We start from the raw sequence: 47,581 nt of genomic DNA, 5'->3' as shown, positions 1-47,581 counted from the left end.
TATTTCAGCCGAATACCGCCCATTAAGGTGAATGCCAATTCAAAAAAATCGGCTTTTGACCAGTCAGCCGGAGTTTCTGCTGTTTGTGCAAAGGTCTCACAATGAAATAGGGAATTTTGTTTTTCTAGTTATTTCATAAAGTAGATAAGGATTTGAAAGGATATCGATATCTTTTACTTCTTGATTAAATTGCTCCCTTTCTTCTTGAACATACAGAATTTTAGCTTGGTCAATACTAATATCAAATCGGCTAAGCAAGTGAAGTAAATCAATTCTGGTATAGTCAGTTTTGCATTTTAAATTAAGATAATTTTCTTTAATGCTTGGAGTAATTAATGCAGCCGTTTCAGTAGAAATAACTATTTCGCCATTTAGTATTTGCTCAAATAGTTCCCATGCATTTTGGTCATCCTTAACAACAGATGATATTTCAGCAGCAACGAAATGCCCCTTTTCAACACCAAAAGCACATAAAGCTGCCCCCATTCCAGGGTAGTCGCCTCTTAGCTTTTCAAGTCGAGCAACTTCATTATGTATCCAAATAAGAATCTTATCGTGATATTGACCAATACCTAATCCTTTCGCAATTTCAATGGATTTTACACACTGATATAAAATCCTAATGGCAGTATCAGTTGCAACATGTTCGGAAGCATATGAAAATTCTAATGCCTTATCTTCTGGCGTTTTTACAGCTAAAATCGATGGATCAAAATTGGGGAACTCTTGCTGATAAGCTAAGTCAGCATGATAAGGTATCAAAAAACCATCAACGCATTCTGAGCGTATAGAATGCAATATCATATGCTCCCAATATGAAGCAGAAAATTGGTTGTTTGATCCTTTGTATGGTTCAGATGGCAATATATCTTTTATACGTCCAACACCGACCAAAACTTTGCCTGATTCTTCAACAAAAGGTACTTGCTTAGCATAAAAAAATACTAGAGAAGAATTATTTTCAAAATGCTCATAAAATCCATTGAGCAAAGCTTTCTGATTATCACTTTGCTGAACCCATTTGCTTACATCTTTTTTTTCATTGTATTTATTTATTAATTCGGGCTCTCTACTTTCATCATATTTTAAGTCTAGGTTTTTAATAAATATTTCATTACTTTTTTTGGACATCCACCTGTATGGAACACTATTGGCAGAAAATGGTGGAAAACGCAGCGGCGTTTCTTTTAAATTCCCATGACTAATAGGATAAATATCAACATATGGGTGATATAGGGTTTTTGAAAATGAAAATGGAGCCATGAATGTGGCTCTTTCCCCAAAACAAACAGGAAAAGCATCTTGTGTTAAATCTTCAATTGATTTATTGGCATTGCTATCTTCGGCTTCATCACTTCGGTTTAATGCACAATTTTTTAAAGCCAAACACGCGTTATTTGAGGAAGGATGTTTACAGATTGTGCCATTCCAACCATTGTCATGCCAAGGCACACGAACACTTAAATGTTTAAGTTGATATTTAGGATTCTTCTTCATATTTAATTATTAATCTCGTTCAAAATATGGTTTTATTTCAGCCTATTCCCTGTATCGTATAAACCATTGGCATTGCTGGAAGTAGCGAACAACTTACAAAATAATATTACCTAGTCGTTTAAATTGATTGATGGTTTAGAAAATGTGCTGTAAGTGGTTTTCAGAAAATAAATTTTAATTCTGTGATTTATCATTAAGAATTGTTTTCAAATCGAACGAGTGTGTTCCAACAAAACGAAGAATTTGCTGCTTTTTTGCAAGGGTCGTTGGAATTTCTACCGACGATGCGTCATCAGGTGCATCATGTTCAACAAGAAGACGGCGGATTTCTGTTTCGTCAGTTTCACGAGCGTATTGGTACATAGCAGCGCAAGTGGGGCAAAGTGCCAAGCGATTTTCGATGTGGTGATTTTCAATTTTTTTAATGAACTGTACCGCTTCGAAATAATAATATTCTCCGATTTTAAAAGGCATTTCATGATGACAACACTGACAAACCATTTCGCCGTTTGTGTTGGTGTATTTTGCCCGGAGGTATGCTTTGGCTTCGGCAACAACATTAGCAATTCCGGGTTGGATAGACCGTTCGCGTGAAATGCTTTCTTTGGATGGCGTGTTTTCGCTGCGTTCTAAAACACCTTTGCGTCGGCGTTCAGGATTGGGAACGGATTCTTCCGGCAGTTCGGGGTGCTTTTGTTGTGCCAGCAATTCATCAGGTGAAATGCCAAGTTTATCTAATTCAGCCCATTTTGCTGCTCGTTCGGCTGATTCAAAACCGAATTCCTGTGCTTTATTGTTTATTGCTTGGTATTCTTCGCTACGTCTCCTGGCATTTTCGCCAAATCCAATAGCAGTCAATAAACCGTTGCCGTTGTTAAAAGGAAAATCATCTCGTAGTTCTTCTCTTGACATGTCTTGCGGCTTACAGAAATCCCCCTGTTTGTTGGGAATCCAGGCATAGTTTTTCAAATTGTAAACCAGTTGGGATTCAACCTCGCGTGTTGTGTGTTCTTGATTTGGTCGATATCTGGCTTTTGCATAGTTGAAATGGGCTTTAATTAGTGCATTCCAAATGAGGCGAGAGCATTGAATTGAATTTATATTTAAGTAACGGTCAAGATTATGGACAGTATAATCATCTCGAATGGCTGTATGAGTTTCTCTTGCGTTATACCTCCCTTCTAATAGCTTTTCATAATATAGGTGATTTTGATTGAGCGTTGCCTTCACAATCGTAAGCTCTTTCATTGCCGCTGAGGCTTTTAAAAACTCAACAAAATCATTGAATTCTTGCTTACTGATTTTTTTTTGATAGCCAGGCCAAACTGGTCGTTTTTGATGGATTGTAGCAATAGCTAATTCTGCTAGACCAGTTTCAATATAGGGGCTATCAATGCATAACTCGTCAAGTTTTGACCAATATAGTTTGTCTCCGCCTGAAATGCCAAGCAAGAAGGTTCGGTTTCTGAATATACTTTGTTCTAAAGGATTTTTCTTAAAATAAGAAATGAATAGCTTCAGGTCTTCATAATGGTTATCTTCAATTTGCTTAGGAGGATTTTCATAGTGTGCCAATCTCAACTGGACAGATGCCTTTAAGTCATAAGGGCGGACCCCGGCTGATTCGAGAAATGACTTCGCAAACTTTTTCTGAGATTCGGAACGTCCTACTGCGTACACAGCCAACTTTACAAAGTAAATATCTGGTTGCGATGGTTGTTTTGTGTCATCTTCGAGAGGAAAGTAAGCTTCCTTGGGTGATACATGTTTGTCGCCGCCGTCCGTATTTACCCTAACAATACGCAAATTACTTACATCAGCACAATCGTCGTGAGTATCACAGGCCTCGCCCAATAAAGCATAAAACCGCAGAAGCCAAGCATCATCTTTACCACTTATCCAGGTATTTATTCGATCTGCTTCTTCGTCATCCAGCCAGTTTAAGTTTTCAGTTAGCTCACTCCAACCCCAGTCTTCAATATTGAGGCTTTCAAGAAACCTGTCTTCCCGCTGATTTCGTTGCGGAGGGTTCGCAACCCACATAGGTATTTCATAATTGTCATTAAGCAAAAAGACAAGGTCGTCGTCATTGATGACATCCGATATGGTGACAGGTCCTTTAAAAATGTTTTCAGCCGCAGCATAATGACCTATCTGTTTCATAGGAGTGAGCGCTTCCACCTTGAACGCTTGAATAATAGCCTTGCGAATAGGCTCGTAGAACGGCGCATTGCCTGACAAATTGTCCGCAGGGTTAGGCAACACTGCCAGAAAACTTACCGTCAACATGCCTTGATCGCGGATGGCTGTAAGCGATTCTACGACCAGTTCAGCGATGCGGTCACGTAATTCATGATTAGCCTTGCTGTTTTCTTTACGTACACTGTTGCGCGCTACCGTGGAAGCAAACGGCGCATGAAGATGAAAGCGCAAGTTGGAGGTTTCTGATTCAGCCGGAAAATAAATAGACACTTGTCCATGAGGCAGCGGAACAATTTTCCATGTTGTACCTTCTGTTTTTTTATTCGACTCTTCGACCAAACTGTAAGCAATAGCAACATTGCAAGTTTTAGATTTTCCATCATCGTCGGTAACATCAATAGTTTTCTGGAAATGCAACCAGTGAGAAATCGTTTCATCGCCCCCCGGATGCTTGGTATGAATTTCAATACGTCCACCGTGATGGTCGATACGTTGCAATGAACCCGTCGAACCATCAGGTAACCTATATTCAATTTTTCGGATATGGCTTAAAAACAGGAGGGTGTTGTCACCGAGGTTACGTAATCCGGTTTCAATTTCATTAATCGCGGTATCAGGTGGCTTCTTTGGGTTGTCAAAAGGAAAAATAAAGTTGGTTTTTCGATCAACACTATTGGTATTGTTGACCCCATTGGTTTCAGGTACGACCAAATCATGAATACGAAAATGAAAATCGCCTGAGTGAATTTCCGGTGTATTGGAATAAGCAAACACCGCCTTAAAACCAACGCCAAATTTGCCGATGCTGGTGGGGTCATCACGTTTTGTGCTGTTACCGATGCTGGTTATTGATTCAACATCTTTGATGGTGAATAGGCGTTTGCCGTTGTGTTCAAATTTAACTGACGTATTTGATAAATTGAAAGTGACTTCCGTGGCTTGTGGGTCTTCGGCATTTTGTAATAGTTCGTAAATAAAATGGGCATTGTCGGGGTAAAGTTCGGTAAGTAGTCTTTTAATGCCATCTTCAAAACCTTTATTAGCTCGAATTCCTTCGATGTATTTTTGGCGTTGTTGTTTCAGTTCTTCCAAGTTTTTATTCAATGCGCTTTCTCCACAACCAGAACACCAAACGCCACAGCCTCCGCCAAAATGTCTGCTCGCTTAGTGGCTTGTTCTAACCGTTCAACTTGTTGGTGATAATCCCGGTTTGCCGAGGTCATTTGGGATGTCCTCATGCGTTTAATATTTTCGCTGGGGTTAAGGTCGCGCTGCTCTTCCAGGACGGCTATTCTGGCGGTGTGGGTGGTTTTTAATGAGTCAAGACGAGAACGTGTGTGTTGTTGGACTTGTTCAATATGGGCTGCGCGAGTATCTAACCAAATAGTATAATGAAACCTTTCCAGTGCTTGTTCGTTATCTTGGTTAAAACTTTTGCCCTGTTCTTCTAAGGGTTCGGCGGCTTCTAACAATGTCAACATTTGGCTAACCAGTTCAGGGCAAGCGCATATCGGCTGAAAGGTAAAATCTTCTTTTAAGCCCAATTTTTGCCAGCGGTAAATGGCGTAAGGATGTTGCCCAATGGGTAATGTTGTGCTGTATATTATGAAGTTACATTCCAGCGGTGTTGCTGGTTCAACTGAATGCGCCGCTTGTTGGGCGAGTGGGTGGGCCGGGGTAATGAAGGGCAAATCACGGCGTTCTTCTGCACTTTCCTGGTTAAAGGTTAGCTCAAGATAAGGGCTATCACCCTTCAACCAGCGTGACCAAGATTGTGCTGTTTCTCCTGTGAAATTATGTTTTTTAAAGTCTTCAAACACTTTATTGCGTATTTCTTGCCCCAACTGTAACGTAGTTGTATCTTTAGTACCGAATGATGCAGGAATATTCGTAACGCCTAAGGCTGTTAGGTAGCGTTTGATCAGGTTGGCAAGCATAGCGGAAGTTAGCCAAAAACTTTCAGCTTGTTTAACCATGTCTTCATCCCGTTTGGGTTGGCTAAGACCGAATAACTTTGCTTGGTCTTCTTCCAATTTGGCTTGCTCTTGGATAACCCTAATTTCGTTGTCGGCTATTTGCTGAAGTCGTTGTTCTCGTTCTTCAACGCTAAGCTCGAAGTTTTCAGCGATTTCTCTGATTTCGCTAGTTAATTTACCCAGTATTTCTTCACTGCCGCCCAAGGATTGTTGAAATACACCTATCCGTAACAAGCAGCGTTCGTAAATATCGGCCTCTATTGTGCCGGGCGTTATGAAGTTGTAGATCACAACGGTTTCACTTTTTTGTCCATAGCGGTCGATACGGCCTATGCGTTGCTCAACGCGCATCGGATTCCAAGGCAGATCGTAGTTCATCATGCCGTCGCAGAATTGGTAATCCAAACCTTCGCAGCCGACTTCCGATGATAACAATACGTCGATTGCTTTGGCGTCTTGTTTAGGTAAACTGAAGCGATTTCGTAAATCACGGCGTTCGTCGTCTGGTATGTCGCCGTGAACCAAGCCGAAGCGTGTTGGTTCGTCTTTAAGGTTTTTAATGAGATATGCAAGGGTATGACGAAAACTGCTGAACACGAGCAGCTTGTTGTTAGCGAGCTTCTGCTTATCCCGAATGATTTTGAGAAAAGCATCCAGTTTTGGGTCAGGGCCACTAATGGCTTGAGCCTGACGGATTAAGGAATCAACATCAGATCGGAATTCGGTAATTGTTGCACTGATTTCATCTGGGTTAATGTCTTCATCAAGCTCACTTGATTCCAATTGTGTTAAATGCCTATGCAGCATTGATTCCAAAAATGGAGCCAGGCCAAATACACAACTGGCAACTTGCCGTCTTAGCATAGAAAGCATAAACTTGAGGTTTTGATGACCATGCCTGTGCGCAAGCATTCGTGCAATTAATTCAATTAAGTTCGTATGTAAAGCCGCTTGTTCTGGGGTAAATTCAACCGTTACAGTTTCCGGTTTACGGATCGTAAAATTGCCGATGTCACGACGTCGGGTGCGGTTAATGAACGACGAGAAAGTATACAGTTCTTCCAGTTGACGGATAAGCTTAAGACGGGTTTCAGGGCTTTCATCGTCGCTGTTCAACACGTCATAAACACTCCAAAATTTGGGATCATTTGCCAATACGCCTAAACCCCAAGAACTTAAGCAAGCATCATCCAACGCATTTTTTGCAAGCTGTTTCCATTCGGGCTTTGCCCCACGAGCGGCTTCAATAGCTTTATTTATGTCTGGGTTGGGTTCTGCCATTTGATTAAAATCTTGGCGGCTCGTAATGACATCTGGGCGTAGTAAATGCAATAAGGTGTACAAGTCCTTACTGCCCAGTTGAATCGGTGTGGCCGATAGTAGCAATACGGCTTCGGCATTTTGGCAAAAATAGCTGACAACTCGGTGCGCCCAGGTATCTGTATTACGAACGGCATGGGCTTCATCGACAATGACGAGATCGAAAGCAGGTGGTGGATCAAGATCGAGTAGACCCAGTTGTTTCTTACGGCCTTGTTGCTTGCCCATTAACATTTCTTCGCCAAAAAGCGAATAAGGGATGATTGATCGGCCATATTTTTGTGGCCAAACACCGTCCAGCCGGGTTTCTTCAATACAATACTGTAAAGACTTGCTGTCTAACTGTTCAAACCGTTCATCAAAACGTTTCATCTCATTGAGCCATTTGCGTTCAGCGACTAAAGCCTTTGGGCAAATGATTAATACAGATTTAATCTCGCTCCTGGCTTGGAGTTCTTTTAATATCAGCCCGGCTTCAATGGTTTTACCTACCCCAACTTCATCGGCAATCAGCAATCTAGGGCGGTCAGACCGGATCAGCTTAAGTACCGGACGAAATTGGTAGGGCACAAAGTTAATCCGTGATGCCCGTAAGGAATATAAATGGGAGGTGCTGGGATGGCGAAGTTGCAGGGCAGTCATTGCAGCATGTAAATCGTCAGGCGATATCTGTTTTCTTTGCTCTGGGGCTTCTGCCAATTCCAACTGGGATTCGTAATAGGTTGCCGTGGAACCATCATGGAAAACGGTATAACGGTTTTCCGGTTTGTTAGGCGAAAACGAGATCACCGCACCTGTTTTGGCGGGTTGGGCTTTTAACCGGACAATGTCACCGGTTTTGAATAGGGTTCCTGAATCTACAATTTTTGGTTGAGCTTGAGGTATCGTGCTTTTGCCTTCATTCAGTTCATTGATAAGCGTTTTCTTGGCATCCCTCAAAGCATTCAAAGAGACTTGATTTGCACCGAACGCTTGCAACAATCGTTCAATGGTGTCCAAATCGCGGTATTGCGTTTCTTTATCCAGTCCACCTGCTGGGGCATGTGCCCAGCGGTTGCGAATAGTTTGGGCTTCTTTCAGCCAATTCCGGGCGGATTTATCAAGATTGAGGTGCTGGGAAAGTTCATACCAGTTTTGGTCTACCACGCGGAGTAATGCGGCAAGGTCGAGTTGATCGAGCGCAGTGAGATTTTTTTGCTTTGCGAGCGTCCGTTGCTGGAAGGTCAACTTATCAACGACCAATGTTTCCCACCCGTCAGTGGAAATATTTGGCAGCGAATCCTTTAAGGCATTGATAAGTTGGTTGGTCAGGGTGTTAAAAATTGCCGTATCCATAGCTTGCTCGATTGTAGAACAGGTTCAAATTAAGCACAGGCAACATACCTTGCATGAAAAATCATTCTGGAATAGTAGCTTAGTAGATAAATATATTCAATATGTTAGGTAGAGCGACGCGAAACGACTCCAAAAGTATTGGTGGCATGAGATCTCAGTTGCTTAAAGGTTTGTTAGAGAATGAATAATAGGCCGTTGACATTAGAATCGCCGTTATATAATCCATTAAAAATGGGGTTCTTTCCCTTTTTTGAAAACCAAATCCCAAAGCTATCAATATTAAATCTTAGTGCTGCCGATTTTTATGTAGCAAAGACTAAATATTTTTGGCATTGGATGATGGAATCTCAAATTCATCTGAAGGTCTGTTTATGACAATTTGAGGTTGAGCAATCGAATGATTCGAAGGACTGGAATTGGCCGAAAAGACTAATTCAATAAATATCCTAAATTTTGAAATCCAATGTCCGTTATGTGGAGGAGGCGCTCTAAACTACTTGGTTTGACTTTATGCCTTATTTTTGACTTTAAAACTAAGCAACTCCGAAGGGGAAACTGCCAACGCTTCGGCTAGGCGGCAGATATTGACCAAGGCAATGTTGCGTTGCCCACGCTCAACACCTCCCAAATAACTCCTCGCTACTCCGCTTTCCAGGGATAACCGTTCCTGCGACCAACCTTTGGCTTTGCGCAGTTCAATCAGTCGCTCACCAAAAAGGATACGTGGATCAGTAGTGGTTGAATGGGTGTCAGGCATCGTTCCATGCTACTGTCCTGATACCTATCAGACCACGCTCTATGAGTGACAAATGGCGAATATCAGCTTATAGTTATGGCTTGTATATAATGATTTGGCACATTTTTTCGTGATGAGTTCACGCTCCCGACTTTGATTGCCGATTAAACCCTATCTTCTCTGGACAGATACCCATGCCAAGGAGCAAAACTCTCTATTTCATCCGTCACGGCGAAAGCGTCTCGAATGCGGGTGGGAGGACGATGGTCCACAAAGCCATCCCGTTAACAGAACGGGGACATCGGCAAGCGAAATTCATTGCGGAACACCTGGATGTTAAACCGAATCTAGTGCTGGTCTCCGAGCACATCCGTACCCAAGAGACCGCCAAGCCTTTTTGCGACAGGAATCGGCATGATCCTGTGGTAGTACCCAAACTTAACGAATTCTCAGCCTTGTCACATGAATTGATTTTGGGGATGAATGGGAAGGAGCGGCGGCCAATGGCGAACGCCTATTGGAATGACGCCGACATTCACCGCCGAATGGGGGATTTTGCCGATACCTTTACGGAATTCAATCTACGTGTCATTGAATTCAAGGCCATCATGGATCAATTGACCGACCGCACCGTCATTTTCGGCCACGGCATCTGGTTCGGCCTACTGGTCTGGCAACTGTTGGGCTTTGAGGTATTCGACAGCCTGTCCATGAAGGCTTTCCGGCGCTTTCAAACCGGCCTACCATTAGCGAATGGCATCGTTTACCGCTTGACTAGCAAAGGTTCGAATAACTGGCGTGTGCAAGTCGATAAGAAATTGTTACAGGCTTATTTGCTCTCCGAGGAATGATGATCTTAGCTAATATAATTTTCTTTGTTACACCTTGTTTTAATTGTTGCAGCTACAAGCCATGAGACCAATCTATTTAGTGCTGTGTAGCTGCTTGCAATTGTTTCACTAAATTTGAGATATCCAGGTTTGGACTCTCGAAGCCCATTTAGTTATGGAATCAGGATCGAGCAATCCCTTATTTGCAGAGGATGTTCTTGGGTGCGGGATACCCTGATGCTTTTTGTCCAAAGAGATTTTGTTTAAATATCTGGATGGCCAGCGCAAAGACCGTTTAACAAGTTGCATTTCCAATTCTTCCAGTTGTAGTGGCCACATCCTTGGCTCTTTGACTACTATCAGTAAAGTCGATAATGATTTTGCGGCATCCGAAGTGTCCACTTCAAGCAAATGAACACTCTGGCTTTTATATTGAATATTAGCTGTCGCTATACACCGGGGGCTATCTTCAGTCTTCAATAGGTGCATGTTGCACCGAGGCAGTTTGGGTAATTTCCTGATTTGTGTGGAAACTATTATGCAGTCATGTTTGGTTTTCAAAAGCTCCAACATTTGCTGAAAGCAATCGAACTTGCTAGCATACAGGTGAATATCATCGGAGGAGTCGGCAGCCGTATCCCAGTCCGCTTGGGGTAACTCCCCAGTAATCGAGCTTTCTTCCGAGCTTACGTCTTTACTTGGTTGGTTGCCGGTTTCTTCATCCTTTCGGCCTCCGGGACTGTTTTGTTTTTTGTTGTAAACCCTGCTTGTTTTAAAGGGGTGTACAAATTCAAATTCGACATCAGGGGCGGCCAACACGATATGTTGGCTATCTAGGTTAGCCTCTTCACCATCGTGTAAGTCGTATTCGTCTGGTAGGTCGTCCGTTGCCACATAGCCGCCACCGCCCTGGCCACGAACGTATTCCTTGAACTTCGGGTGAAATATTTTCACTTCTTTCGGGAGGTTATGAGATAGGTTTTTGACAGCAACCACCTCAAAAACCAGAAGGCAGGCCGAAACTTTATCAAACTTGCCCCTGACGATGAAGTTGGCATTCTTCAGTTTTGGCGGATCAAATTGAAAGCTCCAATTGCGATAATCATTAAGTTCGATCGCATATTGTTTTTCATATTTGACGATAGATTCAAAAGAAGCACGGGCATCTGGATCAACCAAAATCCAACTCAATATATTTCTTGCTGCTATATTCTCGAACGATTTCAGGCGATAGCTAGAGCTAATTGAAACATTTACAGAAACAGCGTCATTAGCTTGATCGTGGACAATATCGAATTCGGTTTTAAGCACCTCCGAATCCATGGCCGTTCTTGCCATGTAGGCATCATGGAAAAATAAAGCCCTTGCCAACTCAAATTGCGGAAGGTAAATGCTATAACCATTGTCCGTTTTGAAATTAAAACAAAGTTCATTCGCTTCCGCCATCCTCCTTTGGTTTTCGCTTAATATAGGACAATCCGACAGCTTACAAACAACCCAATCCTGGGTGTTTTTGATACTGAAATTGACTTGATAACCTGCCGGTAAGACAGGAATAGTCTGATTCAGCACCCGCCTCCTAGCGAGGGTTGGTGCTTGGGAAATGGAAAGCGAATGTTTTCCTTGGGCAGGGTGGAATCTTAGGTTAAACACCCCATTGCGAACCATTTATTCGGCGAAATAAGTGACCAATCGCGATGATGGTGACGTTCTCGTCAAGACCTGCGATATTTGTGTCATGCAATACTCACCCCCATCTTGTTAATTAGGTAATCCCTGGCTTTTTCGGTGATCCGCTCTTCGCTTAAGCCAGCCTCACGAAAGACATGCCAGTGTTTGATATGCTGACCGCTTATTTGGGCATCGGCCATCACCCTGTTGATGCGACGAATTTGGTAATCGGCCAATTGTTCGCAATACCTTTCAAAAAATAGCTTAACTTGCGGCAAGCGGAACAAGTTTTTTTCTACACTGGAATGGTTGTTGAATTTCGACAAATACCAGTTGCGGGTCATTTGTGGATGGTGAAGTTGGTTTACATGATTCTTTCTAATCAGTATTAACTGACCAACTATATGCTTATCCCTCGCTTCCCAATTGACACGTAGTTTTTGAGGTTTTGGATTGAGTCCATGCTCATCATTAAAAGCCAGTAACCACGTGGTATCGTGCCGATATAACCAAGCGTAAATTGCTCCACCAGGCTTTCCTGACCTAGCTGATTTTATTCCGTGCTCGCCAACTAAACGCTCCCAATTATTCCGGTAATTTTCAAGCGGTTCTAGCGGAATTTTTGATTGCTCCGGCAGCCTGGTTTTAGTATTGGGCTTGATTTGCATATTATTCACTTCACCTAGCACTTCCGCTATCGTCCAACCATCCGGCATTAATGAATGTAACACAACGATATGTTGAAGGTAATTGTATGATTTCCTGTGTTTTCTAAACAACCCAACCCACCAATCATTTCCTTGGCCTGTGATATTAAGCCGCTGCTCCCTTAGCCAGCGGATTGGCCATTTAGCTATTGTTCTTTCCCTAATCGCCTCATAATCAACCCGCTTACCTTTCCTACAATCATTCAATACTGCAAGATGCCGGTAAAATGCACTCCATTGGGCAAAGGTGGCAGATTTATGTTGGGGACGGTTTAACAAACCTTCTACCTGTTTGACGATGATGGCTGTTTCATTTAATGGCTTATAGATTCGGTCTTGTGAAGTTTGAATTATTTCTGAATTAAAGCCATGCGCATCAATACATTCAATTGACTTGGCTTAAAACTTTAAAAGGCCGGAGCAATAGATTGGGGTTGTATCGGACAATAACTCGGCATAGCGGGAAAAAATTGATGCCTGTGCTGCGTTTTGTTCGGGACTTGCGCGGTTAACAACAAACCATGCAACGGGCAATGATCAATGCCTGCCACCTGCCAGATTCTTTTCCAATACGGTTCGCCATATATTGAAATCTGCTCCTGAATGCATATCGGACAATAACGCAAATGGTTTCTGACTTTGATCCTGGATGCTGCGATACCAAGCATTAGATGTATAGCCCCTTTCGAGCTTGCTTTCATCCAAGCCCGGCATTTTATTCGCCTGTCTTCCGGCACAAAAGGCGCAAATAACGGAAACAAGGTGTGCTCATATATCAGCGTATCAATATCAAACTTACTGCCGTTGTCACGTTTTGAATCTTGCAAATGGGCTGATATTAATGAAAACCGATTGGGCAAGTCGATAGTGGCTACCACTTTACGGTCGCCATATATGTCATCCAACAATTGCTTTGGGCTAGTGATACCGAAATGCACCCCATAACGGGCAATGGTGCTGTAGATTATTTCATCAGGATAAGGCACCGGAAAATTGATCATATTGTCTAACCTGCATGTTTCATCCAGTTATCTATATCAAATACGACATTGGTTTTTTTCAGCAGTTGGTAAACGCTAGTTTCCTGATCAGATTGTGAATATTGAAAACGGATGTCTTCGGTTTCTAATGTACACCAATCTTTTTGTTTGACCGATATAAGCTTGGGGCGACTAGATTTTACCGGCTTATCCGAAACCGAACTTCGCTCCAATACAAAAGACATCATTTCTAAGATGGTCTTCTCTGGATACTCGCTGATTACCTGCTCAACCAAAGGCCGGATTAAATCAGGGCTACACTCCAAGCCAACTAACATAATATGTAATTTCCGGGCTTGTTCATTTCCCCCATAGTAGTCATCTTGCTTTGGCTCGTTTAACAAAACCTGTTCTATGTCCCGTCTTAAAGCGAGGAGTTTTTGATCCATATCAGGGATGTATAGGTCAGAATATTCCATAATCCGCTCCACATCCCCCGACCTCAAAGCGGCCAGCATCGGATGGACTGGCTTCAGTTCATCATCGTAAACTTGTTTAAGCAGTTTTACCGTGATTCGTTCAGTCCGCGTGACTATGGCCCGTAATTGCGCCAGAACAAATAACTTTACGACAATATCAACCACGCCTTGTGACAGGTCGTACCAAGATTCACGAATTTCATCGTCCAAGTTTTCGTCACGTTTTTGCAGCCATTGGTATTTCCAAAGTTTGTCGGTGAACGCGACCCATTCAGACGGTATTAATTTGCCGGAATTTTTGTCAATTTTGGAAGCCTCATTCTTCATCGGCTCCCAGAGCAATGCCCCGAATCCCGCGCTGCGCCTCGCCGAGCGGAGGTCAATTTCAAATATCCTACGGGCTTTGGGCGTACCGACCAAAACAACGGGAATTCCGATCACGTTCACCAAGGTCACAAAAAAATTCAGCATCGACTCCACCCCGCCGGAGAACTGCTGGCTGAGATGTTGAATCTCATCAATGACTAATACCCCGATGGCATGGGCATTGGCTAACTGGCTCATTATGGCAAGCAGTATAGGTACGCTATGCCGCTTCATCCCATACTTTCTTTCGTAGTCGGTTTTAAGCAATTGGTCAATTGCCCGAAAAAAATACATGCATAGGCTTTTCAAGGAGCCATCGTTGGGGCAATCGACTTTCAGGTAAACGATCTGGGTTAGGTTTAATTTATCGTGATAAATCGCCTGGGGGTAGGTCGCCAATATCCGGGTAAGCGTAGTGCTTTTTCCGCACCCCGAACAGCCAATTAGCGATAGGCTAAGGGCGGTAGATTTTGCATGTTCATACCTAAAAACATCCAGGTCACCCGCCTGTACCCGCTCATATCCATTTTGCATGTGAAGGTTTAATGACCCATCGCTTGGATTCCGACCTACATAACCTTGGCGTATCATGATCGACAGCTTGGACTCCAATTGATAGTGGCTGGCAAAGGGTTGAAAAAAATCATAAAGTACCTGACAGATCAGGTGTGCCCGTATATTGCCATCCTCAAACAAATCCTTGGGGTTGAATTCAATTACACCTTCAAGGCCTTTCTTTAATTCTTTGAGCCCAATAATGGGTGGTAACGCTTCTATGAATGGATTGCCTTGGTATTTTTGAAGCCCTGGATCACGATATACTGCCTTTAAAAAGTTAGCTGGCAAAGTCATTTATGCTCCTTACTCATCAAACAATTCGTCGATAAAGCTGGGAAAAGCCAAATCATCTTCATTATCGGTTGCCCTTAACGGGACGACATTAGTTAAATTAAAGGAGTCCTTCATTATCTCTCCATCTTTATTCGATTTTTGCCGGCTAATACGTTCATCCTTCTTTGCTAGCTTGCGGTTCTGGCGAATGCCTTTTATCCGCTGAGTTTTAGGTATTTCCCGAATGTCGCCCGGCATTTCTCTCTTTGCGTTTTTAATGGTCTCCTGAATGTAACGGTCAAGCTCTCGATGCTTTGCATCAGACACCAGCTTATTTTCTGCAACAGCCCTTTTCTGTTCATCCGTAATTTGCCAAACATCCCAGAACGAACAGCCAATGAACTCCCGGCAGTGTGGAGTCAGCGCGCATAGCCAATATTCGGTGCTGTTTGCATTTGGGAATAGGTAAATACAATCAGCCGACCAGGGATCATAGGCGGCCTGTAAGTTTTGGGGACGTTTAATTTCCTTGGAACGATGCAGCCAGCCTTTTTTCACGATTTCCTGGCAGGTGAAATAGATGCCAAATATACATACGCCTAATTCCGAAAGTGAGGCTTTCGTCCTTGGCAATATTGCCACTTTTACCGCATCGTACGGTGCCGTCCGCAACTTGCCTGTCCGATTTTGGATACCCCAGTTCCACAGCGAAATCGGGGTCATTGGCAGGTCAGTCGGCATATCAGGTTCCCTGTCATATTTTTCCAGGGTATGGAATCGGTTACGGTAAAGGATTGCTGCGAGGATGATTCCGGTAAACTCCTTGATCGTCAGTTGGGCATCGAGCCGGTAATCTTTTCCACCGCGTTTTTTTGCCAGCGACCCAACCACTACACCGGGTGCAAAGGACTTAAACTTTGCCTGCACGGTACCAAAACCGCGTTCGACAACGCCTTTACAATCACCCCGGTGCGGCGGCGCAGTTTCAATACGGACCGAAAATGCGCGTTCGAGCGCTTCAATCTGGTGTCCGAACAACTCGCCACGGTCTGCCATAATGGCATCCGGTATGCCGACTATCGGCCAGTCCTCATAGTCGATCTCGAAACCATACTCTTTGCAATACGCAACCTTGTCGGTCAATGCATTTAACAACGCCAACATGGCCGTGGCATACGACGGATTTTCAAGGCCGACATACAATCCCGCGACCATCCGGCTGAACACGTCTACGACCACATAGACAACAGGCCGCCCGATGATATTACGTCGGTCATTGTCGGAAACCAGGTAAATATCGGCCAGGGTAGCGTCAATTTCAAAGCATGAGCCAGGCCCCAGAAGGTTGGCGTTTACGGTACTTGTCAAAGGCCGGACATCTTTTCGGTATTCGATGCGGGTCGTCTGCCTTTCCAAAATTTCTGGTTTGCCGTACTCACGCCGGTAAAAGTGGCCAAATTGCCAAATGGTCGGCATTTCTGCTTCTGCCACCTGCGGGTAGAAAGTTTCGTACATCCCCTTGAAATGGTTATGTGCGGATTTTAGGCCGTTTTCCTTGTCGGTTAGCAGGTGCTTTTCAATGGCAATACGAAACAACCGTCTTGTTGCTTCATCTACGATTGCGCCTTTGCCTGGCGTATGGACTCTTGGCCTGCCCAGCTTTTTGTCTCTTGCCTGCCGAGTTTTACCTCGCCCGCCAGAGTTTTTGTAGTCGGGCAGCAAGGCGTTGGCGGTTTGCCCCCGTTGCCAATAGCGCATTATCAAACGGTAAAGCGTCTGTTTGGTGGTTGAATGTTCCGCCATGACCTGGGCGATCCTGGCCGAACGGACTTTTGGCAAGAAACAATCGGCATCGCAGATGATAGGTTGGATCAACTGGAGATTTTTTTCGAGTTTTTGCTGCTGTACTGACCCTTTAAGCGGCATTTCATAAATCAGGTTGGCAAAGGGATCAGGCTTTCTGGCCAGCATCCCGTTTTCGACCGCGTTGACCAGAGTTTCAACGGGAATTAGCGATGGGAAGATGCCTGCTTTTGTGACCGGTATCCAGACCACTTCCTCCAGCAAGAGAGCCAGTATCCGATACAGTTCGTTCTCAAATTCAACGACTTCATTGATTTGAAACATGTCTCTTCTCGTTTAATAGCCTGGTATCGACAACTTCGATATCGCTCAGTTTGAGTTTCCTAAACGGAATTGTGATGTCGAATATCAGTATGCGTTGCGCCAGAAGCTGCCTTAATTCCGACAAGCACTGGCCTGGCTCTAGAGCATAAGCGGTATCGATTTTCTGAGAAAACTCCCGTAATGTTAAGTTGCCCTTTGTCAACAGGTGCGGGCTATAAATCGCCAACCGGTCAGCTACTTCGACTTCCGAAAGGACATCACGCCCAGCAGGATAGAGATGTTTGATATTGTCGAAAACATTTTTTGAGATTTCTTGTTCGGTCACGATGTACCAAGGTATGGACTTTTCCCGCCAATAGCGCCGTTCCAGTTCAAGCTTTTCGACGACACGGGGTTCTTGCAAGTCTTTTGCGTATTTGGCTTGGATGGCAAATTTAGGCTGTGATGCGGAATGGGTGTCAACCAGGAAGTCTGTGGTCATGATGTAATCATGGCCTTGTAAGGCGGGATGCTTGATCCCGGCTTCTTTTGCCAAAACTAAGGTATCTTCAAGTTTGAGGGGAAATTGTTCCCTGATGTCGGTGGTTACTTGGTTCCACTCCAAGACCAGGAAAATCGCCAACTCCAGGTCAGAGAGAAGATGGTGTGTCCGGCCTGATGTATGGCCGAATATTCGGTGAGACCTGCCTGTTGATGCGACATCACGGACAGTGAGCCACGGTCGGTAGTCATTTCCATGACCGGCACCCCGGCCTTCCTTGAGCCATTTGGTTTGCTTGAGGTCTAAGTTACCGTGTTTTTTTACCGACATAAAAAAACCACTCAGCTAGTCGCGTTAAAGCAGCTTAGCTCAAGTGGTATCAGTATGCAACTTTATTACTTGGTATGATACTTTATTACTCAGTATGAATCTTTATTACTTAGTATGATACTTTATTACTCTCCGACAACATGTACACTAACAAAAAAGCATCATACTTTTTAAAGTCTAAATAATTGTTTTTATTGTCTATAAAATTATATGTTTTTGCTTAAAGTATCATACTTTTATGACTAGTCTACTTTAATAAGCTAAAATATATTTACAACAAAGTTTCATACTTTATAACCTTCATAATTTATTACATAATAAATACAAATAGATATAAGGAGGAATTTTTAAAAACTAGCATTCTGACTCAACTCATTGTGCAGTGGGCATTCTGATCCAAAACCACCAAGCATTTGCATTTCAAATCGGTTACCTTATCTGAAAACCGTCACTAAAATGTCGGTTAATCTTGAAACGCATGGAGTTTCAACTGGAAATGTTTTCCATTCAGATAGATAAAGCTACTGATTTATCAAGAAGATGGCTGCTCTAATATTTTGATTTTGTTTTTTAACTCGGCCTTTATATATTCACTGATCTCTATAAAACCATCGAGTTTTTTGATCATCTCTTTGAACTGATTGATCTTGTCTGAATTGAGTTTCTTGATATTATCGTCCGTATTTGACGCTGACGCTTCCTCTGCTAACTGAAAAATTACTTTTAATTCCTGATCTTGCATTAATTCTTTAGCGTTGCTGAGCCACAAGCGAGTTTTTTCATCTAATGCGTGGCGGGTAGCTTGCTCTAATGCGAATTTGATCCAAATGCGTGCAGCGTTATCGAGTCCTACAGCAAGATCAGTCCAGTGTTTAACATCATCCGAAAGTTCCGAATCATCCAATTCTCTTTGATTCCAGAATCGATAAAACGAATTTCGGTTTTCCGGATCAAGTGCTTCTAAAGCCCTGAAAATAGGCTCAAAATTTTCAAAAGGACGGTGACCTTTTCTAAATGAAGATCGATTTTGCCATAACGTTAATATGGTTTCAAAACATCGCTGCTGTAATTGCCCTTTCCGCTCTTGCTCGGCATTTTCCAACTTGATTATCAACTCTGCAATGTAATGAGCTAACCATCTGGACAGAGTGTCATTGCCTAGTTCAATTTCTAATTCTTTAACCAGTGCCTTGCCCAATTCGATAACACGTTGTTGTGTCTCTAAGCTCTCCATTTGGTGTGAAGAGATAAACTTTGCAATATGGGGGTGGATATTTGATTTCGTCATCGGGTTCTGATTTGTATGATCCATATTGGTAGTGCCGTTCTATTTGGACTTTTATGATTAAATCTCGTTTTAGGCTGGCGCATAGGTTTTTTAAAAATGCAAAAGAACCTATAAGCCGAGTACCGTGTGGCATTTCTTTGTCTCTACCTTCAGGCGGTTTGTCTCCCCAAATCTCGCTGATCATAACTACTTGATCCGATTCAAGCAAACGCCATTCTCTCTGGTCAACATCAGATCCAAGCTTGAAATGCTCGATTATGGTTTCTCCAGGAATATGGGGTGGATAAGCAATATCCCCGGCAAAAGGATCATATTCATCTAAATATTTTCTGGGCTCACCTTTAAAAATCCAACCTTCCAATATGAATGGAAAATTTTTGATGTCCTCTTCATCAACTTTATATAGAGGAAGATAAAAATCACGCGGATTCGCGCAAGTTGATAAGGCATTTAATAGCGACAATGAGATATCAGGGTTAACTAAAGCACTGGAAACGGAAAAACTTTCCCTGCGACTATCATCAGTATCAGTCCAGTCGCCATAAACATTCAGCAACGGTTCGTTATTCCGTTCTGACAATAATCCATCTAAGAAATCGTCTTGATTGATTTCCCCACGCCAATTTTCAGATTTTGGTTCTCGTAACCAAGCACGTCTTTGTAATGGTGGAGGATCACGTCTATCCGCAAGCCAGCGTTTGTCTTTACGAGTCAAGTCGTGACGTTGTAACCATTCTATCCATTCGTTTTCATACCAATCATGCCGGTCAACTATGGGCATTGCTTTCAGTAATTTAGCCGCAACAGCTAACATAACATGATAGGATAAATAAAAACTATAGTCGTCGGTTTTTGGATAACTGTAATGACTGTACCAAGTTTCACGCTCAAACCGATAGTTCCATAGATTCTGCCTCGGATCACGAATATATTCATCACTAACATTGATTTTCCATTCTTTAAGGATAATTTCTTTCGCTAACTCCTCAACTTGTTGAGTAGAAATTCCAAATACCCTTGCTAGAGATTCAAACCAATAACGATCAAAGTCATAAGAAAAGTGCAGTTTCAACCCTTTGTCAATTTCGCCTCGTTCATGCCAAGGTGATAAAAAGTGTTTATTGTATTCTTCAACGTTTTCGATAGGGAAAGGACTTACACCTACTTGCCTTAACTGCAATATTATTTTTGAACTGTAGGTTGCTGGGAAAGCCCCCTCAATTAACAGCGCTATATCAGCGGCAATTTTTTGAATTAAAGCATGAGGCATACTTTTGAGCGCATAATCGGAAAAAACGTCATGGTGTTTAAGAAATATTTGAGGTGTATCCATTGCAGCACGAGCAATTGCAATCAACAAATACTGTCGGGCATGAAGGTTATAAAAAGGATATTTTTTACTTCCAAATGCTTTAACCTGATCACGCACCATCCAGTCAATCAACGCATCGATCTCATTTTCACAGCCAACTTCTGCCAATCTGCGCGCACAATGTGCAGCCCTCCAACGGATAACAGAACGTGGGGAACCCAAAGCTGACCAAATAAATCCAGTAAATGCTTCGGGGATGGAATCCGGAGGTATCAGCCAATCTGCCCAAACTCCATCTGCAAAATCGCTATCAATGTGATTTTCAAAACGCAGAAGGCCAAAATTTAAAACATCATGTGCTTCTTCCGGTGAAATATAATCAGCTGCAACATTACTAAACCCAAAAAGCGTGGTGGCGCTGGCTAAATCGCCAATACCACCCAAACCTTCCAATACACCTTGGCTTAGCCATTCCTTTGTATTATCTAATGAAGCAACAAACCTACAGAAATGATCAAATCTGTAAGGATTTGAGTACCAAAAGGGAAAACGTTGACCAATGGAATGAATAATTTTCGGCCAAACTTTTTGGACGCTTATTTTGTTATTCCAAGTTTCTGGAAAGTTTTTCAAGCCATATTCAACATCATAGGCATCGGCACTTTCTGTATGAACAATTGCCTCTAAAAATAATTTAGCGTCATTTTCATTAACTGTTGCAACAGCCTTTTCCCAAAAATTATCTATCCATCGGGGAGGAGGTAGTAATTTAAATTTTTCTAACGCCGTACTTAAATCTGTTGTTTTAGTAAGATCGAGACCGGAAAACAACGCATTCCAATCTATAAGAGGTTCGTTATGAGTGTCGTGTAGATGATTAGGCTTATGGTTATCTTCTGTCGTATCGTTGAATCCTGAGTGTTCTAAGCAATCAGCTATCTTTTGTATTTTGGAATTGTTCAGTGAAAACTTGTTTGCCAAGTTCAAAAGGTTTTTCCATTTACCTTCATCAGAGCCTTTTAATCGTAATTCTCTAACCGCTGTATCCAAGATATACTGCCGACGATTTGGTTCAGTTTCACATTCAATGCAAAGCTCAACAAACTCTTGATAACTATATTCCCAAGCAAATGCCGTTAAAGACCATCCGGCAGCGACAGAAACGAGCTTTGACTCGACTGCTTGCCTAGCTAATGTCGGTAGCTGTCGATTAAGCCATCCTACGTCGCGATCACGCCAACGGCTGAGTGCAGCAAAAGCCGACGGGGGATGAAGTTTAAAGCAGGTTTCTATTGCTACTTCCCTATCCCAGTATTTTTCACGATCTACGTTTTCACCGACCAATTCAGCGCAGCGGATAAAACGATAGGCTATTTCCGGTGTTCTGCAACCACCATCGCTACTACGCTTTGCCATAACGACAATGGCATTCCATCGCTCAATTATTTCATCGCCAAATTTAGAAACGACATCAATTGCTTGATCGAAATAAACTTTGGCATCTTCAGGACTTTCAGATAAAACAGCTCTTGCTAGACTGATGTACCAATCAGATAACGTTTCAGGGCCTTCATCAGAACTAGCCAAAATCATATCTCGACATGATTTTTCTAATTTAAACCTAATAGATTTTAGATGAAAATGTCGAAATGCCGCCCTAACAGCATTCAAACGATCATAAGCCAAAAATTTAAGATTTTGGCTAGATAGTTCATCCCCAAAATTAGTTAATGCTAGCTCACACACCTTCGGATTAAATAACAGCAGTTCAAAACGGGCATGAGTTAATTCAAAGGGTAAACGATCATGGCTTTGGTATCTTTGTGCAAGAGCATTTTTTGATTGTAGGTCGGCACTTTGGATCAGCTCCCCTACGTCTTCCTCGTAACCAGCCAGCAATCGAGCACGTACAATGTACCAAGGCAATAACCCACCTACGACTTGCTCAAACCGCTTAATATCTTGTTCTGTGTCATAATTTTTTGGACTCTCCGACCATTTATCCGGCATCAATGAATTAAGATTAACTTCCCAGCCTCCGGAAAGTGCTGCTTTAAGTGCAACAATCCGTATAAACCCGATACGTTCACGAGAATCAGCATGATCGCTATGAATTGAGTAGGTCGAACTGGTTGGAAAATAGTGATTTATAACTCGCTGGATTTTAGACTGACAAAGCTTTGAGGCTGCACAAGCTTCGGCAAACGAAATCATGGCAAAATCCAAGTCTCCGCTACGCCAGTGATTTTTTTCTCGTTTAATGCGTGTACGGCGATGCCCAAGCAATACTAAACTTGGAAATAAGACGGATGATGATGGAAATTTACCAATTTGGATTAGTTCATCAGCAATCGCCAACATTACATAAATATTGCGGCAAGCCAATTGGCTAAGCTCATCAACTGTCGAAAACCTACCTGAATCGATCAGACGAGTCACCAATAATTTTGTGATACGAAATGCCAATTCTGGAGGCCGCCAGCTATTAATAAATTTGACTAAGGCCTCAGTACCAAATAAGTTCAGGTTGGCAAAAGCCATTTCGGCAATTTCGTCATCGTGTAGACGTTCCTCATGAGAGTTTTCTTTATTGTTTTTCCGTTCCCCAAAATACAGTTTTAACCAGTTATCCGCCGACCTTAAGTACCCACGAGCCTCGCCTTTGAAATCTTCAACAGTGGATAGCAGCATGGCCGAATAAATATTTTCCGAACCATCCCATCCGCCACTCAATTGTTGTCGAAACGCCAATTCTTGGACTCGTTGAGATGACTGTAACGGCGCGATCAAGTCCGTATTCTTGCTAAGCAACTCTAGTTGGCGCTTGTCACCAGCCACCTCTTCGCCTGCTCTCAACGACAGCTTGGCTGCATCGGCGTATTTCTTTTGCTTTAATGCGGCTTTGAAAGAAAACTGTAAACGGTAGATACGAACATTACGTTTATCAATCGGGCTTTCTGGTAACAATTCATCGGATAGAGCCAACTTAATTAGTTCGACATACTTTTTGGCCCCTAATAAAAGAGGGGGAAGCACTTCGGCAACATAATTGTATTTAGTTGCCAAAGGTTTAAGTCTATCGATGTACGTTTCGATTTGTTCAGACGAAGCTGAAAATTGTTCTCGAAACCAAGTCTCTGTTGGTTCATCTCTAAATTGGACTGAATTTTCAGAAATCCAAAGTGGCCGCCCTAAATCAGCAACAAAACTCTTGATAGTTGTTTGTTCGACCTGAGCGGCTGAGGCAAGAATTTCCAGTGGGATTAACGGATGTAGGTTTGCAAGACCTAAGCATATTGCATCAATGTGAGTTTGAAATATTTTTGTGTGTTGTTCTTTGAGTTTTTCGATGGCTGTATGCAGTTGTTGAGCAATCTGCTCATCCACTGTTTGTCCTGGGCCTAGGCTTGTTAAAACTGCTGTTAAAGAATGTTTATTTAAATTAATTGCATTCGCCTGTACACGTGGGTTTCCGCCGGTTAGCCTATGAAACTCTAAAACATCATGTTCACTGGCATTAGGATAATAAGAGCGTAGATAATTTTGGGTTTCTGTTTTACTAAACGACAATAATGGAATCTGTATTACCGAATGTTTGGGATCAAGCAAATACAGACGCTCAGATCGGCATGATGCGATTATCCTGCAATTGGCAGGAAGTTCTTCTCGTAATAGATGTTTAACAAAGCAAGAATCACCAAATTCTTCTGCCGCCATTTCTGCGTTATCGGCAGCATCGATAAAAACGGCTATAAATCCATCGTTGCCATTTTGTTCTAACGCTTTGCCCGCCGCGTTCAACCTAAGTAAGAACGACCTGATCAGGGCATCGTCTAACTCTCCCGATCTTGGAATTAGCGCTTCACATAGCCCTAAAACGGCAAGTTCATTGACGATTTGTATTAGACCGTCTCGAAAGCGATGACGAGGTTGGCTCCTGTTGCGATATTTGCCTGCACCAAAACAATCATAAACGATACCTACCGAGCCACTTGGCAATGTGCTAACCAATTGACGACAAACTACTGATTTACCGACACCACCGCTGGCATGAATAATGATTGGTACTGTAGTATTGATGATATGGTCTAATAATTTTTGATATTGCTCCCTTTGTATAGGATTTTCCAATGGTTCAAATTCAGCAGGGGCAGGAAACAAGTCGCGTTGAGAGGTAACTCCAAAACGCAGAAGTATGTCCTCTGGAGTTATTTTCCCTGATGTACCAGGTAGAACTTGTTCTTGAATCAGAGCAATGATGTTATTGATTTCTTTACTATCAACTAAACCGGAAAAAAAAGCTGACATCTCAAAAGTCAGTTTATCTTTTTGTTCAGCAAAATTTCCCTCCTTATCGTCAAGCTGAAACGATGAGCAGAACCTTTTCAAAAATCCACCGGATAGCTGGGTGTATTTTTCTAAAGTGTTTAAAAATTTCTTTTCAGATTGTTTACCTAGGGCAATCGCGAGAATTCCTTTTTTGAATGCATCATCTATTTTTCGATTAGTGATAACTGAAAATGTGATTATCCCGATCTGCTCAGATTTTTTCTCTTCATGCTCAATGAAGCGTTTGGCAAATCCTTCTATCGTATTTTTTAAGTCGCTTAATTGAAAAGGTTGATCGACTCTTTTGGTTGAATGTTTCAACTGAAAATAAGCTATATCCTCTCTATTTCCATCCGCAGATTCTGAATATTCGGTGACATCCATGACATATTCACCAGCGAGCGAAGGGTCGCCTGAGCCTTCAATCACGAGATACTTGATCTTGGAATTTGGATTAATCATTTTCAAGCAACGTCGTGTCGCCCAACGATAATGAAACACATCTCCGGCTCTTGATGTCCGGACTAAATCAACTTCCATCAGTTGAATTCGCCCTTTTCAGAATGGAACAATTGTGAATACTCCACCGGCTAAAGCCGGTGGCTTCGGGTTACGGCTTAAAGCCGGATTTTATCGACCCAATGGGTCGATTACAGCACCGTCACGGTTGATTGACCCAGCATAGATCGTCATTTCTTGGCTGCGCGCTATCTCCCGCAACAGTTTACGGCAACACAGGCCAATGTCCCCAACCAACACGGCATAACGGTATTTCGCCACCCATACCAAGTGGTGTTTGCAGTCCCAAATCGTATGGCTCCTGCGCTTGTAATCTTTCATGCCTCCATTTTAGACCTACCACCTTATCCCTGTCGCCTAAAGGCGAGGGATTTGCTGATCCCCTATCGGGGACTTTAAATTAGCCACAAATTTTATTCGGCTTTGAATATCCGATTTCAGTTTAATTTTTAAAGTTATGGGAAAGGCTTTGAACTATTACACGTTGGTGGCGAAGTGGTAAACAAAAAATTGCTCATCTTTTTGCCAACCTTGTGATTCGTACAAGGCCTGAGCGGGCTCATTAGCAATTGCCGTTGATAGCGTTAGGCGAATAGCTCCACGTTGTTTGGCATATTCAACCGCTTTTTGAAGCAATGTGCTGGCTAATCCCAGCCGTCTTGCCGATGGCGTTACGAATAAATCATTCAATATGAACGTCCTTGCCATAGAAACTGACGAAAAACTGGGGTACAGCTGAGCAAATCCTGCTGGCTTTTGCTCCATCAGCGCAACAAACACAGTAGATTCGCCATTATTGAACCGATCCAGCAAAAATTGACGTGCAGTTGGTACATCACTGGTACGACCATAGAACTGCCTGTAGCCGTCAAAAAGACAGGTTAGGGCATCAAGATCAGAAACAGTGGCTTGGCGAATAGCTATCGTGTTCATGCTAAATCACAAATATTTTTGATGAAAGCCTCCCACGTTTCATTGGGATTCCAAATTTCACGCATTGGCAAGGATGCCTCTTCCTCGCTCTCGGAAAGAATGAGCTTGCGATACAGATAGATAAAAGCAGACACCCGCATGTTTTTGGCACAGTGCACCCAAATGTTATGCCCCTCGAAAGCCTTAAGCGTTCCGACGAATTGGGTAAATTGTTCAGGCTTAGGGTTTTCCCATTCTACCGGAATTTGTATATAGACCAGACCTTGCTGAGTGACCAACTCAGCTTCTCCCGGTAAGGAAGGGGATGAGGTAGGCAAGGCAAGATTGATTACCACGTCAATACCCAACGCCGGTAAGCCGAGAATGTCTCGCTCCGATAATTGCCCAGAAGTCCAAAGCCAATCAAATACTTGATAAGTGTTTTCAGCATCTATAGATTCTAAATTTTTCAATTGAAATTCCCTATTTGTGAGTAATCGACACTCAAATTGAACTTGAAGGTTTTACCCCTGCTTTAACCAATTCAGCCATTGTTAACCCGTCACTTTGTCCACTTTCACTCAGCCCTTGTATCACGCTAGCCTGGTTTTTATCCGGTTGGTTTTGGCTGACCTTCCACTTGCCATCGAGTCGCGTAATCACAATTTCAACACCGACTATCGCTTCGATCAGCTTTTCGGTAAAGTCATGCGGCGCATCTGAAACTGCCCACGGCTCAGGAAAAGCCGCTTCGTTATGGTTGGTGAGCGCTTCAAGTTGGTGACGAACCCAAGCGGCATCATCAATGATGCGAAGGGAGCCGTAAGCATGGACAACCGTGTAATTCCAGGTCGGCACAACCTTTCCCGCCTCCTGCTTGGTCGCATACCAAGACGGGCTGATGTAAGCATCTGGGCCGTGGAATATCGCCAACACCTCGCTTTCAGAGTTCAAGTCGTTCAAGATTGGGTTGGCGCGGGCGACATGGCCTTGTAACGTACCGAACGGCGCGGGTTGCGCTGAAAGATGCAATGGAATATGGTTTGAGTTAATGCCCGTTGACGACAGCGTAACCAAAGTAGCCAACGGACGACTACGAATCAGTTCGTGCAGGGCTTCTATATTCGGCTGTTCAAAATGGGTCGGAGTATACATAGATGCATTTCATTGTTAAGAGATCGTTAACCAACAATCCCTGGATAAGGTTGAAGTCTTGTCATGGAGAGCACGGTTACGTTTTATCCTTCACTTCAAGACCAGGAACAACATAATCCCACGGTTGACGGCTTGCATACCAAAAAACTTTCTGGGGCTTAAACAAACTGGGGTTTTCCAATGTTGCGGCATGAAAAAACAACAACCCTGGATAACCGGATGACTTTTTCAAAATGGGATTTCCGCAAGTAGGGCAAAAACCGCTGCTGACGGTATTACCATTATCTGAAACCATTTCGTAAAACTTAAGCTCACCAGATATGTTGGCCTTTTGACTCGGCATAACAAACTCAGCCGAATGGCCTGTGCCGGTAATTCTTTGGCATTGCCTGCATTGGCATATAAATGATAGCTGCGGATCGCTTGTTAATTCGTAGTTAATTGCACCACAGTGGCAATTGCCTTTAATCGGATTCATCACTATTTCCCCATTTAGACGGAAATTTCCGCCTCCATAAACGTAACCGCACAGCCTGAAAGCAGCACACGGTTGTCTTTAATTTCACAAGTAATACTGCCGCCCCGTTTGGAAAGTTGTTTGGCGGTCAGGATGTCCTTACCCAATTTTTTCGCCCAATAAGGCGCAAGCATGCAATGGGCAGAGCCAGTAACAGGGTCTTCAGGGATGCCGTACTTAGGGGCAAAGAAACGGCTGACAAAATCAACCTCCAATCCGGGTGCAGTGATGATAACACCCCGCAAATCCAATTGACTTAGCAGTGTTTGGTTAGGCGTGATAGCACGAATTATTTCTTCATTGCCGAATACTGCCATGTAATCGTCTGCGGCAAACACTTCAATAGGTTGGTGGCCAAGGGCTTGAATCAGGTTTTCCGGTATCTGGCAAGGTGAAGGCGGACAGGCCGGAAAATCCATTTCCAATAATCGCCCCTTTTTTTCTACCATTAAATCGCCGCTACGTGATTCAAAAGTAATGACGTGTTTCGGGTAACCCAGAATCTCGAAGATCACATGAGCCGTAGCTAGGGTTGCGTGACCACAAAGGTCAACTTCTTTTATTGGCGTAAACCAGCGTAGCTTGAAACCTGTTTCCGAGGGCACAAAAAAAGCAGTCTCAGATAAATTATTTTCCTCTGCGATGGCTTGCAGCAAATCATCATCCAGCCAGTTTTTCAGGGGACATACCGCCGCCGGGTTTCCCTCGAACACGCGGTTTGCAAAGGCATCTATTTGGTACTGTCTGATTTTCATATTGATTCCGTTAGTACGCGAACGAAACCGACCAAATCATTTTTACTATTCATCAAGCCAATACAAATCTGAGAAACCGCTACGCATTGCTTGGTTTCTGACGAAGTACGGTCTTTCGTCCACCACTCTTGCTGATAGAACGGATGATGTTGCTTTTTGTGCTTTTCAATTAAGTGATATATGACATCCATGCAGCGTCCGACACTGGAAGTGCGAAGTAGTTTGTTAAGTTTGATCTTGATGGGTCCGATTTTTTTCAATTTCCCGCCATTCAGCCTTTAATTGTTCTATCGGCTTAGGAACTATTTCTGCCAATATTTCAAATGATTCAATTCTATCGGTTCGAAAATGCCTAAAGGCATTTCGGCGTTCGCACCAAGCCGCCACTACGCGAACCGTTTCAAAATAACCAATAATAAAAGGCCAAATCACCCGTTCGCTACGATTTCCACCAACACTATAGACAATGGCGATCTTTTTCTGATCCCGCATTGCAGTGCGAAAATCTGACATGTTGATGGTATCCGCCACGGCTTCTGTTGTCGTGGGAATCACCACCGGAGATTTTAGCAAAACATACCGCATATGTTCGGGTATGACTGCATTGATCTTATCAATTAATGTGCTTGCACTTTTGGCAAGCGATTTATCCCCGCTACGGGCGACCCATTGCGTACCCAATAAAGCCGCTTCCAATTCTTCAGGCGTTAACATAAGTGGCGGCATTTCAAAACCGTCCTTTAGCAGGTAACCTATTCCGACTTCGCCCAAAATAGGCACATTCTGCATTTGTAGTTCTGCAATGTCCCTATAGATGGTTCTGACCGACACTTCTAGTTTTTCTGACAGCTCTTTAGCTTTTACAGGTTTTTTTGCAGCGCGTAAAACCTGAATAATACTAAACAGCCTATTCATTGAAAGCGCCTGTTATTTTTACGATTGCGGAAGTGATTTTTGGAACCCTTTTAACGCCGCTATATTTTCATACCATCGCACGATATTCGGTGTTGTGGGCATTTCGTTTGCCAAGCCTAATTGGAACATATTGGATGCGAGGGCTAAATCGGCAATGGTTGGTTTGTCACCTGCCAAGAATTGTAGGCCCTCAAGATGATTTTCCATAATAGAAAGTTGCGCCTGTATTTTTCCGGCAGCCTCATCAGCAGCGTTTAAGTCGCCGTTTTTTCCCATAAAAACCCTATTGAGAACGATTAATCTCACCAGCGGAAAAAGCTGGCATTGCGCCCAGTCTAACCACTGCTCAACCTTGGCCAAAGCATCTAAGCTTCTAGGATACCAGTCGAATAATTCATGTTTGATACACAAGTATCTAAGTATGGCATTAGATTCATGAATTTTTACATTACCATCAATCAGTGTTGGCACTTGGTGATTCGGATTGATACCCAGGTAACTTTCTGACATATGTTCGCCCTTTAGCAAATCAATGATATGGCTTTCATACTCAATGCCGACTTCTTCCAGCAATGAAATCACGCGGCGGCTATGTTGCGAATAGGGATGGCTATAAATTTGATACATTGAAAATCTCCCAATCTGGTTTAAAAGTGGCCAAGTACAATAACAACTCGACTCTTCATGTAGATTAACAGCCCCATCCTGACAACCTTTGTCAGCAGTATTTAATTTCAATACATATATAAAAAAAGCATAACACCGCTTTCAACGACTTGCACGATGCAATGCTTTGTTAGCCATTGGCCTATAAATAAGCCTTGGATAATCCAAAATACTGACATCCGGTTTTTCAAGTTCGCTAATGGCATTTTTAGCAATCCATTTTGCTGACTTGCTATCGTTGGCTAGGATACGCTTGGCAACGACTATAGCCAGTTTATTCAGATCGACATTTCTTTTGCCGATATTGCGAAGCGCCCAATTTATGGCTTTTTTAACATAAGTTCGCTCGTCGTTAACTTCCCGCTCAATGACCGGAAAGAATGACTCAAACGCTTCGTTGCTCGCTGTTTTGTCGGCAAAACCATAAGCCGCCATGATGACAAAACCAGCCCGTTTGATGAATTCATGTTCATTCCCTGACCATTCAAAGGCTTTGGCCAAGCCATGTTTGCTTTTGGCGAAAAATCCCATGCAGAAAGAATCACAGATTTCCCAGTTCTCAAAGGTCATCGCCCATTGATTCATTTGTTCTTCGGTAATGCACTTTGGATCGTAGATTTTGCTACACAATATTCTTGCTTCATAGATACCGGTATCAAATAGCTCAATGGCGAGCCTGTTATCACAGCCAATTTCCTTAGCAAGTACCTTAAGGTCTTTGTGGTAAATGCCTATTGAGTTCCGGGCTTTTATACCAAACTTTCGTTCCTTGGTTGCTATTTTCTCCGAGTCGGCTAAAGTTTCTAATCGTGTTACCACTTGCTGTAAATTCATGGCTTTTCGGCACTACCGAGTATTGAGGATCATATAATGCTCACCGAATTGGAAATGATGCATTCGTTGATGTTTTGTACAAACTGGCCGCTTGGCAAAGCGCAACAAGCGCTTCCTGAATGGGCGTTGCAACAGATGGGGAAGATACCATGCTGTCTTCATCAAGCTTAGCCCCGAGAAGCGGAATTTTGATAGACGCTGGTTCTACTATCTCAGCAGCCATCGTTTTTAAGGTTTCACGTAAAGCGGCATCGGAATGATAGGCACGCGGTGACGTATTGATTACAGCAACCGGTTTATTGGCAAATGATTCAAAACTCACGAGCCAATCCAAGGCATTCTTGATTGTTCCCGTGATGCCGTGAGCGTATTCAGGGCTAGCGATAATCAACGCATCCGCCTCCGCCACTTCGGAGCGAAAATTTGTGACGATGCTCGGTGGGTTGGTTTCGTAATCTGGATTGAACAAAGGCAAATCACCTAACCTAAGAAATACTGTTATCGACACTTCCGGCGGCGCAAGCCTTGCTGACGCACGAAGTAACGCGGAGTTGATAGATGCGGCACGCAGGCTACCGGATAGCGCAAGTATTTTAGTCATAGCCGATTTAGTGAATAAAAAATAATCGAGTTTGCTAGAACACGGAGTTAAACGCTTTGAGTATAGTGGGCATAGGCTTTAGTAACCTTGCCTTCTTGGTTGAAATGAAAAACCTCTCCCGAAAGGCCACGCACACCTTGGTAATACAAGGTTATGCTGTTTACCCCAATCAGCGTAGTCACCAATTCAAAATGCAGTTCTGGCACCAATTGCAAGGCTTTAGCCCAGTAGGCTCTTATATTTTCTTTACCCTTTAATGTACCTGACGGTTCTCCTGCCACTTTTATAATGACAGGGGATGTCATTTCAAAATCGTCGGTATAGTGCGACAAAATGCGACCAAGGTCATGGCTGTTCCAAGACGCAATCCAATCAGCGGCAAAATGGTCAGCGAAAGCTTTATCAAGCATGAATATGCCTCTCAGGTATCCGTGTGGAAAGAGTTGTTAGGATTTATTACTTCTGATGGTAATTGGTCTCTGGCCAATTTTCATTGATTTCATCGGCTTGGTGCTGGGCGGCAAATCTTTCCCAAACAATACCATTTACATCAACCTCTTTCGAGAACTCAGTTGCAGAGGAGTCTTCCCAACCCAAATGCCGAAGCGAGCCTGGGGCACATGAGGCATCTTGTCGAATAGATACATTGAGGGATTTTGTGCGCCACAGCGCATACTCTCCGATTGCATAAGCGCATGGCTCCATAGCAAACCGAAGGCCGTAATCTTTAATGGTTTCCTCAATTTTATTGGTAGAAATTGCCAAATGGAGTTTTTTCAAGAAATCACCATTTTGAGTTCAAATGTAATGCTAAACGGGCACAACATGGACAGCATAGATATAAAACCTAATCACTCTTCTCTGGTTGAGCGAAATTTTAACCATCTATTTTTGCTAGGGATTAAATAGTTCTCATCATAATAATAAAACCCTAACGAAAAAGCCAATGAGTAAAATAAAGAAACCGCCTATTTCTGCAACTGCCAAAGCTCCCATGATCATTTTGTCAGCAGCGGGATTTTCAGAATCACGCAGTTGGTTGTTCGTCGTATTTTTGATGCCCAGCTTGATGTAATTGAAAATGGCAATAGCAAAGAATAGTAACGGTGCAATCGTTGCCGAAATATTTACCCATTCTGCAAAGATGCTGAAATAGGCAAACATAGCAATCAACATGGCCGCATAGGAATACAGCAATGCTGACCGGTGGGCAATGTCCACATAGTAAGGGGCTACAAATTCTTTGCTCTTCATCATACAAGAAAATTTCCATACGCCCGTCAATAATCCCGTCATAAAAAATACACCTGCGCATGAAATAGCGATTATGGGCGCTGTTTGGTTTAATATTACATCCATCGTTGTTCTCCAAAGCAAGTAAGTTAAAGACTTTCAATTCATTCCATCGCTATTTTAACCATGTCGAATAACAATAAATTGTACAAACCGGCTATCCCTGAATTGCAATATCGTTTCCGACCTAATCTTTTTATGTGGACGAACCGCACCTTGTTTTTGGGACCGCTACAACAATTGGATTTCCATGCCATGGGATCGGTAGCTATCAATGTGGGACTCTACCAACCATTTTTAATGAAGGCGATGAACGAGCCTTATAAAGCCTATCGTTGTGCCGTTATCCCGGCAGGATGCAAACATGAATTAAACGCAAACGGGAATATTGTGGCTTGTTTGGTGATCGAGAAAAACTCAACTGACTTTATTAATTTCAGGAAACGCGTTCCCTTTCCAACATCGACTATTACGAACATAATTGATACGGAGTGGGTTGGATGTTTTCAAAAAATTTACGAAGAAAAGCCATCAAAAACAGAAATTAACCAGATGATCAATCAGTTACTGAATGCCGGTGGAGCCGCTGAAAGCGAAGTCGATCCGCGCATTGCCAGCATCATGCACACTATTCAGCTTGACCCAGGAAATGATTTTAGCCAGGAATATTTGGCATCTTCCGTAGGCCTTTCTGCTTCCAGGTTCAGGCATTTGTTTATAGAACACTCGGATATCCCCTTCCGCCGATATCGGATGTGGCGGCGAATAGTGTCGGCGATGGACACGCTTCATAAAGTAGACAATCTGACCTATGCCGCTATGGAGGGTGGATTTACAGATTCTGCCCATTTTAACCGCTGTTTCCGCGATACTTTTGGCGTGAACCCGTCACTGGTTTTCAGGAACATCGACAGGTTCGAGGTTTAAAGGCCTAATGCAGGGTTAACTGGTGACTGGCTTTGGTGCACCCTTTTAGGCTTCTTGGTTTTCTCGGCCACCTGCATGGATTCATTGGCCCATTGCCGCAGGTGTTCCGAATCGGTAAGCACCTCTTCGGGAACTTCAAAATACCGGTTCACTTGGACACGGCCTTTCTTGGTCAGATACGAAAACGGCTGCATCCCAGCTAGTTCGTATTTCTTCCGCGAATCGTCATCGACCACAAAATACAAGCTATTTCCCATCACCATGGCAAACTGGACGAAACCGTTGGAAATTCCCACTCCGCCAAAGAACCGACTTGTCTGTACCGGTGCGATGGATTGCAAATGCTCTAAAACATAGTCTACGTATTCGGCGCTGGAAGTCGTCAAAGCGTTCAGTCCGCGTTAGGTAGTTCAAAGAATCCGGTCATTTGCAGTAAACGTCCACCAGTTCCGTACAAACCATAGCTTGCGCCTTGGGAGAGTACGTTGCCATTACCATCAACCATATTCCAATGAGTAAGGCTGCGGTCATGGTGGCTTTTGAAATCAGTGGTTATAAATTTTACGCCCGGCACGTTCTTGTGAAGCTCCGCCATGTACCCGGACAATTGGTCGTATCCTGTCGTCTGGATGAGCGGGTCGGTGTACACGCAATCAGGATTCAAGCATTGCCCGAATATTTGCAGCCGCTTCGATACGTCTGCCTCAGACCACGATTGTGTGTAGGTTTCCCAAATAGCTTGATGTGAATTGTTTTCCATTGCCATTTTCCTTATATAAATTTTACTGAGAGATACTCAATGTGGATGAGACAGGCAGACTAAGCTGTAACTTCAATTACAGGATTATCCCCTTTCCAGTTTTTGGGTTACCGCTTTTCGGGTGGTATTAACCTAATTTCAGCCGTAAACCGCGCATGATCTTCCTGGTCAACGGGTCTGTGCTTGATCTGGGTACTCGCCGGGTCTTTGCCAAGATAGTTATCGCTTTTCCAGTTCTTGGACGGCCTGATGGGCCTAGGTACAAAGCCACCAGCGCAGTTCGGGCAAACGTTACCCAGGATAGTGTCGACACAGGCGGCACAGAACGTACATTCATAGCTACAGATACGTGCTTCAAGTGAATCGGGCGGCAACGGCTTGTTGCAATGCTCACAGGCTGGCCTGAGTTCAAGCATGGCTTCTCTCTTCTATGATGGCTAAGATAAAGCTAACCGGGCATAGAAAGCTGAAAAATAGAACCGTATAGCCCGTGCACTGGTTAAACTTCATTTATTTTCCACAAGGTAAGTAACGGCCAAAGGTTACGTTGCTTACTTGCCCAATAACACCAAGATGGGTAATTTTGAATCCTTCTGGGTATTTCAGGCCGTAACCGTACAGCCGATCAACACCAATGTGAATGAACCAAATAAGTGACAATGCCAAGGCTAAGGTGTCACCTTCTGCGACCGAGACCAAAGCCAGAGCGCAAGGCAACAATTTTGAGTGGGTGATATTGTAAGTGACTGCGCCAACCCGGGCATTAACAAGGTACCCAAGAAGCGCTAAATCCGGTAGCAAAACGGTTGACCAAAATAGCGTCCAGTCAAACGACTGCTGCCAATAGACGGTAAGTGCCAGAAGAAAAATGCCTAAGCCTTCTAATCTTAATAGAGCATTTGGTTTTTCAAATAGTGAAAGCATGTAAGTATCCCTCTAAAAAATAAAACTGCATTGTAACCACGTTCGGTTGAGTGTTTTGTTAACTTTTTTTAATGTCAATATGGTTTTCTTGGCTCTCAACCCGTTTAAACCATGCCTGTATACTACTGTATCCTGACAAATCAAACTTGCCTTCTTCTGCAACATGGGTATAAGCATACAAGGCAATATCCGCAACACTGTACTGGTTAGCCACAAAATAAGTGTTGATTGCCAAATGCTGTTCCATGACATCCAATGCAGCATAGCCGAGCTTCATTTTTGCTGTCAGCTGTTCCCTGTATTCTTCTTCGGCCTTCAGTATTGACACCCAATATCGTGGGGTTGCGATATTAGGCTCATGACTATATTGCTCAAAGAACATCCACTGCAAAACCAGGGCTTGCTCGTATTTGCCTTTAGGTAAAAAGTGGGTATCTGAAGCCAGATACCCTAAAATCGCATTGGACTCAGCAAGATACTTCCCGTCATGATACAGAACAGGCGTGCGGCCATTAGGGTTAATTTTTAGGAACTCCGGCGTACGCGATTCTTTATTTAAAATATCAACATTGACCCGCTCATAGTCAATGCCTAATTGATTAAGCAAAAGGCGAATTTTGTAGCAATTTCCTGAAGGTAAAAAGTCATAAAGTTTGTACATGTTCGTTCTCGATTTCCTTGAAATGCTACCGAAAAGGTAAGAGCATTGATTGTATTTTAAGCCTTGCCCAATTGCCTGCATATTTTTGGCACGGCTTCATACAGACATGAGTAATGCGACAAACCTTCCATTATTTCGATATGTGAGCAACCCGGAATCGCTGATTTCAAGTAGCCAGCCATCGGCGTTGGCGACCAGTTATCCTCCGCCCCATGCCAGATGTGCGTATTGACGGAAATGTCAGAAAGTGTGGTTTCCCAAGGTTGTACATACGCTTTTATGTCACGCACATAGCCTTGGATGTGGCCAATAAAACACGACCGCAATACGTTGGTGATACTGGCTTGGAACTCACGGTCGTTGACCAATGCTTTGTCAGCAACAGCGGCACTGGCAAACAACAAATTAAATAGTGTCTTGGCGGAAAATAGAGCCAGCAAGCTTTGCCAGTATGACAACAAAACGAACAATCCTGGAAATGCCTTGGCTAGTTTAAAAACCTGTTTACCTGCCATCGCGTTTATAAAATCTCCCGCTTCCAACGGCGCAGCCGCAGAAATCAAATGCATGTTCCTGACACCATCAGCCATATAACGGCTAGTCTGAAAGGCGATGAACGCACCGATGGAGAAACCAATAAAATCTACCGATTTACCGTCGGCCAATGTTGAAATCTCCCTGGCCAGGAACTGATAATACGCTTCTCCACTTATTGAGCAATCAATAGAAAACCGCTCTAAACAAATAATCGTCAAACCCTTATCTTTTGCATAAGAATCAAAAATGGCACATTCTTCCGGCGCTCCAGGCGCACCGTGGAAGTAGATCACTATCTGCCCCTTATCGGCACCGAACTGGCTATATTTCACTGGCTTAATGGGCGTCATCATCTTCAACAATCACGCGGGGACAGACAACGAACAGAATTCAATAGTTCCAATACATTGCTTACCAACAGGTCAGGCTGGTCATACATAATGAAATGCCCACTTCTATCCGCTATAACATGCTTGCTGTTTGATGAAAGGGCCGCCAATTCTTCCTGCGACGTGCTTTCAATACGTGCAACTGCCACGGCATTTTCTACCGAACTATTCGATGCTATGGCTTCACGTTCAGCCAACCCAATATCTATTCCTTTGCCTGCAGTCAATACAACCAGCGGCAGCTTGCCCAGCGAAGATGGCGGCGGGGTCGCTGCATCCAAGCTTTTCCGCATCACGGCTATTTCGTTGACGACGGCGAGGGTTGTATCGGTACGGTTTTGAACGGCTGTTTTCGCTGCCAAAATATCGGCAGGCAAAGGTGATGGCTGTCGGTCAGCGTTTGCCCAACCCATCAAGCGAATAACCCCAATACGGGACAGCAAAGGCGCAATGGCAATCTGGATTCTTTGTTTAAAATAGTCTGCTTGCGCATAAGGATACTCCCGAAAAGCGCCTTGTTCGTGCGTGGAATCAACAAGAACCAAGCCTTTCACTTCACTGGGGAACTGGCGATAAAACTGGCGGCAAAATATTCCGCCGCGTGAATGGCAAACCAACACAAAGGGTGACATAATCGATGCATTGCGAAGCAGCGTATGCAAGTTTGTTGCAACTTGCTCTAGCGACATCGGGCCGTCCGCCGGGTCACTCCATCCAAGTCCGGCGCGATCGTATGCGCAAACTTGTGTTGTTTGGGCGAGTTTAGCTTGAACCGGATACCAGCTCAAGGCACTTTCCCCCAAACCGGCTTCCAAAATACTCGTTGGCGAACCTGTGCCTGTGCCTGTGCAGTTCAGGTGATAGTTCAGCCCATTGACGTTAACCATACGTCCCGGTACAGGATGCGCTTTTAAATCGGCGGCGCTTGCCTGCATTTGATAAACGCTGCCCACTATCGCAGCCAGACCACATATCCCAAAGAAAACCAATAGGGCTCGTACCAGGAGACTACTCAGTATCATTTTTAGAATACCTTAAGCGTGCCAAATGACGGTGTTCCATTGGATGCCATGTTAGAGAGGCACACGGTACTCACGGGTAATCTCTGCCACTTGCACAGTATAAGACTCATACCAGCGCTCCCTGCCCAGTTGTTGCGCCAAGACATGCTCCGAATGTGACTTCCAAGCCAGAATGCTTTCTTCGTTTGGCCAATAGGAAAGCGCTATTTCATTTTCCCCCTCGGTGACGGCCTGAAAGTCGAGGCAGCCAAACTGGCCTAATGCCAATTCACGCAGCCTCGCAGCAACCGCCGAATACTCGCTGTCAACACTACGTACTTTTGCCCGGAATATTACGACAAACAATGAAAATACCTCTGGATGGATGACTATGGCTTGAATGCACTTTTGAGCCTATTAAACTGTATTGCATCTGTAATTTCTTGTGAGAATTTTTCGGAACTTAGCTTTGCCAACAATATGAATGCCGCTTGATAACTAACGGGGCCGCCATTTGAGGTGATAACCTTATTGTCAATAACCACATTTTGGTCAGACTGAACTTTTATATTGGGGTAGGCTTTTGAGAGGCCTTTTTCTCCCCCCGCCCAAGTCGTTGCATTTTTCCCATCAAGAACGCCAGCCTCGCCGAGTAAAAATGCACCGGAGCAGTTGCTTGCCATCCAGGATGCCGATTGATTTTGTTTTTTAATAAACTGGATAAGTTCCTTGTTTTTCAAAAAACCATCCATTTCGTAAGCGCTCGGAACTAACAACACATCAAGCTTGAGATCATCGTAAATGGTTTTATCAGCGATTATTTTCAGCCCTTCTTCTGAACGAACCTCCTTATTTGTTGTTGCAGAAATGACGACGACCTCGTAAGAGGAGAACCACGCCTTCTTTGTTGCTGCACCAAATACTTCGATAGGTGCGGTGACATCACTCGTCAAAAAGCCATCAAACACTAAAATTCCAATTTTATGGGATGCTGCGTTGGCAGAATTAACAACAAAAACGGCATTAAATAGTGCTAGCAGTACCAAATGTCTTAGTTTACTCATGTGACTTCCTATTGCAATTAATGCCCATCAATGTACAAAAACCGTTGGATTTTTACGTCTAACCCATTTTTTGCTCTGAATATTGCACCATATTGTCGGCTGCTTTCAGTAAGGTCTCAATGGATGAATGATCCGTGCGAAAAGCTACGGCGATGCGATTCCAGACGTTCGCCATTGCCACAGCGAGCGTTAACGAGGCCAATTCTTCCTCATTCAGAAATTGGCGAGTTTGCTCATACAGCGCATCAGGAACATGTCGGTGATCCGACAGCTGCGTGATCGTTTCCGCCCATTGCAGCACGGCTTGTTCTCGTTCGCTGTAACAGGGGGCTTCACGCCAAGCGATGATAAGGTCAATGCGCTCTTCCGTTTCACCCAGCATTCGCAGGCGCTGCGAATGGTATCGCACGCAGAAACCGCAACCATTGATCTGTGACGCACGCAGCCGAACCATTTCCAGGAGGCGTAAATCCAACGGCCCGTGGTTGAGTTGGTCTTCGATCTGGGTCAACAGCGTGGCCTCTGGGCCAATTAGCTTCCAGTAGTTGATTCGTTCAGTCATCTGATGTTCTCCTAGTGTTGTCTAACGTTAACAATAATCCTAATTTAGAACCAAGGGGACGGCCGTGATAGCAACCGTCCCGCTTGGGCGGCATCAACATAACATGTATATCTCTGCTGTACTGCGGATGCTAAAAGTTATTGCGCCATTGTTTAATGATGTGTTTTTTCGCCCAAAACAAAGTCCACTAAGCCTTGAAAATTATTGGCTGTCCCGTCTGCCTGAATACCTAATTTTTCCGTTGGTAAGTTGAAGCGATTGACCCAATAAGTCGGGTAGCCAAAACTTTTTGCACCGTAGGCATCCCAACCGCCAAAAGCCGCGAAGACAACATCCTCTTTCTTCAACCCAAGGTGTTGTAGTCCTAATGCGTACGCCTCTGGGTCTGGTTTGTATGTGCCGTTGATTTCAGTACTTATTAGCTCATCAAAAAGATCGGCAATTCCAGCACTATCTGCATTGGACTTAAGCATCATCTTGCTAAAATTGGAGATAGTGATGATTTTTATGCCAGCAGCTTTCAGCTTTTTCAAGCCTTCAATTGAATCAGGCCAGGGCTTTAGCGATAGATAGGCAATAAGAAGTTGCTTTTTCTGGGCTTGGGTCGCTTCAAGTTTCATATTCTCAATGGTGTAAAGCAAGGCATCTTCTGTAACTTTAAAAAAGTCCTCGTGATTTTTTGTGATGGAGCGCAGGAAGCCATATTCAAATTGTTTGGCACGCCACGCTTTGGTGAAATCCATGCCTTTGCCAGGAAAAACTTTTTCAACTTCGCCAACGACTGAGTTGGGGTCAAAGATGACGAAATAATCGAAAGCTACCGCCTTGTAGGGAAGTTCCGATGTTTGTGCCTGTCGCGGAAGAATAAAGATCGCTATCAAGAAAATTGAAGCGACCATCTTATTGAAATGTATATGGCTCATGTGTTTACCCGAGTGGTTAAAATTATGGTGACTAAGCTAAGGGGCGCGCCTGTCACGGAAGGTTGGCGAAGCCGCCGAAGCCGGAAAAACACAAGCCTTCAAAACCGCCACGAAAAGGCGCGTCCCGCTTGAGCGTAATGTTAGCCATTGGTTTCACGATTACTCTTAGTTGCATTTTGTCTTTCCTGAATGCGTTTAGTGGCTTCGGATAGAGGCTCAAGCCCCACTTCTTGGCGCAGCAAATCAACTTTTCCTGGCTCTTTCATAGGCAAAGGAAAGGCAATACCATTTTCGTCAGTGTCGTGTTGAGTTCCATATATTTGCGGCTTACCAGACATAGTAAGCACTCTATCTTGCAAATAGGCGAAGCACCATCCTTCTGCTTCGCCTTGATGGACGGCTTCCTGTAACAAAGTTAAACATTCATTCATAAATTTTGTATCTAATACCGCGTGCTGAACAATCAGCCACGCGGCTTCCGAACCTTCCTTGCCAACGGAACTTATTCCAGGCCATCCGTGGCGACTTATGATTTCTTTGATGCGTACATTGTTCTTTTCGTGGATTGCCTTAATTCTTGGGTGATACTCAACAGTGCCGAGCTCTCCACTGTCAATCAACTCTTGCAGGATGCGTTGATCTTCTTCTTGCATTGATAGCAGTTCAGCTTGTAATTGCCGGTTCAACCCATGCATCCTTTGTAATAGCTAACGTAAAGAAGGGCGCGCTTGTTACGGAAGATTGGCGAAGCCACCGAAGCCGAAAAATAACAACCCTTCAAATCCACCAAATAAGGCGCGTCCCACTTGAACGTAATGCTTCAAATTATACATTTAAAGGCATTAAATCTTAATTTATAGCATTTGCATAGCTGTCAATTTTGACAGGTATCCGTTTGCAACTCTGTATAATTTATTTTGTGCCCGAATTATTCCGCAGTTAAACGTTATGTTTTTGTAGCACCCTAATTCTTGATTAGCTTGTTTGTTTAAGGCATAGGTCTTTTAATATGAATATACAGAAATGGTTGGAAGAACACCTGGAACTACTTTTGTTCGCCGACAACCAGAAGGATTTCTTCGAGCATTTAGCCACAACAGCTAGCGTTTTGGGTTTCGATTATTGCGCGTTTGGTTTACGTGCGCCCTATCCGGTGATGAACCCAAAAACCATTTGGTTATCCAACTATTCATCAGACTGGCAAATCCGTTATGTAAAAAATAACTATTTTGCCGTTGACCCTGTCGTTCAGCATGGCAGTCGCTCAACCTTCCCCTTAATCTGGTCTAGCAGCTTACTTGGGTCTGCCCCCGATTTTTGGGAAGATGCCAAAGAATTTGGCATAGATCACGGCTGGTCGCAATCTTACTGCAATGCTGACGGATTTTTGGGTATGTTAACGTTAGCCCGATCAGGTGAGGCTTTGCAGGCGAATGAATTGGCGGATAAGCAAATGCTCTTTTCTTGGCTTACCCAATTAGCCCATCAGGGGTTATATAAGTTAGCTGCCCAGGATTTTGCTATCGCTAGCGAAAATCCCTTAACCCAACGCGAGGTTGAGGTGCTGCGTTGGTCTGCGGAAGGTAAATCTGCACATGAAATTGCTACGCAAATGGGAATTACCGAACGAACGGTAAATTTTCATATCAATAATGTGCTGCAAAAAACAGGCACTCACAATAAAACAGCGGCGGTGGTTAAGGCGGTATTATTGCGGTGGATTTAATGAAATCGCCATCCAGCAGTTTAACGACAGGTCCTAATCTGGATTGGGCGGTGAAACGGTCTCCGCTCCTGCTGTTGAGATTATCAAAGCCAGTTTCAGTTCTGATAATTGCCTAAGGATGATCCAAAAACTTGAATCCGCCATGAAGCGACCTTCTTCTGTCAAATCATACCTAAAACAGATATAAGTACTAGAGGGTAACAATTTTCTGGCTAGCTCGCGCAACCCAGGATGTCAGTGCATCATCTTCACTTTTTATTTTTCTGTCTGGATGGTCTAAGTAATGCCGGGCAGTAGTTTGCTCAGCAATAATTCCTCTATCCCATTTGATTGAATTTCGCATCAACCCATCAAGAATCAACTCTAGGGAATCTTCTACCGCGTTGGAGCGAAAGAGTAACGTTGATAGGCTTTCATCCTGTTTTAGTTCGATTTCAAGGATGTGTACCATAGTATCAGAATCTCGCTGAAGCATTACATGGCTATATTGGCGCTTTCGTCCGTCGATTAGGTGAGCTGTTCGACAGTTACATTGTGGCACTGTTCCTAATTTAACCTGATAATCCCATTCGTTGAATTCCTTCAGCCCTTCAAGCATTCGGCTAAAAAACTTCATTTTTTCTGGTGCTTCGATGAGTTCTCTTTCTTTAAGCAAATCAATATCGGCACGCGGTAGAGTTCCTGCGATTTTGCCTTCCGTAATTCCCACAGTTTCTTCAACATCCATTGAATCCAACGCTGTTTCTTCGTCTTTTGGATAAATCTGTACCCGCCTTGAACTGCGTTTTAGCTCAATATCTGTATCAAAATGCAACCCGGCACGATTAATTTCTAATAAATATCGTTTTTGACTTGCTATGGAAGCTTGTACTGGATCGATTTGTTTTGGTTGAACAACCTTTTTACCAGATTTTTCTTTGTTGTTCCCAACCCCCTCTTCATTTAAGACTAATACATCGTCAGGATGACTAAACCATACCCTGTTGACTGGAGGCGAAGGTAATGCAGCAATTGCAAGAATTTCACGAATGTAATAGTGATTTTGCTCACTGTCAGTGCCTGTATAACCTACCCATGAAATTTCACAACCGGCCATCGCAGGCGGAGAAAAGTTAAAGCTCCACCTCTCAACCTGATTGTCAAAGCGACTTTCTCTATTTAAATGTTTAAAAATGGAACAAAAACTATTTTGAGCTTCTTGGTCAAATAACAACCAAGCGAAATACTTGCGGTATTCCTGACTATTCATATAAGACAGTGGAATATTTGATGTAAAATCAACCCGTCCCACCCAGCTTTCAAGCGTTGCTCGTGCTAACGATAAAGTGTTTGCTTGAAGAAACGCGGTACGCACTAGCTCAGCTGAGTGAAAATGCAATCGACGGGCGAGTTCTAAAGTAGGTAACCAAAAAACCTTATCAGCAACACTTATGCGATATATATTTTGGTTTTTCAATTGTCCTTCATATTCATTCAGCCGCTGCAAGCTTTTTGGTAGATCGTGATATTGCAATTGATCCCATTGATAACCATTAGGGATCACAAACCTACCTCTATAACCATGAGCCGCATTCACATCGGTAGCTCTGGGATAAATTGAACCAACACTGAGGGCAGGTAGCAGGTCAACTGGCATTGCTTTTCGAAAAGGCTTGTTTCGGTTGGCTAAAAAATAACATGTCACACGCCAATCTTCACCTGGTGTTCGAAAAAAATCTCCCATAAGAATTAGTTTTGATCCCTTGGGTATATTTGTGAAAGTAATTTGACTCATCTAAGCTTCTTTTCAGACACTAAACTATCAATGATTGAATAAATTCGGGGAGGTATTTTTTGCGGTTTTAATCCAGCAGCCCGTATGAGTTTCCACGCCTGCAATTCTATTCCTGACTTTCGCATTTCCAATGCAACTTTGCTCAGGCGATAAATCTGAAAATCTTCGATTGACTCTGATTCTTTTTCGAGCCACTCTCGCGTTATCGGAAGCCTTTTCAAATATTTTTCAATACTGCTATATCTTGCCAATTGACGGAGCAAGAATGTTCGTGACAGTCTAGGACGGTCATTCAATGTATGGAAACCTGACTTTATGGTAACAAGTTCATTTAGAACATCTGAATCTAGTTTTTCGTAATCAGTTTTATTCTTTGGCGGGTTAACGGATTTTCTTGGCTTATTTTGTATTAACCAATTGTAATCGTGACGATACAACCATGTATACAGAGCACTTCCGCTTTCCAGGATACGAAGTCGCTTTACACCGCAGTCAGGATTCTTAATGGTAAGATTACGCCATAAAACTCGTTTTATTGAAACCTCCTGATCTGAAGCAGGTAATGAAGTAAATTGTTTTCTCCGTTCTGGTTGGACTGGATAATTAGCCACCTGGGATAATATTTCGGTGGTTGATAAATCAGGAGCTAAAGCCACCCAAACCATAGCGTGTCTAATGGGATAAAACGATTTTCTATGCTTTCTAAAGATATTCGCAAGCCATAAATTTTCCGGCTGTTCAAATGGAATCAGCGCAAAAACAGGAGACGAATGCCAACAATCCTTAATCAGTAAGTTAATTGCTGAATGATCAGCCCTTATGCCATTCAATAACCCATGATGCTTTGCCAAATTGCGATAAAATAATGTCCATTGCCAATGAGTCAGCCGGATATTAATTGGATTGTTTAACAAAATTTCAACGTGCTTGTTCAATTGCAGCTCCTTTGAAGAACCCACTAAACATTCGACTACCTGTGTTAAATTGACCAATGCCGCAGGAACAAACAAATGCTTAGATTTCGGGTGAAATTCAACGTCTGAGTTGATCAATTTAGTCATGTGCGCTGAACAAAACCCCAAGCCTGTTACTTGGTTTTGTCTCTTCCAATAGGGCTCGCCGTAAACCTTTATTTGTTCTTCAACACACTTTGGGCAATAACGAAAGTAAATGGGGCGCTTGATAGTTGAAGCTGCAATGCCAGCCCTGGTATGAATATCACCACCTTGCGCAGATCGCATTGAGTTAACCACGGAATCTGCTTTCTCGGGTGCCAGAAACGGGAGGTAAAACGGTGCAAGCGTGTTTTGACTAATTATGTGTTCTGGGCTAGTTCGCCATATAGCTTTAGTTGCTGATATGAGGCGGTCAATGTGGCTCGGCATATCGGGTACTGCCGCGGCAGAGTTTGAACCAAAAATATCCCTAATTACTGCTTTTTGGTTATCTTGCCCTGTGTGCACAGCATATCGGGCAACTACGCTATAAAGAAGCTCATCTGGGTAAGGTTGTGGAAAGTAAGCAAGCATAACTAGCCTGCTAATAAATTTTCCACGGGATAGATGAAGCCAGACTCCACTAATGATTCATACATAGTTGCTGTTTTAACGAATTGTACTTTTCGCAGGTCATCTCCATTTAGCTGCCCCCAATTAGAAGATTTTACCAATGCCATTTTTGGTCGATTATTTTTTGGTTTTTGCTCTTGTTCTGTGATTGTCATTAAACTGGTAACTGCATGCACCACTTGAATGAGCGTTAAATTTGGATTGTTTTGGATTGATTCGGCAATCAATGGCAAGGCAATATCTTGATTAATGCCCATTGCGGTTAATGCTTTTAATGCACTTGTCGCAAAACCAGACTCTTCCGCATCCCCAGTTTCGACAATTATGGGTTTTGTTACCGTTTGCTTTTTTAAGTGGTCGAAGGTATTTAGCAGTTTTCCTTCGATATCAGGCAAAACTAGGTCAGCGCACTCTCGGAGCTTTCGTTCATTATTTTCTCTCAAAGCCTCCAACATTGGACCCACGGTTGAAAACTCCTCCTCGAATACGTCTTCCAAAAGCTCAACGGAAATGAATTCATCGTCCGCGGACTGAGCAAGCAAAATTGAGCGTGCTTGCGCCAAACAGAACAACTTTACGACTATATCGGCAATACCCTGTGATAGTTCATAGAGCTTATTTCTAATCGCTTCATTTAGTGGCTGCATATTTCTCAACCACTGAAATGACCACATTTCATCGATAAAATCATCCCAACTTTCATCATACGGCATTCGGTTCCAAACGATACTGCCTTCGCCCGATGCCCTTCTTGCTTGACGAAATTCACCGGCAAAAATAGGCAAAGCCTTTGGTGTGCCGACCAATATCACTGACACCCCTATGGTATTTACCAAGGTAACCAAAAAGTTGATCATCTTTTTTTCGCCGCCACTTTTAGCAAGGTTCATATGTTGAAACTCATCAATCACCAACAAACCTACTGCATGAATAAGGCATAGGTTGGCAAGTTCGGCAATCAACTTACCAATGCTAGGACGTCCGGAACCAATCTTTTGTCGGTAATTTGTATTAAGCCGACGATCTAAAGCCATAAAAAATCTATAGCAAAACTCAGTCAGCGTCCCATCGTGCGGACAATCCACTTTTATCCAGGGTATTTGGATCAAATTATAATCAGGGTGATAAATTACTTTCGGATAGGTTTTTAAAATTATGTTAAAAGTCGTCGATTTACCCGTACCAGAAATACCTACAACAGACATTGAAGACGCAGTTGAATCTACATCGTCATGAACGTATACTTCCAAATCCTGCTTTATGATCTTTTGATAGCAGTTATTGAGATGTTTTTTAAAGTCGGGATATTTTGGGTTTCTACCCAGATAACCCTGTCGAATCAGTAATGAGAGTTTTCGCTCCAGATGAAGATGCGTTGTGAGCGGTTGAAAGAAATTCTTGGTTAGCCGACTAATTACATGTACTCGAATGTGGCCCGGTAAATATTTTTCTACTTCGCTGATACTGGGCCGTTGAGTCAGTAGCTTCACGACACTATACTCATCCATAATTGGTGGTAAAGCTGCGATACATGGATTTTCAGCATATTCAGGTAATCCAGGATCGATATAGTTCGCTTCCGGAAATCTAGTCTGAGTTTCATTATTCATCCTGAGAGTCCTCCTTTAGCAAGTCTTTCAACCTTGTTGGTAGTTTAAAACTCACTCGACGAGATTCTTCCTCCCGAATGGGAATCACGTTATCATGTAAGGCAGTTTTTGCCGCTTCACCGTTAATTGCTTTTTTAGTACGCTCATATTGGCGTTCAGCTTTTTTATTGTCCTTTATCCCTCTTACCCTC

45 protein-coding genes (1 of these 45 running past the window's edge) are annotated in these 47,581 nt (G+C 43.3%); 3 read left to right on the top strand and 42 right to left on the bottom strand.

Annotated features, from left to right (window positions below):
- Nucleotides 1-96 precede the first annotated feature (96 nt).
- The 4 genes from ABL924_RS01220 to ABL924_RS01205 all read right to left on the bottom strand — a co-directional run bounded on the left by ABL924_RS01220 (nucleotide 97) and on the right by ABL924_RS01205 (nucleotide 9,087).
- Nucleotides 97-1,497: a hypothetical protein gene (locus ABL924_RS01220; protein ID WP_349025244.1), complete on the bottom strand. Its 1,401-nt coding sequence runs from the start codon at nucleotides 1,495-1,497 to the stop codon at nucleotides 97-99.
- A gap of 174 nt (nucleotides 1,498-1,671) precedes the next feature.
- The gene (locus ABL924_RS01215; RefSeq protein WP_349025243.1) at nucleotides 1,672-4,803 is read right to left on the bottom strand and encodes a hypothetical protein; all 3,132 of its coding nucleotides are present in this window, start codon (nucleotides 4,801-4,803) and stop codon (nucleotides 1,672-1,674) included.
- Complete coding sequence (locus tag ABL924_RS01210) at nucleotides 4,800-8,330, bottom strand: SNF2-related protein (RefSeq protein ID WP_349025242.1); 3,531 nt, start codon at nucleotides 8,328-8,330, stop codon at nucleotides 4,800-4,802. Before ABL924_RS01210 ends, ABL924_RS01215 begins: the two co-directional genes overlap by 4 nt.
- Before the next feature lie 508 nt (nucleotides 8,331-8,838).
- Entirely contained in the window at nucleotides 8,839-9,087 is a 249-nt protein-coding gene (locus tag ABL924_RS01205) for a helix-turn-helix transcriptional regulator (protein WP_349025241.1), read from the bottom strand.
- Nucleotides 9,088-9,260: 173 nt separating this feature from the next.
- Between ABL924_RS01205 and ABL924_RS01200 the strand changes: the two genes are divergently transcribed.
- Nucleotides 9,261-9,917 (top strand): histidine phosphatase family protein, encoded by a 657-nt coding sequence (locus ABL924_RS01200; protein ID WP_349025240.1) that lies wholly within the window; start codon nucleotides 9,261-9,263, stop codon nucleotides 9,915-9,917.
- 108 nt (nucleotides 9,918-10,025) lie between these two features.
- Here the strand turns inward: ABL924_RS01200 and ABL924_RS01195 are convergent, their stop codons facing one another.
- The 22 genes from ABL924_RS01195 to ABL924_RS01090 all read right to left on the bottom strand — a co-directional run bounded on the left by ABL924_RS01195 (nucleotide 10,026) and on the right by ABL924_RS01090 (nucleotide 33,030).
- Nucleotides 10,026-11,468, bottom strand: a complete 1,443-nt coding sequence (locus ABL924_RS01195) for a Tn7-like element transposition protein TnsE (RefSeq protein ID WP_349025239.1) — start codon at nucleotides 11,466-11,468, stop codon at nucleotides 10,026-10,028.
- Between the two features lie 164 nt (nucleotides 11,469-11,632).
- Nucleotides 11,633-12,553, bottom strand: a complete 921-nt coding sequence (locus ABL924_RS01190; RefSeq protein WP_349025238.1) for a TnsD family Tn7-like transposition protein — start codon at nucleotides 12,551-12,553, stop codon at nucleotides 11,633-11,635.
- Between the two features lie 128 nt (nucleotides 12,554-12,681).
- Nucleotides 12,682-13,275, bottom strand: coding sequence for a TniQ family protein (locus tag ABL924_RS01185; RefSeq protein ID WP_349025237.1), 594 nt, complete (start codon nucleotides 13,273-13,275; stop codon nucleotides 12,682-12,684).
- Nucleotides 13,276-13,280: 5 nt separating this feature from the next.
- Complete coding sequence (locus ABL924_RS01180; protein ID WP_349025236.1) at nucleotides 13,281-14,951, bottom strand: AAA family ATPase; 1,671 nt, start codon at nucleotides 14,949-14,951, stop codon at nucleotides 13,281-13,283.
- A 9-nt stretch (nucleotides 14,952-14,960) separates the two neighbouring features.
- Nucleotides 14,961-17,057 (bottom strand): transposase, encoded by a 2,097-nt coding sequence (locus ABL924_RS01175; RefSeq protein WP_349025235.1) that lies wholly within the window; start codon nucleotides 17,055-17,057, stop codon nucleotides 14,961-14,963.
- Nucleotides 17,041-17,868 carry a TnsA endonuclease N-terminal domain-containing protein gene (locus ABL924_RS01170; protein WP_349025234.1) on the bottom strand — a complete coding sequence of 276 codons (828 nt, stop codon included), beginning with the start codon at nucleotides 17,866-17,868 and terminating at the stop codon, nucleotides 17,041-17,043. The genes ABL924_RS01175 and ABL924_RS01170 overlap by 17 nt, the downstream gene beginning before the upstream one ends.
- A 532-nt stretch (nucleotides 17,869-18,400) precedes the next feature.
- Nucleotides 18,401-19,066: a hypothetical protein gene (locus ABL924_RS01165; RefSeq protein ID WP_349025233.1), complete on the bottom strand. Its 666-nt coding sequence runs from the start codon at nucleotides 19,064-19,066 to the stop codon at nucleotides 18,401-18,403.
- Entirely contained in the window at nucleotides 19,047-25,181 is a 6,135-nt protein-coding gene (locus ABL924_RS01160; RefSeq protein WP_349025232.1) for a hypothetical protein, read from the bottom strand. The genes ABL924_RS01165 and ABL924_RS01160 overlap by 20 nt, the downstream gene beginning before the upstream one ends.
- A gap of 246 nt (nucleotides 25,182-25,427) precedes the next feature.
- Nucleotides 25,428-25,637: a transposase gene (locus ABL924_RS01155; RefSeq protein WP_349025231.1), complete on the bottom strand. Its 210-nt coding sequence runs from the start codon at nucleotides 25,635-25,637 to the stop codon at nucleotides 25,428-25,430.
- A 156-nt stretch (nucleotides 25,638-25,793) separates the two neighbouring features.
- A complete protein-coding gene (locus ABL924_RS01150; RefSeq protein WP_349025230.1) occupies nucleotides 25,794-26,249 on the bottom strand; it encodes a GNAT family N-acetyltransferase in 456 nt (151 codons plus the stop codon).
- A complete protein-coding gene (locus ABL924_RS01145; protein WP_349025229.1) occupies nucleotides 26,246-26,701 on the bottom strand; it encodes a protein tyrosine phosphatase family protein in 456 nt (151 codons plus the stop codon). Before ABL924_RS01145 ends, ABL924_RS01150 begins: the two co-directional genes overlap by 4 nt.
- A 31-nt stretch (nucleotides 26,702-26,732) precedes the next feature.
- A complete protein-coding gene (locus tag ABL924_RS01140) occupies nucleotides 26,733-27,383 on the bottom strand; it encodes an FMN-binding negative transcriptional regulator (RefSeq protein ID WP_349025228.1) in 651 nt (216 codons plus the stop codon).
- Between the two features lie 76 nt (nucleotides 27,384-27,459).
- Nucleotides 27,460-27,861 carry a GFA family protein gene (locus ABL924_RS01135; protein ID WP_349025227.1) on the bottom strand — a complete coding sequence of 134 codons (402 nt, stop codon included), beginning with the start codon at nucleotides 27,859-27,861 and terminating at the stop codon, nucleotides 27,460-27,462.
- Between the two features lie 14 nt (nucleotides 27,862-27,875).
- Nucleotides 27,876-28,655, bottom strand: a complete 780-nt coding sequence (locus ABL924_RS01130) for a PhzF family phenazine biosynthesis protein (RefSeq protein ID WP_349025226.1) — start codon at nucleotides 28,653-28,655, stop codon at nucleotides 27,876-27,878.
- Nucleotides 28,652-28,915 (bottom strand): hypothetical protein, encoded by a 264-nt coding sequence (locus ABL924_RS01125; RefSeq protein ID WP_349025225.1) that lies wholly within the window; start codon nucleotides 28,913-28,915, stop codon nucleotides 28,652-28,654. The genes ABL924_RS01130 and ABL924_RS01125 overlap by 4 nt, the downstream gene beginning before the upstream one ends.
- Nucleotides 28,881-29,570, bottom strand: coding sequence for a YafY family protein (locus ABL924_RS01120; RefSeq protein WP_349025224.1), 690 nt, complete (start codon nucleotides 29,568-29,570; stop codon nucleotides 28,881-28,883). The genes ABL924_RS01125 and ABL924_RS01120 overlap by 35 nt, the downstream gene beginning before the upstream one ends.
- 18 nt (nucleotides 29,571-29,588) lie before the next feature.
- A complete protein-coding gene (locus ABL924_RS01115; protein ID WP_349025223.1) occupies nucleotides 29,589-30,197 on the bottom strand; it encodes a glutathione S-transferase family protein in 609 nt (202 codons plus the stop codon).
- Between the two features lie 141 nt (nucleotides 30,198-30,338).
- Nucleotides 30,339-31,070 (bottom strand): DNA alkylation repair protein, encoded by a 732-nt coding sequence (locus ABL924_RS01110; protein ID WP_349025222.1) that lies wholly within the window; start codon nucleotides 31,068-31,070, stop codon nucleotides 30,339-30,341.
- 40 nt (nucleotides 31,071-31,110) lie between these two features.
- Entirely contained in the window at nucleotides 31,111-31,671 is a 561-nt protein-coding gene (locus tag ABL924_RS01105; protein ID WP_349025221.1) for an NADPH-dependent FMN reductase, read from the bottom strand.
- A gap of 47 nt (nucleotides 31,672-31,718) precedes the next feature.
- Nucleotides 31,719-32,081 (bottom strand): nuclear transport factor 2 family protein, encoded by a 363-nt coding sequence (locus ABL924_RS01100; protein ID WP_349025220.1) that lies wholly within the window; start codon nucleotides 32,079-32,081, stop codon nucleotides 31,719-31,721.
- A gap of 46 nt (nucleotides 32,082-32,127) precedes the next feature.
- Nucleotides 32,128-32,451 (bottom strand): hypothetical protein, encoded by a 324-nt coding sequence (locus ABL924_RS01095; protein ID WP_349025219.1) that lies wholly within the window; start codon nucleotides 32,449-32,451, stop codon nucleotides 32,128-32,130.
- A 135-nt stretch (nucleotides 32,452-32,586) separates the two neighbouring features.
- Nucleotides 32,587-33,030, bottom strand: a complete 444-nt coding sequence (locus ABL924_RS01090) for a hypothetical protein (protein WP_349025218.1) — start codon at nucleotides 33,028-33,030, stop codon at nucleotides 32,587-32,589.
- A 60-nt stretch (nucleotides 33,031-33,090) separates the two neighbouring features.
- On the opposite strand from ABL924_RS01090, the gene ABL924_RS01085 reads away from it, so the two are divergent.
- A complete protein-coding gene (locus ABL924_RS01085) occupies nucleotides 33,091-33,891 on the top strand; it encodes an AraC family transcriptional regulator (RefSeq protein ID WP_349025217.1) in 801 nt (266 codons plus the stop codon).
- Here the strand turns inward: ABL924_RS01085 and ABL924_RS01080 are convergent.
- From ABL924_RS01080 to ABL924_RS01025, 12 genes are all read right to left on the bottom strand, one after another.
- Complete coding sequence (locus ABL924_RS01080) at nucleotides 33,888-34,277, bottom strand: TfoX/Sxy family protein (protein WP_349025216.1); 390 nt, start codon at nucleotides 34,275-34,277, stop codon at nucleotides 33,888-33,890. The genes ABL924_RS01085 and ABL924_RS01080 overlap by 4 nt on opposite strands.
- A gap of 5 nt (nucleotides 34,278-34,282) precedes the next feature.
- A complete protein-coding gene (locus ABL924_RS01075) occupies nucleotides 34,283-34,651 on the bottom strand; it encodes a nuclear transport factor 2 family protein (RefSeq protein WP_349025215.1) in 369 nt (122 codons plus the stop codon).
- A 107-nt stretch (nucleotides 34,652-34,758) separates the two neighbouring features.
- Nucleotides 34,759-35,067 carry a DUF1272 domain-containing protein gene (locus tag ABL924_RS01070; RefSeq protein WP_349025214.1) on the bottom strand — a complete coding sequence of 103 codons (309 nt, stop codon included), beginning with the start codon at nucleotides 35,065-35,067 and terminating at the stop codon, nucleotides 34,759-34,761.
- 94 nt (nucleotides 35,068-35,161) lie between these two features.
- A complete protein-coding gene (locus tag ABL924_RS01065; protein ID WP_349025213.1) occupies nucleotides 35,162-35,575 on the bottom strand; it encodes a DUF4260 domain-containing protein in 414 nt (137 codons plus the stop codon).
- Nucleotides 35,576-35,633: 58 nt separating this feature from the next.
- Nucleotides 35,634-36,236 (bottom strand): glutathione S-transferase family protein, encoded by a 603-nt coding sequence (locus ABL924_RS01060; RefSeq protein WP_349025212.1) that lies wholly within the window; start codon nucleotides 36,234-36,236, stop codon nucleotides 35,634-35,636.
- Nucleotides 36,237-36,292: 56 nt separating this feature from the next.
- Entirely contained in the window at nucleotides 36,293-37,126 is an 834-nt protein-coding gene (locus ABL924_RS01055) for an alpha/beta hydrolase (protein ID WP_349025211.1), read from the bottom strand.
- 2 nt (nucleotides 37,127-37,128) lie between these two features.
- Nucleotides 37,129-38,184: an alpha/beta hydrolase gene (locus tag ABL924_RS01050; RefSeq protein ID WP_349025210.1), complete on the bottom strand. Its 1,056-nt coding sequence runs from the start codon at nucleotides 38,182-38,184 to the stop codon at nucleotides 37,129-37,131.
- A gap of 51 nt (nucleotides 38,185-38,235) precedes the next feature.
- Nucleotides 38,236-38,529, bottom strand: a complete 294-nt coding sequence (locus ABL924_RS01045) for a hypothetical protein (protein WP_349025209.1) — start codon at nucleotides 38,527-38,529, stop codon at nucleotides 38,236-38,238.
- 23 nt (nucleotides 38,530-38,552) lie between these two features.
- Nucleotides 38,553-39,227 (bottom strand): DJ-1/PfpI family protein, encoded by a 675-nt coding sequence (locus ABL924_RS01040; protein WP_349025208.1) that lies wholly within the window; start codon nucleotides 39,225-39,227, stop codon nucleotides 38,553-38,555.
- 58 nt (nucleotides 39,228-39,285) lie between these two features.
- Nucleotides 39,286-39,789, bottom strand: coding sequence for a carboxymuconolactone decarboxylase family protein (locus ABL924_RS01035; RefSeq protein WP_349025207.1), 504 nt, complete (start codon nucleotides 39,787-39,789; stop codon nucleotides 39,286-39,288).
- Between the two features lie 152 nt (nucleotides 39,790-39,941).
- A complete protein-coding gene (locus tag ABL924_RS01030; RefSeq protein ID WP_349025206.1) occupies nucleotides 39,942-40,712 on the bottom strand; it encodes a haloacid dehalogenase type II in 771 nt (256 codons plus the stop codon).
- Between the two features lie 140 nt (nucleotides 40,713-40,852).
- Entirely contained in the window at nucleotides 40,853-41,398 is a 546-nt protein-coding gene (locus ABL924_RS01025) for a DUF6624 domain-containing protein (protein WP_349025205.1), read from the bottom strand.
- A gap of 323 nt (nucleotides 41,399-41,721) precedes the next feature.
- Here ABL924_RS01025 and ABL924_RS01020 point away from each other — a divergent pair, with 323 nt between their 5' ends.
- Nucleotides 41,722-42,438, top strand: a complete 717-nt coding sequence (locus ABL924_RS01020) for a LuxR family transcriptional regulator (protein ID WP_349025204.1) — start codon at nucleotides 41,722-41,724, stop codon at nucleotides 42,436-42,438.
- A 190-nt stretch (nucleotides 42,439-42,628) separates the two neighbouring features.
- Here ABL924_RS01020 and ABL924_RS01015 read toward each other — a convergent pair whose 3' ends face one another.
- The 4 genes in view from ABL924_RS01015 to ABL924_RS01000 are tightly spaced (at most 2 nt apart) and all read right to left on the bottom strand, a layout consistent with a single transcriptional unit that may run on beyond the window.
- The gene (locus ABL924_RS01015) at nucleotides 42,629-44,212 is read right to left on the bottom strand and encodes a Tn7-like element transposition protein TnsE (RefSeq protein ID WP_349025203.1); all 1,584 of its coding nucleotides are present in this window, start codon (nucleotides 44,210-44,212) and stop codon (nucleotides 42,629-42,631) included.
- Nucleotides 44,209-45,741, bottom strand: coding sequence for a TnsD family Tn7-like transposition protein (locus ABL924_RS01010; RefSeq protein ID WP_349025202.1), 1,533 nt, complete (start codon nucleotides 45,739-45,741; stop codon nucleotides 44,209-44,211). The genes ABL924_RS01015 and ABL924_RS01010 overlap by 4 nt, the downstream gene beginning before the upstream one ends.
- A gap of 2 nt (nucleotides 45,742-45,743) precedes the next feature.
- A complete protein-coding gene (locus ABL924_RS01005; protein WP_349025201.1) occupies nucleotides 45,744-47,390 on the bottom strand; it encodes an ATP-binding protein in 1,647 nt (548 codons plus the stop codon).
- Nucleotides 47,383-47,581, bottom strand: the final stretch of a protein-coding gene (locus tag ABL924_RS01000) for a Mu transposase C-terminal domain-containing protein (protein ID WP_349025200.1). The gene runs 1,913 nt beyond the window's last position; the window shows 199 of its 2,112 coding nt (coding positions 1,914-2,112); its start codon lies off the right edge, out of view; its stop codon occupies nucleotides 47,383-47,385. The genes ABL924_RS01005 and ABL924_RS01000 overlap by 8 nt, the downstream gene beginning before the upstream one ends.

The sequence above is a fragment of the Methyloglobulus sp. genome (assembly GCF_040079455.1).
Classification (GTDB): Bacteria; Pseudomonadota; Gammaproteobacteria; order Methylococcales; family Methylomonadaceae; genus Methyloglobulus.
Note: the sequence above shows the minus strand (reverse complement) of the source record. Positions and strands in the feature narration are given on the sequence as shown.

Excerpts from the sequence above, each read along its gene's own strand:
- ABL924_RS01175 (WP_349025235.1), bottom strand. The coding sequence starts at position 17,057 with ATGTTTCAAATCAATGAAGTCGTTGAATTTGAGAACGAACTGTATCGG.
- ABL924_RS01010 (WP_349025202.1), bottom strand. The coding sequence starts at position 45,741 with ATGCTTGCTTACTTTCCACAACCTTACCCAGATGAGCTTCTTTATAGC.
- ABL924_RS01090 (WP_349025218.1), bottom strand. The coding sequence starts at position 33,030 with ATGGATGTAATATTAAACCAAACAGCGCCCATAATCGCTATTTCATGC.
- ABL924_RS01055 (WP_349025211.1), bottom strand. The coding sequence starts at position 37,126 with ATGATGACGCCCATTAAGCCAGTGAAATATAGCCAGTTCGGTGCCGAT.
- ABL924_RS01085 (WP_349025217.1), top strand. The coding sequence starts at position 33,091 with ATGTCGAATAACAATAAATTGTACAAACCGGCTATCCCTGAATTGCAA.
- ABL924_RS01030 (WP_349025206.1), bottom strand. The coding sequence starts at position 40,712 with ATGAGCCATATACATTTCAATAAGATGGTCGCTTCAATTTTCTTGATA.
- ABL924_RS01020 (WP_349025204.1), top strand. The coding sequence starts at position 41,722 with ATGAATATACAGAAATGGTTGGAAGAACACCTGGAACTACTTTTGTTC.
- ABL924_RS01040 (WP_349025208.1), bottom strand. The coding sequence starts at position 39,227 with ATGAGTAAACTAAGACATTTGGTACTGCTAGCACTATTTAATGCCGTT.
- ABL924_RS01035 (WP_349025207.1), bottom strand. The coding sequence starts at position 39,789 with ATGACTGAACGAATCAACTACTGGAAGCTAATTGGCCCAGAGGCCACG.
- ABL924_RS01100 (WP_349025220.1), bottom strand. The coding sequence starts at position 32,081 with ATGCTTGATAAAGCTTTCGCTGACCATTTTGCCGCTGATTGGATTGCG.
- ABL924_RS01200 (WP_349025240.1), top strand. The coding sequence starts at position 9,261 with ATGCCAAGGAGCAAAACTCTCTATTTCATCCGTCACGGCGAAAGCGTC.
- ABL924_RS01060 (WP_349025212.1), bottom strand. The coding sequence starts at position 36,236 with ATGTACAAACTTTATGACTTTTTACCTTCAGGAAATTGCTACAAAATT.
- ABL924_RS01130 (WP_349025226.1), bottom strand. The coding sequence starts at position 28,655 with ATGAAAATCAGACAGTACCAAATAGATGCCTTTGCAAACCGCGTGTTC.
- ABL924_RS01155 (WP_349025231.1), bottom strand. The coding sequence starts at position 25,637 with ATGAAAGATTACAAGCGCAGGAGCCATACGATTTGGGACTGCAAACAC.
- ABL924_RS01220 (WP_349025244.1), bottom strand. The coding sequence starts at position 1,497 with ATGAAGAAGAATCCTAAATATCAACTTAAACATTTAAGTGTTCGTGTG.
- ABL924_RS01185 (WP_349025237.1), bottom strand. The coding sequence starts at position 13,275 with ATGATCAATTTTCCGGTGCCTTATCCTGATGAAATAATCTACAGCACC.
- ABL924_RS01050 (WP_349025210.1), bottom strand. The coding sequence starts at position 38,184 with ATGATACTGAGTAGTCTCCTGGTACGAGCCCTATTGGTTTTCTTTGGG.
- ABL924_RS01110 (WP_349025222.1), bottom strand. The coding sequence starts at position 31,070 with ATGAATTTACAGCAAGTGGTAACACGATTAGAAACTTTAGCCGACTCG.
- ABL924_RS01065 (WP_349025213.1), bottom strand. The coding sequence starts at position 35,575 with ATGCTTTCACTATTTGAAAAACCAAATGCTCTATTAAGATTAGAAGGC.
- ABL924_RS01005 (WP_349025201.1), bottom strand. The coding sequence starts at position 47,390 with ATGAATAATGAAACTCAGACTAGATTTCCGGAAGCGAACTATATCGAT.
- ABL924_RS01160 (WP_349025232.1), bottom strand. The coding sequence starts at position 25,181 with ATGGATGTCACCGAATATTCAGAATCTGCGGATGGAAATAGAGAGGAT.
- ABL924_RS01150 (WP_349025230.1), bottom strand. The coding sequence starts at position 26,249 with ATGAACACGATAGCTATTCGCCAAGCCACTGTTTCTGATCTTGATGCC.
- ABL924_RS01140 (WP_349025228.1), bottom strand. The coding sequence starts at position 27,383 with ATGTATACTCCGACCCATTTTGAACAGCCGAATATAGAAGCCCTGCAC.
- ABL924_RS01180 (WP_349025236.1), bottom strand. The coding sequence starts at position 14,951 with ATGACTTTGCCAGCTAACTTTTTAAAGGCAGTATATCGTGATCCAGGG.
- ABL924_RS01115 (WP_349025223.1), bottom strand. The coding sequence starts at position 30,197 with ATGTATCAAATTTATAGCCATCCCTATTCGCAACATAGCCGCCGCGTG.
- ABL924_RS01075 (WP_349025215.1), bottom strand. The coding sequence starts at position 34,651 with ATGGAAAACAATTCACATCAAGCTATTTGGGAAACCTACACACAATCG.
- ABL924_RS01105 (WP_349025221.1), bottom strand. The coding sequence starts at position 31,671 with ATGACTAAAATACTTGCGCTATCCGGTAGCCTGCGTGCCGCATCTATC.
- ABL924_RS01120 (WP_349025224.1), bottom strand. The coding sequence starts at position 29,570 with ATGAATAGGCTGTTTAGTATTATTCAGGTTTTACGCGCTGCAAAAAAA.
- ABL924_RS01205 (WP_349025241.1), bottom strand. The coding sequence starts at position 9,087 with ATGCCTGACACCCATTCAACCACTACTGATCCACGTATCCTTTTTGGT.
- ABL924_RS01210 (WP_349025242.1), bottom strand. The coding sequence starts at position 8,330 with ATGGATACGGCAATTTTTAACACCCTGACCAACCAACTTATCAATGCC.
- ABL924_RS01015 (WP_349025203.1), bottom strand. The coding sequence starts at position 44,212 with ATGAGTCAAATTACTTTCACAAATATACCCAAGGGATCAAAACTAATT.
- ABL924_RS01070 (WP_349025214.1), bottom strand. The coding sequence starts at position 35,067 with ATGCTTGAACTCAGGCCAGCCTGTGAGCATTGCAACAAGCCGTTGCCG.
- ABL924_RS01135 (WP_349025227.1), bottom strand. The coding sequence starts at position 27,861 with ATGAATCCGATTAAAGGCAATTGCCACTGTGGTGCAATTAACTACGAA.
- ABL924_RS01170 (WP_349025234.1), bottom strand. The coding sequence starts at position 17,868 with ATGTCGGTAAAAAAACACGGTAACTTAGACCTCAAGCAAACCAAATGG.